Here is a 55,627-nt window from a genome sequence, read left to right as displayed (position 1 = left end):
TCGTCGCGCTGCTTGAAGGGTGAAGGCACGCTGAAGAGGCGAAGAAGGGACGGTGGCCGGCCGCCGATCGGTCACCGATAAACCGCATTCACCATGCTGCGCCGCAGTGCTACGATGAAGCGTCCTATTGCGGGAGAGGCACGATGGACACGAACACGTTCACCAAAGGCATCTACACGGCCAAGGCGCATACGCACCGCTCGGACAACGGCGAGTTTCAGGGCTACGTGATCCTGGCGCGGGACGACGGCGACGAGACGGAAAACATGCGCTACGACGTCCACACGACGAGTTCGAGCGAGGAAGAAGCGTTCGAGGAAGCCAAGGCGCTCGCGCACCGGATCCTCGGCGAGATCGAGCTGTGACGCGCAGCACCCTCACGCGCGCGCCGCGGCGCGACCGCGACGCGCCGTCCCGCTCGATTCAGAGCAGCCGCGCCACCATCGATACCAGCATCGTCAGCACCAGCGTCGACATGAACGGGAACGGGTAGCGCCGCCCGCCGAGCGTCAGCGTGACGTCGCCCGGCATCCGCCCGATGCCGAGCTTGCCGAGCCACGGCCAGCAGCGCGTGAGGATCATCACCGCGATGAACGTCGTCAATAGCCAGCGCAGCATGCCTGAGGCCCGTTTACATAGGGAACGTACATGTGTCGCGCCCGTCAGAGCGCGTGCGAACGGTCGCCGCGCGCGAACGCGTCGAGCGTGCCGTCGATCCCGCGCGAAAACGCGATCACCTTGAACAGCTCGCCCATCTCGGCCTCCGAGATCAGCTTCTGCACCGCGTTCGCGGCCGGCAGGAACGCGTGGATGTCGGACGGATCGATCGCGGCCAGCGCGTCGGTGATGCCCGCGTTCAACAGGAAGCGCGCCTGCGACGTGTAGCCGAGCAGATCGGCGCCGGTCGCGACGCCCGCGTCGTAGATGCCGGTGAATTCGACGTGCGCGGTGATGTCCTGCAGGCCCGGGTACACGAACGGGTCGTCGTGCGCGTGGTGGCGGTAGTGGCACATCAGCGTGCCGCGGTCGCGCTGCGGGTGGTAGTACTCGTGCGCGGGGAAACCGTAGTCGACCAGCAGCACCGCGCCGCGCGCGAGCATCGTGCAGACGGTGCGCGTGAACGCCAGCGCGGCCTCGTGCGTTTCGGTCACGTAGCCGTCGCCGACGTCCAGCCCCGTGAGCACCGCCGGCAACGCGGCCGCGCCGACCGGCCGGTCGTCGAACACGAACGCCTGCCGCGCGTCGAGCGCGACGCCGCGCTCGCGCCACGCGCCGTCCGCCTTCGCGAAGAGGCGCACCGGCATCGCGTCGAGCACCTCGTTGCCGACCACGACACCCTCGAACCGCTCAGGCAGCGCGTCGAGCCAGCGCACCTTCGCGGCCCGCGCCGGCACCGCGGCTTCGATCATGTCGCGCTGCCGCTCGCGCAGTTCGCCGGACAGGTCGACGATCAGGTATTCGTCGAGTTCGACGCCCGGCGCGTCGAGCGCCGCGAGCAGCCCGGCCGCGAGCTTGCCCGTGCCGGCGCCGAACTCCATCACGCGGCGCGTGCCGCTCGCCGCCAGTGCTTCGGCGACCGGATTCGCGAGCGTCTGCGCGAATAGCGGCGACAGCTCGGGCGCGGTGACGAAGTCGCTGCCGTCGTCGGCGCGACGCCCGAACTTGCGCGCGCCGCCGCTGTAATAACCGAGGCCCGGCGCATACAGCGCGCGCTCCATGAAGCGGTCGAACGGCAGCCAGCCGCCGGCCGTCGCGATCTCGTCGCGCAGTTGCGCGGCGAGGGTTTCGGACTGCGCGAGCGCGTCAGGGCCGGGAGCAGGTAAACTAGCGGGTTCGTGAGCTTTCGGGTTCATCCCGGCATTGTAAATGACCGTTTCAGCCGATACGTCGACCCCACGCGTGGTGCTCGTCACGGGCGCCCTGGGCAGCGCGGCCGACGCCGCGTCGATCGGCCGTGCGCTCGCGACGGGTTTCGCCCGCCGGGGCTGGGACGTCGCGCTGCAGCGCGGCCACGGCGCGCCGCGCGCGGCCGCCGACGCGCTCGTCGCCGAAGTGGCGGCGCTCGGCCGCCGTGCGGCCGTGCTCGACGCCGATCTGGCCCTGGAAGCCGATGCCGCGGGCCTCGTCGCCGCGTGCGGCGAAGCGCTCGGCCGGCCCGCGTGCGCGGTGTTCGTCAGCGCCAGCGCCGACGACGCGCATACCGTGGACGGCGCGTCGCTCGCCGCCGCACTCGCTGCTGCGCTCGCACGCAACGTGACGGCGCCGCTCGCTGTGGCGCGCGCGCTCGCCGACGCGACGCCCGACGCCGCGCGCGAGCACGAAGCGCTGCGTGCGTGCGCGATCCACGTACTGGATCAGGCCCTGTTTCACCCGGCACCGGCGCAACTGTCGCATGCGCTGATGCAGGCCGCATTGAACCGCGCGACGTCGGCGCTCGCGCTGGCGCTCGCGCCGAAGGTGCGGGTCGCGGCGCTCGTGCGCGGCCACGCGCCGCACGCGGACGACATCGCGGCGGCCGCCTGCTATCTCGCGAGCGCGCCCGGCGTCACCGGCGCGACGCTGACCGTCGACGGCGGCGAGCACCTGGTGCCGCCCGCCGCCGGCCCGAATGAATGAACCGCGCGGGCGCGGCCCAAGCGCCGCCGCCCGCGCCGCTTTGCGTGAGCGCACGCCAATTTGACTGGGACGACCATGTTTTCCGCTCTCCTGCACCCCCGCCTCGCGGATTGCCGCAGGCTCTACCTGCGCGACTACGAGGTGCACATCAACATCGGGGCCTTCGAACACGAGAAGCGCGGCGAGCAGCGCGTCGTCATCAACATCGACCTGTTCGTGCCGCTCGCGCTGTCCACCCCCGTCGACGACCGGCTGCACGAAGTCGTCGACTACGACCTGATGAAGCAAAGCGTCGCGCAGTGCCTGGCGCGCGGCCACATCCACCTGCAGGAAACGCTGTGCGATTCGATCGCCGCGCACCTGCTGGCGCACGACACCGTGCGCGCGGTACGCGTCCGTACCGAGAAACCGGACGCCTATCCGGACTGCGACGCCGTCGGCGTCGAAGTCTTTCGCATCAAGGACGAGGAGCGCGCATGAACGCCCCCCACATGAACGACACGGCGGCCGACGCCGCCACGCTGGACGACGCCGCCGCGTCGGCCGGCCGCCCCGCGCTCACGCGCCGCGAGCAGAAGGAAGCGTACGAGAACAACAAGCTGTTCAAGCGGATCGTGCGCCAGGTCGGCCAGGCGATCGGCGACTACAACATGATCGAGAACGGCGACAAGGTGATGGTGTGCCTGTCGGGCGGCAAGGACAGCTACGCGATGCTCGACGTGCTGCTGCGCCTGCGCGAGCGCGCGCCGATCGACTTCGACATCGTCGCGGTGAACCTCGACCAGAAGCAGCCGGGCTTCCCCGAGCACGTGCTGCCCGAATACCTGACGCAGGTCGGCGTGCCGTTCCACATCGAGAACCAGGACACCTACAGCATCGTCAAGCGGCTCGTGCCGGAAGGCAAGACGACCTGCTCGCTGTGCTCGCGGCTGCGCCGCGGGATCCTGTACCGCGTGGCCGGCGAGCTCGGCGCGACCAAGATCGCGCTCGGCCATCACCGCGACGACATCGTGCAGACGCTGCTGCTGAACATGTTCTACGGCGGCAAGCTGAAGGGGATGCCGCCGAAGCTGCAGTCGGACGACGGCAGGAACATCGTGATCCGCCCGCTCGCGTACGTGAAGGAAACCGATCTCGAGAAATACGCGGAATTGCGCGAATTCCCGATCATCCCGTGCAACCTGTGCGGCAGCCAGCCGAACCTGAAGCGCGCGGAAATGAAGGCGCTGATCCGCGACTGGGACAAGCGCTTCCCGGGCCGCGTCGACAACATGTTCAACGCGCTCGCGAAGGTCGTGCCGTCGCACCTGATGGACACGACGCTGTATCCGTTCCAGTCGCTGCGCGCGACGGGCGAGGCCGACCCGCAAGGCGACATCGCGTTCGACGAGGAACCGTGCGCGTCGGGTGACGAGTCGGCGGCGCCGGGCGCCGCCCGGCCGATCTCGATCGTCCAGTTCGACGACCTGTAAGCAGGGGCGGAACACCCGCCGGAACCGGGCGCCGGCAGCCCTTTCCGGCGCCGTCGCCCCGCCGCGACAGGCCCGGAGCGCCAGGGGCCGCATGCTAAAATAGAGGGCTTCAAACTCCTCTGACAAGCTGGCGCCATGAATATCGTGATTTTGGCGGCAGGCACCGGCAAGCGCATGCGCTCCGCGCTGCCGAAAGTGCTTCACCCCCTGGCTGGCAGGCCGCTCCTCTCCCACGTCATCGACACCGCACGCACGCTGCAGCCGTCCCGGCTGGTCGTCGTCGTCGGCCACGGCGCCGAGCAGGTCCAGGCCGCTGTCGCCGCGCCCGACGTCCAGTTCGCGGTGCAGGCCGAACAGCTCGGCACCGGCCACGCGGTGCGCCAGGCGCTGCCGCTGCTCGATCCCGCGCAACCGACGCTCGTGCTGTACGGCGACGTGCCGCTCACGCGCGCGTCGACGCTGCGCCGTCTCGTCGATGCCGCGCTCGACGGCCGCTACGGGATCCTGACCGTCACGCTCGACGACCCGACCGGCTACGGCCGGATCGTGCGCGACGCGGCCGGCTTCGTCACGCGCATCGTCGAGCAGAAGGATGCGTCGCCGGACGAGCTGAAGATCGCCGAGATCAACACCGGCATCATCGTCACGCCCACCGCCCAGCTGTCGATGTGGCTCGGCGCGCTGAAGAACGAAAACGCGCAGGGCGAGTACTACCTGACCGACGTCGTCGAACTCGCGATCGAGGCCGGCTTCGAGGTCGTCACGTCGCAGCCCGACGACGAATGGGAAACGCTCGGCGTGAACAGCAAGGCGCAGCTCGCGGAGCTCGAACGCATTCACCAGCGCAACGTCGCCGATGCGCTGCTCGTCGACGGCGTCACGCTCGCCGATCCGGCGCGCCTCGACGTGCGCGGCGCGCTGCGCTGCGGCCGCGACGTATCGATCGACGTGAACTGCGTGTTCGAAGGCAACGTGACGCTCGCCGACAACGTGACGATCGGCGCGAACTGCGTGATCCGCAACGCATCGATCGGCACGGGCACGCGCATCGACGCGTTCACGCACATCGACGGCGCCGAACTCGGCGCGCACACCGTGATCGGCCCGTACGCGCGGCTGCGCCCGGGCGCGCAGCTCGCGGACGAAACGCACGTCGGCAACTTCGTCGAGGTGAAGAACGCGGTGATCGGCCACGGCTCGAAGGCGAACCATCTCACGTACATCGGCGACGCCGACATCGGCGCGCGCGTGAACATCGGCGCGGGCACGATCACCTGCAACTACGACGGCGCGAACAAGTTCCGCACCGTGATCGAGGACGACGTGTTCGTCGGCTCCGACACGCAGCTCGTCGCGCCCGTGCGCGTCGGCCGCGGCGTGACGATCGCCGCCGGCACGACGATCTGGAAGGACGTCGCCGAAGGCGTCCTCGCGTTGAACGAGAAGACGCAGACCGCGAAGAGCGGCTACGTCCGCCCGGTCAAGAAGAAGAGCTGAACCTTTTGCGGGCGCCCGCGCGGCGCCCGCGTCGACTTACAGGACTGACCATTCATGTGCGGCATTGTCGGCGCAGTTGCGCAGCGTAATATCGTTCCGGTGCTAATCGAAGGATTGCGGCGCCTCGAATACCGTGGCTACGACTCGTGCGGCGTCGCCGTGCTCGAGCCCGACGCACCGAAGCGCGCGCGCAGCGTCGCGCGCGTCGCCGATCTCGATGCGCAGGTGCGCGAGACGCACCTCGAAGGCTCGACCGGCGTCGCGCACACGCGCTGGGCCACGCACGGCGCGCCCGTCACGCACAACGCGCACCCGATCTTCTCGTCGAACGCGCTCGCGCTCGTGCACAACGGCATCATCGAGAACTTCGAGACGCTGCGCGAAACGCTGCGCGCGAAGGGCTACGAATTCGTGTCGCAGACCGACACCGAAGTGATCGCGCACCTCGTGCACAGCCTGTACCGCGGCAACCTGTTCGACGCGGTGCGCGAAGCCGTTCACCAGTTGCACGGCGCGTATGCGATCGCCGTGATCCACAAGGACCAGCCGCACACCGTCGTCGGCGCGCGCCAGGGTTCGCCGCTCGTCGTCGGTCACGGCGACGGCGAGAACTTCCTCGCGTCCGACGCGCTCGCGCTCGCGGGCAGCACCGACCGCTTCACGTTCCTCGAGGAAGGCGACGTGTGCGAGCTGTCGCTCGACGGCGTGACGATCGTCGATCGCCACGGCGCCACCGTGCAGCGCGAGATCCGCGTGGTCAGCGCGTACGGCGGCGCGGTCGAGCTTGGGCCCTATCGCCACTTCATGCAGAAGGAAATCTTCGAGCAGCCGCGCGCGATCGGCGACACCGTGCCGCAGACGGAAGCCTTCGACGCGACGCTGTTCGGCGACGCCGCGCCCGCCGCGTTCGCGGAAATCGACAGCCTGCTGATCCTCGCGTGCGGCACGAGCTACTACTCGGGCCTCACCGCGAAGTACTGGCTCGAATCGATCGCGAAGATCCCGACCCAGGTCGAGATCGCCAGCGAATACCGCTACCGCGAGTCGGTGCCGAACCCGCGCCAGCTCGTGCTCGTGATCTCGCAATCGGGCGAGACGGCCGATACACTCGCGGCGCTCAAGCATGCGCAGTCGCTCGGCCATACGCATACGCTCGCGGTGTGCAACGTCGCGACGAGCGCGATGGTGCGCCTGACCGAGATGCAGTTCCTGACGCACGCGGGCACCGAGATCGGCGTCGCGTCGACGAAGGCGTTCACCACGCAGCTCGTCGCGCTGTTCGTGCTGGCCGCGACGCTCGGCAAGCTGCGCGGGCACGTGGACGCCGCGCAGGAAGCGCAATTCGTGAAGGAGCTGCGCCACCTGCCGGCCGCGCTGAACAGCGTGCTCGCGCTCGAGCCGCAGATCATCGCGTGGTCGGAGGAATTCGCGCGCAAGGAAAACGCGCTGTTCCTCGGCCGCGGGCTGCACTACCCGATCGCGCTCGAAGGCGCGCTGAAGCTGAAGGAAATCTCGTACATCCACGCCGAAGCCTATCCGGCCGGCGAGCTGAAGCACGGGCCGCTCGCGCTCGTCACCGAAGCGATGCCGGTGGTGACGGTCGCGCCGAACGACACGCTGCTCGAGAAGCTGAAGTCGAACATGCAGGAAGTGCGCGCGCGCGGCGGCGAGCTATACGTGTTCGCGGATGCCGACACGCAGATCGTCAACGACGACGGCCTGCACGTGATCCGGATGCCGGAACACTATGGCCAGTTGTCGCCGATCCTGCACGTCGTGCCGCTGCAACTGCTCGCGTATCACACCGCGTGCGCGCGCGGCACCGACGTCGACAAGCCGCGCAACCTCGCGAAATCGGTGACGGTGGAGTAAGGCCGCGCGACGGGATGGCCCCCTCGCCGGGCCGTCCCGACCGCGTGCGGGCGCAAGGCAGGCCATTCGGCCAGGTCGAAATATGTACCACGTAGTGGTATATAATCCGGTGCTGACTCGACCGGCTCGACATGCCTGCTTCCGTACGGCGCGTGTTCAAGACGAAGGGGTTTCACCAGGCAGCGGGAAAGCGGAATCGCCGATGGCGAGCTCTACCGCGCGGTGCGGGAACTGGCCTGCGGCCGGGGCGTCGATCCCGGCGGCAACGTCTGGAAGAGGCGCCTCGGAAAGCGCGCCGCGGACGTAGGTCGACACACCGACAGCGACATCGCGACGCCGGTCGCACTGAAAGCGCTTGTGGAGATTTGCAATGGCCAAGGGTCGATTCAAGAGCGACGCAACGGAGGCGATCCACAGCGCCGCGTCGGGGCTTTATCGCGCCAACCTGCTCGACAAGAAGACGATGCGGGAATACGACGATCTCTGCATCGAAGCCGCGCCGCAATTCGATCCGGAAGCGATCGCCCGCATCCGCAAGTCGGTCAACGTCAGCCAGAGCGTGTTCGCGCTCTACCTGAACACGACGACATCGACGATCCGCCAATGGGAACAGGGCGACAAGCGGCCGAGCGGCATCGCCGCGCGCATGCTCCAGATCGTCGAAAAACACGGGCTCGAGGTGTTCTCCTGAGCCGGCTTCCCCGACTGCCCATGCACGGCCCGGCCGCACGCGCGCCGCAACGAATATGACGGAGAGACAATGGTAAGACTGTTTGGATGCGGATTGCTGGCGCTGACGTTCGCGTCGACGAGTTGGGCCGCCGAGCACTATGTCGAGGTCTGGAACCCGCCCGAGGCGCGGCAACCCGCGGCTCGCACGCCGGCTGCGCGCCCGGGCGCCGACGCGCGTACCGGCAAGAGCGCGGAGAAGCACGCGAGCGCCACGCCGAAAGCCGCCGCGAAACCGCACAAGCGCCGCGTCGCGCAGGCCGTGAAAGCCGGCCCGCACCGCCCGGCCGCCACCGCGACCGACACGCCGGCCGCCCCGCGCCCCGTGGCGCAACCCGCGCCGGGGCATCTCACGGTGATGCAGCCGGGCGCACCGGACGCGACGCATGCGCTCACGTTCTCCGACATCCCGCGTCAATACACGCCGGACGGCAACGTGCTGCAGGTCGGCACGCACGGCCGCTCCGCGGAGGTGACTCGATAATGGAAGCGCAGACCTACCACGGCTACCAGATCTGGGGCCACGCGATCCTGCAGCAGGACGAGATCATGCAGCCCGAGCGCTTCGCCGCGAGCGGCACGATCACGCAGAACAACCGGCTGGTCGAGGCGTCGGGCGTGCTCGGCGTATTCGACACCGAAGACGACGCGCGCGATGCAGGGCTCGAATGGGCGCGCGCGTGGATCGACAACCACAGCTGACCGAACGCAAGCGCGCATCCACGGCCGTCACCGATGAGGCCGCGCAGGTGCGGCGCGCACCGCAAATGAAGAAGGGGCGTCCGCGACGCCCCTTCTTTCATTCGAACCCCTCGACTCACGCCGCGGCGTGCGGCGGCCTCACCGTCTCCCGCGGCCGGCCGACGAGCCGTGCCAGCACGACGATCGCCACCAGCGTCGCGACGTACACGGCGATCTGGATACCCGCCGGGCGCGCGGTATAGCCGACGAGCGTATGCAGCGCCTTGCCGACGATGCTCGATTCCTTGAGCAGCCACGACGTGTCCCACACCGCATCGCCCCACGACGGCACGAGGCCCGCGGCCAGCAGGAAGCCGACGCACTGGCTTGCCATGCCCGCCGCCAGCAACACGATCAACCCGTTGGTGACGGAGAACAGGCGCTTGAGCGGAATCTGCAGCAGGCCCGCATACATCGCATAGCCGAGGCCCGCGCCGCCGAGCACGCCGAGCAGCCCGCCCGCGATCATCTGCGGCGTCTGCCCCGGGTCTCCCGCCGCGATCCCGTACAGGAACAGCACGGCCTCGGAACCCTCGCGCAGCACCGCGACGCCGACCACGATCGCGAGCCCGGTCAGCGGCCGGCGGCCGGCCGCGACCGCCCGGCCGACCTCGCCCATGTGCAGCGCCATTTCGCGGCCGTGCCGGCTCATCCAGATGCAGTGCCACGCGAGCATCAGCGTCGCGACGAACATCACGCCCGCGTTGAAGACCTCCTGCCCCATGCCGGACGCCCATTGCGAGATCACGTCGGCGAACGCCGCGATCAGGCCGGCGCCGACCACGCCGCCGACCAGCCCGCCGCCCACCCACCAGCCGCGCCGCGGCACGCCCTTCGTGGCGGCCATCACGATCGAGACCACCAGCGCGGCCTCGAGCACTTCACGAAAGACGATCAGGGCAGTGGACAGCATGTCGGTATCGGCTTACTTGACGGTCAGATGCGTCTTCGACTGCGCTTCGTGATACTCGTCGTGGAACTCGTAGGTCCCGGCCTTCAGCGGCCCGACGAGGATCTCGACCGACTTGCCGGCCGGCACGACCTTCTCCGCCTTGAAGTCGTCGCTCTCGAATTCGGCGGGCGTCGCGTCGAGGTTCTTCACGACGAATTTCACCTTCTTGCCGGCAGGAATCGTCACGCCGTCCGGCGAAAACTTGTGGTCCGTCAGCGTGAGGTTGACGACGTCGTCGGCAGCGAAGGCGGACGTGGCCGACGCGCCCAGCAGGGCCAGTGCGAAACCGATAGCGAAACGGGTCATGTGCGTAATCGTTTGAAATATGGAAGGGAATCGATACTAAGATCGATTCGCATTTTCACCCCGAAGTACCCTTACTCGCGGCATGGAGATCGTGCACCGTCGATGCGACGCGCGCGTTGCCGCGCAAGGCTTTGCCGGGTTTTGCCGGCAATGCACGGCCGTCAATCGGGAAAGATTCGGACTGACGCCCGCATGCAAATGCCCATTCGTCAGACCTCAGCATTACAAATGGCTGATGCGATGCCCACCGCCGTATGCGGCGCACTTGACCTTCCCACCATGGCAAGCTTCATGCTGAACGTATTCGTCAACCACCAACCCGGAGAACACACGATGGAATTCGAAGTCCAGGACATGACCTGCGGCGGTTGCGCCAACGCGATCACGCGCGCGGTGACGGCCGCCGATCCCGCCGCGAAGCTCGACATCGACGTCGCGGCGAAGATCGTCAAGGTCGAGTCGGCGCAAGGCGCCGAACGCGTGCGGTCGATCATCGAAGCCGCCGGCTTCCATCCCGCGCTGCGCAGCGCGTAACGCGCTCGCGATCGCCGGCGCACCGCCGAACGGCGAGGCGCCGGCAGTCACCCATGCGTCAGCGCAGCCGGATCAGCGTCGACTTCAGTTCGGTGTACTTCTCGAGCGCATGCAGCGACTTGTCGCGGCCGTTGCCAGACTGCTTGTAGCCGCCGAACGGGAAGTTCATGTCGCCGCCCTCGTCATAGCAGTTCACCCACACCGTGCCCGCGCGCAGCCGGCGCGACACGTCGTGCGCGGTCGTCAGGTTCGACGTCCATACGGCCGCGGCCAGCCCGTACTCGGTGTCGTTCGCGATCCTGACGGCCTCGTCGACGTCGTCGAACACGATCACCGACAGCACGGGCCCGAAGATTTCCTCGCGCGCGATCTTCGCATCGGGCTTCACCTCGAACACCGTCGGCTCGACGTAGAAGCCGCCCGTTTCCGCATGCACGCGTGCGCCGCCGGTAACGAGCCGGCCTTCGCCGCGCCCCGCCTCGATGTAACCGAGCACGCGCTCGAGCTGGATGCCGTCGACGATCGCGCCCATCGACACCGACGGATCGAGCGGATTGCCCGGCACGTAGGCGCGCGCGGCCGCGACGAGCTTCTCGATGAACGCATCCTTGATGTCGCGATGCACGAGCAGCCGGGAGCCCGCCGTGCACATCTCACCCATGTTGTAGAAGATCGCGCCGGCCGCCGTCTGCGCCGCGCGGTCGAGATCGGGGCAGTCGGGCAGCACGATGTTCGGCGACTTGCCGCCGAGCTCCAGCCACGCGCGCTTCAGGTTCGACTGCGCCGCGTACTGCATGATCAGCTTGCCGACCGCCGTCGAGCCCGTGAACGCGATGCAGTCGACGTCGCGATGCAGCGCGAGCAGCTTGCCCGGCTCGCCCGCGCCCGGCACCACGTTGAACACGCCGGCCGGCATGCCGGCCTCGAACGCGAGCTGCGCGACGCGGATCGCGGTCAGCGGCGATTTCTCCGACGGCTTCAGCACGACGCTGTTGCCGGCCGCGAGCGCGGGGCCGAATTTCCATGCGGCCATCAGGATCGGGAAATTCCACGGCACGACGGCGGCCACCACGCCGACCGGCTCGCGCGTGACGAGGCCGACGAGATGGTGATCGGCCGGCGCGACCTCGCCGCCGACCTTGTCGATCGCCTCGGCGAACCATTCGACGCAGTACGCGGCGCCCGGCACGTCGACCGTCGTCGTGTCGCCGATCGGCTTGCCCGCGTCGAGCGTCTCGAGCAGCGACAGCTCGTCGAGATGCGCGCGCATCAGCGCGGCCCAGCGCAGCAGCACGGCCTTGCGCTCGCGCGGGTTCAGGCCGGCCCACACGCCCGCATCGAACGCGCGGCGCGCGGCCGCGACGGCGGCGTTCACGTCCGCTTCGCCGCAGTCGGCGACCTTCGCCAGCACGCGGCCGTCGATCGGGCTCACGCAGTCGAAGGTCCTGCCGCCGTGCGCGTCGCGCGGCGCGCCATCGATGAATGCGCGCCCTTCGATCTCGAGCGACGCCGCCTTGCGTTGCCAGTCAGCCAAAGTCAACTTGTTCATCGGGATACCTCAATGTTGTGGCATTCGCGATGCGGCACGCCGCGCGCGTGGCACGCGGCCGGCCTGCAGCGAATGCGGTGACGCGCGGTCAGAAGGTCGCCGGCGAATTGGCCGAGACGACCTCGCAGATCAGTTCCGCGCTGGGATTGCGAAAACGATGCGGCAAACGGCTTTCGAAGTAGTAGCCGTCTCCGGGGTCGAGCAGCCACGTCGCGCCGTCGACGGTCAGCTCGAGCCGGCCCGACACGACGACGCCGCCCTCGTGCCCCGCGTGCACCAGCATCTCGGGGCCCGTGTCGGCCAGCGGCTGATAGGTTTCGCGCAGGATGCACATGTTGCGGTCCTTCACGTTCGCGCCGACGAGCTGAAACGCGAGCGACTCGTTGCCGAGGTTCGGCATCTCGTCGCGACGCGACACGATCGCGCGCGATTCGACGAGTTCGAACGTGAAGAACTCGGCGAGACTCATCGGAATGCATTCGAGCAGTTTCTTCAGCGAGCCGACCGACGGGCTCACGCGCCCCTGTTCGATCAGCGAGATCGTGCCGTTGGTGACGCCGGCGCGTTTCGCGAGTTCGCGCTGCGACAGGCCATGCTTGTTGCGCACGAAACGCAGGCGCTCGGCGACTTCGGTGGACATCGGTTCGGTTTCGGACACGATAAGTGCGATGGCAAAGTGAAACGACGCATGGGACAGCCGTTGAATATTCTAATCACTTTATGACGCACATCAGCGGGGAAAACCCTGAAAGCCGTTCGAAATAATGGACGGCGCGCCGACTATTCCCTTTACGAATCTTTTATTCGTACTGCTCGGGAAAGCCCTGATGCAGGACCATTAAAAAACATTTGACGCCGTTATTGGCTCGTATATGCTGGCTCTCAGGTCAGCGTCAAAGCGGCATCGCAACGCAGCAATCGATGCCCGTCAATGTTGAATGACGCAGGGCCGGCGCCTCGATTATTTTAAACGCCCCGCGCGTCGAAACGATCAGGTGTTCAATACTTTCAACAAACCAGTCGAGTGTAATCGTGAGAGTCCGTGGCCCTCTGGTGAGGTGGGATCGAGGCGATGTGCGAAGTTTGCGCAGCGCCGGTCCCGCTTCCGACGGCAGTTGCGGCTGGCATAGTCCTCGCCTGCTTCACCTGTCGATCTACACCATCCTGTCCCGTCGTTCCGTTCGGCGCCACAACGCCGTTTCCGCACGCGCATTCGTCGCCGTCGATACCGACGAAGTGGCGTCGCTGCTGCCGTAGCGCCTCTCCTTTCTTTACGCCGTTCGTTTCGTCCGCCGATTCGCCAACCGCATCGTCCATGCGGTGACGGAACGCGTGCGCGCATGCGTTGCCGCGTCGCGCATCGCGTATCGCAATGAAACGAACGACGGCCTGACCGTCGCGCGCAGCGCGGATCGCCACGCCATCCCGTTGCGCCCATTCACCAGCGGCCGTGCGCCTCGCGCCCGGCTGCGGGGTCGTGTCGCGCCCGCGTTTTGCCGCATTCGGCTCGATGCACGTCACGTCCCTACGGATTACTGATTGACGTCATGGAAAGGAAACCTCTCGTCGGCATCACCGCCGACCTCACCCAGATCGGCGCCCACGCGTCGCATACGGTCGGCGACAAGTACGTCGCCGCGATCGTCGACGGCGCGCAGGCGCTCGCGATGGTGCTGCCGGCCCTCGGCGAGCGCCAGTCGACCGACGACGTGCTCGACGCGGTCGACGGGCTGCTGTTTACCGGCAGCTACTCGAACGTCGAGCCGCATCTGTATGGCGGCGAACCGAGTGCGCCGGGCACGAAGCACGACCCGGCGCGCGACGCGACGACGCTGCCGCTGCTGCGTGCGGCCATCGTCGCGGGCGTGCCCGTGCTCGCCGTATGCCGCGGCTTCCAGGAGCTGAACGTCGTCTTCGGCGGCACGCTGCACCAGCACGTGCACGACGTGCCCGGCCTCGCCGATCACCGCGAGGACGACGACGCGCCGCTGGACACGCAATACGGCCCCGCGCACGTCGTGCGCCTGACGCCCGGCGGCAAGCTGCATGCGCTCGCCGGCGGCCGCGACGAAGTGCACGTGAACTCGCTGCACAAGCAGGGTATCGCGCGGCTCGGCGCGGGCCTCGCGATCGAGGCCGTCGCACCGGACGGCCTGATCGAGGCCGTGAGCGTCGCCGACGCGCCGGCATTCGCGCTCGCCGTGCAGTGGCATCCGGAATGGCGGCACGCGCAGAACCCGCTGTCGAGCGCGATCTTCCGCGCGTTCGGCGATGCCTGCCGCGCCCGCCGCGCCGCCCGTGCGCGGGCCATGGCCGCCGCCGCGCTCGCCTGAGCGCGCCCACCAGACAACGAGAACAGACATGCAAGACATCGAAGGCTTTCTGAAGCAGCACCGGATCACCGAGATCGAAGCGATCATTCCCGACATGGCCGGCATCGCGCGCGGCAAGATCACGCCGCGCAACAAGTTCACGTCCGGCGAATCGATGCGCCTGCCGCAGGCCGTGATGGTGCAGACCGTCACCGGCGACTATCCGGAAGACGGATCGCTCACCGGCGTGACCGACCCCGACATGGTGTGCGTGCCCGACACGTCGACGATCCGCCTGATCCCGTGGGCCGTCGACCCGACCGCGCAGGTGATCCACGACTGCGTGCATTTCGACGGCTCGCCGGTCGAGATCTCGCCGCGCTACGTACTGCGCCGCGTGCTCGACCTGTACAAGGCGAAGGGCTGGAAGCCCGTCGTCGCACCCGAGCTGGAGTTCTACCTGGTCGACATGAACAAGGACCCCGACCTGCCGCTGCGCCCGCCGGTGGGGCGCACGGGCCGCCCGGAAACGGGCCGCCAGTCGTATTCGATCGAGGCCGTCAACGAGTTCGACCCGCTGTTCGAGGACATCTACGAGTACTGCGAAGCACAGAACCTCGACATCGACACGCTGATCCACGAAGTCGGCGCCGCGCAGATGGAGATCAACTTCATGCACGGCGACGCGCTGTCGCTGGCCGACCAGGTGTTCCTGTTCAAGCGCACGGTGCGCGAGGCCGCGCTGCGTCACAACATGTACGCGACGTTCATGGCCAAGCCGATGGAGGACGAACCGGGCTCGGCGATGCACGTGCACCAGAGCATCGTCGACGAGGAAACGGGCCAGAACCTGTTCACGTCGCAGGAAACGGGCGGCGCGACGTCGATGTTCTACAACTACCTCGCGGGGCTGCAGAAGTACACGCCGGCGCTGATGCCGATCTTCGCGCCGTACATCAACTCGTACCGCCGCCTGTCGCGCTTCATGGCCGCGCCGATCAACGTGCAGTGGGGCTACGACAACCGCACGGTGGGGTTCCGCATTCCGCATTCGGGCCCGGCCGCGCGCCGCATCGAAAACCGCATCCCGGGCGTGGACTGCAACCCGTACCTCGCGCTCGCCGCGACGCTCGCGGCCGGCTACCTCGGCATGACGCAGCGCCTGGAGCCGACCGAGCCGCTGGTGAGCGACGGCTACAGCCTGCCGTACCAGTTGCCGCGCAACCTCGAGGAAGGGCTGACGCTGATGGCCGCGTGCGAGCCGCTCGGCGAGATCCTCGGGCCCAAGTTCCTGAAGGCGTATTTCGCGCTGAAGGAAACCGAATACGAAGCGTTCTTCCGCGTGATCAGCTCGTGGGAACGCCGCCATCTGCTGCTGCACGTGTAAGCGTGCCAACCGCATACGGAATCACGGAGGAAACATGACTTACCGCAACGAATCTGCCTGGATCCAGCCGGCCGCGCCGCGCGCGACGCAGGCGCGCTCGACCGCCGAATATCGCGCGCTCGACGCCGCGCACCACATCCACCCGTTCTCGGACATGGGCGCGCTCAACCGCGCCGGCAGCCGCGTGATCGTGAAGGCCGACGGCGTCTACCTGTGGGACTCGGACGGCAACAAGATCATCGACGGGATGGCCGGCCTCTGGTGCGTGAACGTCGGCTACGGCCGCAAGGAGCTCGCCGACGCCGCGTATCGCCAGATCCAGGAACTGCCGTTCTACAACACGTTCTTCAAGACCACGCACCCGCCGGTGATCGAGCTTTCCGCGATGCTCGCGGAAGTGACACCGGCCGGCTTCAACCACTTCTTCTACTGCAACAGCGGCTCGGAAGGCAACGACACCGTGCTGCGCCTCGTGCACCAGTACTGGCGCGTGCAGGGCAAGCCGCAGAAGAAATACGTGATCTCGCGCAGGAACGGCTATCACGGCTCGACGATCGCGGGCGGCACGCTCGGCGGGATGGGCTACATGCACGAGCAGATGCCGTCGAAGGTCGAGCACATCGTGCATATCGACCAGCCGTATTTCTTCGGCGAAGCGCAAGCAGGCGAGACGCCCGAAGCGTTCGGCCTCGCGCGCGCGCGGCAGCTCGAGGCGAAGATCCTCGAACTCGGCGCGGAGAACGTCGCCGCGTTCATCGGCGAGCCGTTCCAGGGCGCGGGCGGCGTGATCTTCCCGCCGTCGACGTACTGGCCGGAAATCCAGCGGATCTGCCGCAAGTACGACATCCTGCTGGTGGCCGACGAGGTGATCGGCGGGTTCGGGCGCACCGGCGAATGGTTCGCGCATCAGCACTTCGGCTTCGAGCCGGACCTGATCACGATGGCGAAGGGCCTGACGTCGGGCTACGTACCGATGGGCGCGGTGGGCATCCACGAGCGCGTCGCGCGCCCGATCATCGACAACGGCGAATTCAACCACGGCCTCACGTATTCGGGCCACCCGGTGGCGGCGGCCGTCGCGGTCGCGAACCTGAAGCTGCTGCGCGACGAAGGGATCGTCGAGCGCGTGAAGACCGACACGGGCCCCTACTTCCAGGCGCTGATGCGCGAAACCTTCGCACGTCATCCGATCGTCGGCGAAGTGCACGGCCACGGGATGGTCGCGAGCCTGCAACTGGCCGAAGCGCCGGCCGAACGCCGCCGCTTCGCGAACGGCGGCGACGTCGGCACGATCTGCCGCGACTTCTGCTTCAACGGCAACCTGATCATGCGCGCGACCGGCGACCGGATGCTGCTGTCGCCGCCGCTCGTGATCTCGCGCCAGGAAATCGACGAGCTCGTGTCGAAGGCGAAGAAGGCCGTCGACGCCACCGCCCAGCAACTGGGTATTTCGTAACGGTTTTGCCTACAGGCGTGCGGCGGGCGCCGCACGCCGCCATCATCCAGGGGAATTCCACCATGCGTGCCTGCTTACTTCGCCAAGCCTGTTCCATCGCGGCCCTTGCCGCAGTGGCCGCGTTCACGTCGGTCGCCAGCCCGTCGGCCCATGCCGAGGACCTGAACGTCTACAACTGGTCCGACTACATCGCGCCGGACACGATCCCGAACTTCCAGAAGCAGACGGGTATCCACGTCAAGTACGACAACTACGACAGCGACGACACGCTTCAGGCGAAGCTGCTGGCCGGCAGCTCGGGCTACGACATCGTCGTGCCGACGTCGAACTACATGGCCAAGCAGATCCAGGCCGGCGTGTACCAGAAGCTCGACAAGTCGAAGATCCCGAACCTCGCGAATCTCGACCCGCTGCTGATGAAGATGATCGCCGACGCCGACCCCGGCAACCAGTACGGCGTGCCGTGGGCGTACGGCACGGACGGCATCGGCTACAACGCGCAGGCGGTGAAGAAGGCGCTCGGCGACAAGGCGCCGGTCGACAGCTGGGCGCTGGTGTTCGACCCGGCCAACATGGAAAAGCTGAAGAGCTGCGGCGTGTCGTTCCTCGACCAGGCCGTGGACGTGTTCGCCGCCACGCTGCAGTACATGGGCAAGGATCCGAACAGCAAGAACCCGGCCGATTACCAGGCTGCGTTCGAGGTCCTGAAGAAAGTCCGCCCGTACATCACCCAGTTCAATTCGTCCGGCTACATCAACGACCTCGCGAACAACGACGTGTGCGTCGTGCTCGGCTGGTCGGGCGACGTCGGCATCGCGCACCGCCGCTCGGCCGAGGCGAAGCGCTCGTACGACATCAAGTTCGCGAACCCGAAGGAAGGCGGCCTGCTGTGGTTCGACGTGATGGTGGTCCCGAAGGACGCGCCGCACCCGGAAGCCGCGATGAAGTGGATCAACTACATTTCCGACCCGAAGGTCAACGCGGCGATCACCAACACGGTGTTCTACCCGACCGCGAACAAGGCCGCGCACCCGTTCGTCACGCCGGCCGTCGCGCAGGACCCGACCGTCTACCCGCCCGAAGACGTGCTGAAGAAGATGGTGCTGATGAAGCCGATGCCGGCCGACATCCTGCGCCTCGAGAACCGTCTGTGGGCGCAGTTGAAGACGGGCCACTGACCGCCATGCATCGCGGCGGCGCAGGCATCGCGGTACGCCTGCCCGCCTGAGATCCGCGGACGTCCGTCCGCCCGCGCGCCACGCGCGCTGTTCCATCCGGCACGAGCCGTTGCTCGCGAGTCGCGTTGCGCGCCTCGCGCGGGGACGCTCACGCCTGCAATCCGTGAAGAACGAATGGTGACTCCCATGCAATCGATACCCTCTTCCGCTGCCGCACGCCAGACCCAACCGGCCGCCGCGCCCCGTACGCAGAACGATGCATTCGTGCGCATCGAAAACGTCGTGAAGAAATTCGGCGACAGCACGGCCGTCGACAACGTGAACCTGACGATCGCGAAGAACGAGCTGTTCGCGCTGCTCGGCAGCTCGGGCTGCGGCAAGTCCACGCTGCTGCGCATGCTCGCCGGGCTGGAAACGGCCACCTCCGGCAAGATCTTCGTCGACGGCGAGGACCTCGCGTCGCTGCCGCCGTACCGCCGCCCGGTCAACATGATGTTCCAGTCGTACGCGCTGTTCCCGCACATGACGGTCGAATCGAACGTCGCGTTCGGCCTGAAGCAGGAAGGGACGCCGAAAAACGAGATCAAGGAGCGCGTGGCCGACGCGCTCGCGCTCGTGCAGATGAGCAAGTATGCGAAGCGCAAGCCGCATCAGCTGTCGGGCGGCCAGCAGCAGCGCGTCGCGCTCGCGCGTTCGCTGGTCAAGCGCCCGAAGCTCCTGCTGCTCGACGAGCCGATGTCCGCGCTCGACAAGAAGATCCGCCAGAAGACCCAGCTCGAACTCGTGAACATCATCGAGAAGGTCGACGTGACCTGCGTGATGGTCACGCACGATCAGGAAGAAGCGATGACGATGGCGAGCCGCCTCGCGGTGATGAGCGAAGGCAAGATCGTGCAGATCGGTTCGCCCGGCGAAGTCTACGAATACCCGAACAGCCGCTTCTCGGCCGAATTCATCGGCTCGACGAACCTGTTCGAGGGGCGCGTGGTCGAGGACGAGCCCGATCACATCTTCGTCGAGAGCGACGACCTCGAAACCCGCATGTACGTGAGCCACGGCGTGACCGGCCCGCTCGGGATGCCGGTCGGCATCTCGGTGCGTCCGGAGCGCATCCACGTGTCGCGCGAGAAGCCGGGCTCGAAGCACAACTGGGCGCGCGGCGTCGTCACCGACATCGCGTACATGGGCAGCTATTCGCTGTATCACGTGCGTCTGCCGAGCGGCAAGACGGTGGTGTCGAACCTGTCGAGCTCGCACCTGATGAACGACGGCGCGCCGGCGTGGAACGACGACGTGTTCGTGTCGTGGTCGCCGGCCAGCGGCGTCGTGCTGACGCAGTGAGGACGCCACGATGAGAACCTCCGCTTCCACGCCTTCCGCGCCGGTGTCGACCGGCGCCGCGCGCACCGGCGCGGGCCGCGCCCGCCCGGGCCGCTTCGCCCCGCTGTCGCGCTTGCTGCCGTCGGGCCGCACCGTCGCGATCGGCGTGCCGTTCCTGTGGCTGGCCGTGTTCTTCGCGCTGCCGTTCGTGCTGGTGCTGAAGATCAGCTTCGCCGACCAGGTGATGGGCATCCCGCCGTACACGTCGCTCGTCGAGATCAAGGACGGCGTCGTGCACTTCGCGCTGCAACTGTCGCACTACGCGTTCCTGCTGCAGGACGACCTGTACATCGCGACCTACCTCAGCTCGCTGAAGATGGCCGCCGTGTCGACGGTGCTGTGCCTGCTGATCGGTTACCCGATGGCGTACTACATCGCGCGCTCGGAGCCGAACCGCCGCAACGTGCTGATGATGGCCGTGATGCTGCCGTTCTGGACGTCGTTCCTGATCCGCGTGTACGCATGGATCGGCATCCTGAAGGACGACGGCCTGCTCAACCACACGCTGATCGCGCTCGGCATCATCCACACGCCGCTGCGGCTCTATCACACCGATGCGGGCGTCTACATCGGGATGGTCTATTCGTACCTGCCGTTCATGGTGATGCCGCTCTACGCGCACCTCGTGAAGATGGACCTGACGCTGCTCGAGGCCGCGTACGACCTCGGTGCGAAGCCGTGGGTCGCGTTCACGCGCATCACGCTGCCGCTGTCGAAGAACGGGATCATCGCCGGCAGCCTGCTGGTGTTCATCCCGGCGGTGGGCGAGTACGTGATCCCGGAGCTGCTCGGCGGCGCCGACACGCTGATGATCGGCCGCGTGATGTGGGATGAATTCTTCAACAACATGGACTGGCCGATGGCGTCCGCGGTGACGGTCGCGATGGTGCTGCTGTTGCTGGTGCCGATGGCGCTGTTCCAGTACTACCAGGTCAAGGAACTGGGAGACGCGAAATGATCAAGCCGAACAAACCGCTGTCGACGGGCGTGCTCGCCTTCGGCTTCCTGTTCCTGTACATCCCGATCATCAGCCTCGTCGTGTACTCGTTCAACGAATCGAAGCTGGTGACGGTGTGGTCGGGCTTCTCGCTGAAATGGTACGCGGCGCTGCTGGACGACGACGAGCTGCTCAACTCCGCGTGGCTGTCGCTGAAGATCGGTCTCCTGACAGCCACCGCGTCGGTCGTGATCGGCACGTGGGCGGGCTTCGTGCTCGCGCGCTTCGGCCGTTTCAAGGGCTTCACGCTGTACACGGGGATGATCAACGCGCCACTGGTGATTCCGGAGGTGATCCAGGGGATCTCGCTGCTGTTGCTGTTCGTCGCGCTCGAGCAGATGTTCGGCTGGCCGAAGGGGCGCGGGATGGTGACGATCTGGATCGGCCACGTGATGTTGTGCGTGTCGTACGTGGCGATCATCGTGCAGTCGCGCGTGAAGGAGATGAACAAGTCGCTCGAGGAGGCCGCGCTCGACCTGGGTGCGACGCCGCTGAAGGTGTTCTTCGTGGTGACGCTGCCGCTGATCTCGCAGGCGCTGCTGTCGGGGTGGCTGCTGTCGTTCACGCTGTCGATCGACGATCTGGTGCTGTCGGCGTTCCTGTCCGGGCCCGGCTCGACGACGCTGCCGCTGGTGGTGTTCTCGCGCGTGCGGCTGGGCTTGAACCCCGAGATGAATGCGCTGGCGACGCTGTTCATCACGGCCGTGACGATCGGCGTGATCGTCGTGAACCGGATGATGATCGCGCGCGAGCGGCGCCGGATGGCCGACTTGAAGGCGGCGTTCGCGGCGGCCTGACGGCCCGCCGCCCGCTTCGACGACAACAAGCACTGCAGACAAGCAACACGCGCTGCCCCAGGGGGGGCGCGCGATTCGATCCCGATTTGACAGGCGCACGACTAGGAGAATCCGCAATGAAGAAGAAACTGATCTGCCTGCTGGTGGCCGGCGCGTTGCCGGGCGTCGCGCTGGCCGGTTCGACATCCGCCGAAATCAAGGCGCTGCAGGCGCAGGTCGCGGCGCTGCAGAAACAGATGAAGGCGATGCAGGCGCAGCTCGCCGCGAAGCCGGGCGGCGCGGCGGCCGTCGCGGCGTCCGGCGCGAGCGGCGGCATGGCCGGCGGCGGCAGCGCCGTCGCGGTCGCGGCCGATCCGGGCTCGCCGGATTACGGCCGCGCGCGCGCCATGCTGACCAACGACGAGGTCAGCGAAATGAAGCAGCAGATCGCGAACCAGCAGTTGAAGGTCGACTCGCTGACCGACGCGGCCAACACGGGCCCGCTCGCCGGCCTGTCGGTCACCGGCTACATCGATCCGACCTACGTCTACAACCGCGCGGCCGGCACGTCGTCGTTCCTGTTCGCGAACCACGAGAACGCGTACAACTATTTCAACAGCACGTTCGGCGATCTTTACCTCGACATCAAGAAGACGTTCGGCGTCGGCCCGATGGCGCCGTCGGCCGAGATCACGCTGATGCCGAACCGCGGCAACGGCATCACGCTGCTGCAGAACTCGCGCGGCTCGATCACCGACAACCTGCTGAACACGGCGGTCGTCAACGTGCCGATCACCGCGTCGACCACGCTGGTGGCCGGCCTGATCCCGAGCTTCGGCGGCTACGAGGTGCAGCAGTCGAACCAGATGCTCACGCTCACGCACAACCTGCTGTACGATTTCTCCGATCCGGGCAGCTACGTCGGTGTCGGCGCGAACTACACGAAGGGCGCCTGGGCGTGGAAGTTCTTCCTCGGCAACGAGCAGTACCGCACGTACGGTTCGGTCACGCAGACGGGCACCAACGCGCTCGGCGATCCGATCACCACCAGCAACAAGGTGCCGACCTTCACCGCGCGCGCCGACTACACGTGGTCGAGCGCGCTCGACATCGGCGGCTCGTTCAACATCGGGCGGCAGACGCTGGCGAGCGCGATCGACGATCAGGGCAACGTCCACTACGGCCCGGGCGGCGCGGCGCCGAGCGGCTACGGTTCGTTCTTCTTCGGCGAACTCGACGCGACCTACACGCTCGCCGACGTTCAGTACAACGCCGAAGTCGACTACGGCCGGCAGCAGCATGCGGCGTTCAACGGCGGGCTCGCGCAGTGGTACGGGCTGTCGCTGCTCGCGCACCGCAAGTTCAACGCGCCGGTGGTCGGCCGCATGGGCGTGACGCTGCGCTACGACCTGCTCGCGAACTCGAAGAACGGCGGCGGGGGCGGCGGTATCGCGCTGAACGGCAACGGGATGGACCCGAGCAACGGTTTCGGCGTCGACGCGGACTGCCTCGCGATGTCGAAGGCCGGCGGCGGCCTGGGCTTCGAGTGCAAGGGCGCGGTGCGCCAGGACGTCGCGCTCGACCTGCTGTTCTATCCGACCCAGCAGATCACCGTGAAGGTCGAATACCGGCACGACTGGGCGAACAACAAGGTGTTCCTGCGCAACGACGGGTCGTACGGCAAGTCCAACGACCTGCTCGCGACGCAGTTCATCTATTCGTTCTGATGCGGCACGCGCGGGGCGCCGTGCCGCACGCACGGCGTCCCGCGCCGTTTTTTGGGTGGCCGCGCGCAGCGCGCGGCCTTGTCGAGGGAGTCGGTTTCATGACGCAGTCTTTCACCCGCCGCGCCGATGCGCTCGCGCGCGACTCGTACTACGAAGCAACCGCCGCGCGGCCCGCGGCGGACGATCCGACGCTCGAAGCGGCGATCGACGTCGACGTGTGCGTGATCGGCGCCGGCTTCGCGGGCCTGTCGACGGCGCTCGACTGTCGTGCGCGCGGGCTGTCCGTCGCCGTGATCGATGCGCACCGGCCCGGCTGGGGCGCATCGGGCCGCAACGGCGGCCAGGCGATCACGGGCTTCGCGAAAGACGAAGCGATCGAGCGGCAGCTCGGCGCCGACGGCGCACGCGCCGCGTGGTCGCTGTCGCTCGACGGCGTCGCGCTGATCGCCGAGCGCATCGCGCGCTACGGAATCGACTGCGACTTCACGCGCGGCTACCTGACGGTCGCGACGAAGCCGCGCCGCATCGACGACCTGCGTGCGTGGATGAACGCCGCGACGTCGCGCTGGGGCCATCCGTCGCTCGCGTGGCTCGATACCGGTGAGATCCAGGCGCGCATTGCATCGACGCGCTATCTGGCCGGCGTGCACGATCCGCTATCGGGCCATCTGCATCCGCTCAAGTACTGCCTCGGGCTCGCCGATGCCGCGCGCCGCGAGGGCGTCGAGCTGTATGCGCACACGCCCGCGCTCGACGTCGTGCGCGGCGCGCGGCCCGTCGTGCGCACGCCGTCGGGCGAGGTGCGCTGCCGCTTCGTCGTGTCGTGCTGCAACGCGGGCCCCGGCGGCGTGCTGCCGGCGGCGACCGCCGCGCGCATCGCGCCGATCGCGTCGTACATCATCGCGACCGAGCCGCTCGGCCGCACGCGCGCCGACGCGCTGATCGCCCGACGCGAAGCCGTGTGCGACAACAATTTCTTCCTCGACTACTTCCGCCTGTCGGCCGACCACCGGATGCTGTTCGGCGGCCGCGCGAATTCGGCCGGCGCGTCGCCCGCCGCGCTCGCCGAAGCGATCCGGCAGCGCATGGTCGGCGTGTTCCCGCAGCTCGGCGACGTGCGCGTCGAGCACGCGTGGGGCGGCTTCGTCGACGTCACGCGCAACCGCGCGCCGGATTTCGGCGCGATCGATCCGAACTTCTTCTACGTCCAGGGCTTCAGCGGGCACGGCGTCGCGCTCACCGGCATCGCCGGGCGCGCGGTCGCGGGCGCGATCGCGGGCGACACGCGCGCGTTCGACCTGTTCGCGCGCCTGCGTCACCGGCGCTTTCCCGGCGGCGACGCATGGCGGCAGCCTGCGCTCGAGCTCGGCATGCTGTACCACCGCGTACGCGAGCTGTTCTGAGCCCTTTCACTCCGCGCTTCCTATCATGCAGACATTCGCCAACCAGCCGCACGTCGCGTCGTACTACGCGGCGACCGCCAACGATACGACCCGCCACGCGCCGCTCGCCGGCACGACCGACGCCGACGTGTGCGTGATCGGCGCGGGCCTCACGGGCCTGTCCGCCGCGCTCAACCTCGCCGAGCGCGGCCATTCGGTGACCGTGCTCGAAGCGTCGCGGGTCGGATGGGCAGCGAGCGGCCGCAACGGCGGCCAGCTGATCGGCGGCTTCGCGTGCGACATCGACACGTTCGCGCGATTCATGCCGGAAGGCGACGTGAAGCGCATCTGGGACATGGGGCTCGAAACGCTGTCGCTCGTGAAGTCGCGCATCGCGCGGCACGGCATCGACTGCGCGCTGATGCCCGGCTATCTGACCGCGGCCAACACCGAGCGCGACGCCGATGCGCTGAAGCGGTGGCGCGACGAAGCCGCGCAGCGCTTCGGCTACGACCGCTTCCACTTCGTCGAAGCCGACGCGCTCGGCGATTACGTGCAGTCCGAACGCTATCGCGGCGGCCTGTACGACCCGGACAGCGGCCACCTCCATCCGCTGAACTACACGCTCGGCCTCGCGCGGGCGGCAACCGAAGCAGGCGTGCGCATTCACGAGGACAGCTGCGTGACGCGGGTGCGCGACGTGTCCGGTGGCCACGTCGTCGAGACGAGCGGCGGCAACGTGCGCGCGCGCTTCGTCGTGCTCGCGTGCAATACGTACGTCGGCACGCTCGCGCCCGCGCTGTCGAGGAAGATCATGCCGGTCGGCACCTACGTGATCGCGACCGAGCCGCTCGGCCAGGCGCGCGCCGGCGCGCTGATGCCCGCGCGCGCGGCGATCTGCGACAGCCGCTTCGTGCTCGACTATTTCCGGCCGGCGCCGGACACGCGGCTCGTGTGGGGCGGCAAGGTCAGCTATTCGACGCGCGAGCCGCGCGATCTCGCCGCGGCGATGCGCGCGGACATGCTGAAGACGTTCCCGCAGCTCGCGGACGTGAAGGTCGATTATGCGTGGGGCGGCTTCGTCGACATCACGATGAACCGTGCGCCGCATTTCGGCCGCATCACGCCGACGACGTACTTCGCGCAGGGATTTTCAGGGCACGGCGTGAACACGACCGCGCTTGCGGGCAAGCTGATCGCCGAAGCGATCGACGGACAGGCGAGCCGCTTCGACCTGTTCGACAAGATCCGGCATCGCGACTTCCCCGGCGGCGAGGCGCTGCGCACGCCGGCACTGGTGCTCGCGATGAGCTGGTACCGGCTGCTGGATGCGTTCGGCGCGCATTGAGCGTGATTGCGCGGCACTGCATTGCGATACGGCCGTGAGCGCGAAAACGCGGCAAACACACACCGCGCGCGCACATGGTGCAGCCGTTCGGCCGGATTGCATGTGATTGCGCGGCACTGCATTGCGATACGGCCGTGAGCGCGAAAACGCGGCAAACACACACCGCGCGCGCACATGGTGCAGCCGTTCGGCCGGATTGCATGCAGGCGGCACGGCGGGCGCATGAAGCGCCCGCGCGCCCTGCGCCGCTCAGTCCGTGCCGTACTTCGGCGAATGCGGACCGTACAGCAGCCCGTTCGGCGGACCGGCCGACAGCAGTCGCGTGCTGGTGTACGCCGCAACGTCGTGGCTCTGGTCCATCAGCGTGTTCGCGATCTGCTTGACCGCGGCCACCACGAGCATGCCGATCAGGCTGCCGCCGCCGTTGTTGTTGCCTTCGTCGCTGCTCGCGCTCGCGCGGCCCTGCCACAGCACGTCGCCGGTACGCAGGTCGACGAGCTTCGCCGATGCCGACACGACCGTCGCGCTCGCGAGAACCCGGTAGACGGTGCCGTACTGCGACACCTTCGAATACAGCGCGGCGTCCGCGCCGAAGATCTCGCGCAGCTTCGCGGGCGACGTCTCCTGGATCTCGGCCGGGTTGGTCAGGCCGTTCTGCTTGAACGTCTCGTCCATCACGGCGACCGGCACGACGTAATAGCCCGACTCGGCGAGCGGCAGCGTCATCTGCGACAGCAGCCCGTAGGTCGCGCCCACGTCGGACGTCTCGTTGAGCGGCGGCAGCACGAGGATCGAGCGCGGCTGGCTCTTCTTGAACGCAGTGTAGTCGGGCCGTTTCACCGGTTGCGCGCACGCGCTCAGCAGCGCGACGAGCGACAGCACGGACAGCAGCTTGAATGAGAGTGTCTTGAACATGGCGGGTGCGTCGCTCACTGTTTGGCGGTGGTCGGATCGGCGTTCTTCTGGCCGGCGACCGTCTGGTCGACCGCCTTCTGGCCGGCGGCCTTCGGGTCAGCGGCCTTCGGCGCACCGGTTTTCTTCTTCAGCAGGAAGTCCATGTAGGTCGCGGACTCCGGAAACAGCTGTTTCTCGGCCTGCAGTTCCTGTTCGGCCTGCTGCTCGCTGCCGATGCTCGCGTACAGCATCCCCAGATGCGCGTGGAAGCCCGGCGGCGGCGTATGGCCCTTGCCGCGAATCTCCTGCAGCGCTTTTTCGAGCGCGTCGATCTGCTCCTGCGGCGACTTCTGCCCCTTGAAGTATTCGTACACCTGCGGCTGATAGCCGGTCCACTGATAGAGCGGCGGCGTGGAGCTCGCGCAGCCGGCGAGCAGCAAGGCGGCGGCCGTCGCCGGCAGCCAGTTACCCCGTTTCATGGTCTTTTCTCTTGTGATGTCGTGTTGAATCGGTCGAGCGCGGCGCCGGCCCCGGCGCCCGCTGCGGCGGGTTGCGACGCTTACTGCGCGACCTTCAATGCGCCGGCGTCGACCTGCTCCGCCAGATGGTTCACGGCTTCCTGGATCGCGAGATCCAGCACCTTGCCGTTGAGCGTCGAGTCGTAGCCGGCCGTGCCGCCGAAGCCGATCACCTCGCGGTTCGACAGGCTGAACTCGCCCGCGCCCTGGCTCGATGCGACGACTTCCGACGTGGTCGTGTCGACGATGTTCAGGTTGACCTTCGCGTACGCGACCTGCGTCTTGCCGCGGCCGAGAATGCCGAACAGCTGATGATCGCCGACGTCCTTGCGGCCGAACTCGGTCACGTCGCCGGTGACGACGTAGTTCGCGCCCTTCACGGCCTGCGCCTTCTTCATGAAGCCCGCTTCCTGCTTGATCTCGTCGAGGTTCTCGCGATCGAGCACGTTGAAGCGGCGGCTCTGCTGCAGGCGCGTGACGAGGATCGTCTTCGCCTGTCCGCCGAGGCGGTCGATGCCGTCGGAGAAGATGCCGCGCATGTAGCTCGAACGGTTGTCGAACTTGCCGACGGCGATCGCGACGGGCTTGCCCGCGTACGGCTTCTGCGCGCTGCTGACGGCCGGCACGTCGAGCGTGCGCGACGATTCGGTCGCGCAGCCGGACAGCGCCGCGACGACCGCGGCCGCCACGAGGACGGTGCGTCGTGTCTGAATGTTCACTGCTGGTCTCCTTGCGTGGAAAAATGGCCCGGAATGGGCATGCCGGCTCACAGGCTGACTGAAGAGCCGGCGGTTGATGCGGTGATCGAAACGGCCTGGGCGTGCTTCGGCGCGCGCGACTTCATCGCCCGGACGGCGACGGAGAGGGCGGCATGCGAAGAGAAAATGCGCGCAACGGATCGGTCGCGGCAAGATGCGAACGCGCGGCGCATGAATCGGCGCCCCCACGTGCGCCCGCTACGCGATGATTCTGGTTACTGCGCTGTTGTTCGCGCATGATCGGCCCCGTATATGATTTTTGTCGATCATACCAAGCCTGATTATCGAGACGGTATTTCTTGAGAAGAATGGACGTGCTTTCCGAATCGTCGGCCAGCGCGTGATATACGACGCGCCGACCGAGCATGGGTGCAACGCGCACGGCGGCCCCGCGAGCCGGCGCGCCCGGTGCGTCCCAGGATGTGTTCACGCCCTAGTCGGCCACCTTCTGCCGCATCGTCACGAATTCCTCGGCCGCGGTCGGATGAATGCCGATCGTGTCGTCGAACTGCGCCTTCGTCGCGCCCGCGCGAATCGCGATCGCGATGCCCTGGATGATCTCGCCCGCATCGCGGCCGACCATGTGCGCGCCGACCACGCGCTGGCTGTCGCGCGCGACGACGAGCTTCATCAGCGTGCGCTCGTCGCGGCCCGACAGCGTGTGACGCAGCGCCTTGAACGACGTGCGGTAGATATCGACGTCGCCGTGCGCGTGACGCGCATCGGCCTCGGTCAGGCCGACCGTCGCGACCTCCGGCTGGCTGAACACGGCCGACGGCACGTATGCGTGATCGACCGCCACGCGCGAGCCGCCGAACAGCGTGCGCGCGAGCAAGCCGGCGTCGCGCGTCGCGACCGGCGTGAGCTGCGGCCGCGACGTGACGTCGCCGATCGCGTGGACCGACGGCACCGACGTCGCCGAATACGCATCGACGGCGATCGCGCCGCGCGCATCGAGCAGGATGCCCGCCTGCTCGAGCCCGATCCCGTCGACGTTCGGCACGCGCCCCGTCGCATAGAGCACCTGATCGTACGGCCCGTGCCGCGCGTCGCCGACGCGCACGAACAGCGTGCCGTCGCTCGCGCGCTCGATCGATTCGATCACCGCGCGCGGGTGAATCGTGACGCCCTGCTTCGTCATCTCGTCGGTCAGGAACTGGCGCACGTCGTCGTCGAAGCCGCGGAGGATTTTTTCGCCGCGATAGAACACGTCGACGTGACTGCCGAAACCGTTGAAGATGCCCGCGAACTCGACCGCGATATAGCCGCCGCCGACCACCGCGATGCGCTTGGGGCACGTCGCGAGCGACAGCGCCTCGCGCGACGTGATCGCGTGTTCGATGCCGGGCCGCGGCGGCAACACCGGACGCGAGCCGGTCGCGATCGCGATGTGGCGCGCACGGATCGTGCGCGCGCCGACCGCGACCGTGTGCGCGTCGACGAGCGTCGCGCGGCCGGCGTGCATGTCGACGCCGGATTGCCGCAGCAGGCTGATGTAGATGTCGCTCAACCGGTTGATCTCGCGATCCTTCGCGGCGATCAGCGCGCGCCAGTCCAGCGTGCCGGCGCCGAAAGTCCAGCCGAAGCCCTTCGCATCGTCGACTTCATGCGGGTAGTGCGACGCGTACACGAGCAGCTTCTTCGGGATGCAGCCGCGCAGCACGCAGGTGCCGCCGATCTGCTCTTCTTCCGCTATGCCGACGCGTGCGCCGTATGACGCGGACATGCGCGCGAGCCTCACGCCGCCCGAGCCGGCGCCGATGACGAACAGGTCGTAGTCGAAATCCATCGCATTCCCTCATCGCAGTTCGGATGGGGGCACGATAGCAAGATTCGGGGATTCGTGCGGCGCATGACGTGCGCCCGATAAAAAACGGCGAGAGACGACGCCTCTCGCCGGTCAAACCGGCTGGCGGTTGTGCCATGCGTCACCGATCGACCGCATGCCCGACCTGCCGGTTGCGCGGCACCGGCCGGCCCGGGCGCGCGAAGGGCGCGCCCGCGGCCGGACCGGCCGCCATGCTCATGCCTGCGACGTGTCGCTGCCGTCCGTCGCCTGCGTATCGTCTGCCTGCTGCGGCTGCTCGTCCTTCTTCTCGAGCATGCCTTCGATCGCCTCGGCGCCCTTGAAGCCGGCGACGGCCGCGGCCGCCTTGGTCAGCAGGCCCGCATCCGGGTCCAGCTTTTCCACGCCTTCGACGGCGGCCACTGCGCCGGCGATTTCACCCACGACATTCAGGATACCCATCGTCATCCCCTTTCAAGAAAATCGTGAGCGCATCGTCCCACGAAAGAAACCGGCGAACCGCATTTGTCATCGCCGGATACAGAAGTTACGCACCAGGCCGGCCGCGCTCGCGGAGCGCGATCGGAACGACGCACGCGCACGCCGGACGGCATGCCACGCGCGATGCACGCAGCGTAGCGGAAAGCCTGCGCGCGTACTGTAAAAGTATGTTCTGGATTGCCGACGGATCGCTTACGGCGCGGGACTGCCGCAATGGAGCGTTCGCCGAATAGTCGGGCGCGCGCATGAAGGTCGCGCGACGAAAAAAAAGAGGCTCCGCGGAGCCTCTTCGATGCGCGCCGGACGAAGCCGGCGCATGCATTTTCCGACGTTCGTCAGAAGATATTGCGCAGGCCGATCGCGATGCCGGTCTGGTTGCTGCGGCCAGGCAGCTCGACGTTCGCCGCGCCGTTCGTCTTGTTGAAGTCGACGGTGCCGTAGATTTCGGTGCGCTTGCTCAGCGCGTACTCGGCGATGCCGACGATCGCGTAGCGGTTGCCGCTCGCGAGCGTGCCGTTCGTGGTCATCGCATTGCGCATGTGGTCGTAGTAGAACGCGCCCGTCAGCGTCAGCGGCGCGCTGACCTGCCAGCTCACGCCGGCGAACGGACCGTCGTCGATGCGGCCCGTGCCCTTCGCGACCGGAATCGACTGCTGCGCGAGCAGGCTGTCGACGAAACCCGTGTCGTCCTTCGAGCGCAGGTAGCCCGCGTAGATCTTCGCCTTGCTGAACGCGTACACGACGTTCGCGTGGTAGATCGTCTGCTTGCGCGCCGAGTTGTCGCTGTTCTGCTGCGCGCCGGCCGCGATGCTGAGCGGGCCCATCACGTACGACAGCGACACGCCCCATGCATTGCCCTTGCCGAGCGAGCCCGGAATCTGGCCCGAGAAGCCGCCGGCGCCGGTCGATTCGTAGTTGGTGCCGGTCGAGTACATCGCCTTCGCGGTCAGGCCCGCGAACGTGCCCGTGTACTTGATCTGGTTGTCCGCATACAGGCCGCCGCCGAGGGCGACCGGCAGCCACGCGTTTTCGAGGTAGTTGCCGACGGTGAGCGGATCGTAGGTGTCCGCCAGCAGGTCGAACAGCGGCGTCTTCTGGCGGCCGAGCGTCACCGTGCCGTACGGGCTCTGCAGGCCGACGTACGCCGCGCGGTTGAACAGGCGGCCGCTGTCGGCGAATGCGCCGTTCTGCAGGTTCACGCCGCTCTCGAGGTTGAACACGGCCTTCAGGCCGCCGCCGAGGTCTTCCGTGCCGTAGATGCCGAAGCGGCTGTTCGTGATCGCGCCGTTGCTCATCGACAGCAGGCCGTCGTTCTTCGCGTTGGCGTTGGTCAGGTAACGGATGCTGGCGTCGGCGACGCCCCACAGCGTGACCGAGCTTTGTGCTGCTGCGTACTGGCTGGCGAAGGCCAGCGCCGCGCCCCCTGCGATAGCGGCGAGTCGGGTGGTCTGCTTCATGAGCGTTCCTTTTTTAGGTGTCTCCATTCGTGACCGGCCGCGTGCGCAGCCGGGTGGCGATCGCACACGTTCATGGCGCGCGCGATGTGGGCTGAATCATAAGACGAGTGCGAACGCTGAAAGAAATTGAAATACGCGGCAAGCGCGCGATTGTCGTCCGGGAGCAACGTTTCCCGCGCGGGGCCTGGCTCGCGCGGTGGGTGGACGGGAGGTGACGGTGCGCGGCGGCGCCGGCGGGCGAGTACGGCACTGCGAGGCTCGACGATGGTGCGGTGCGGTCACGCGGATTGCGGCGAAAGAGCCGGCGAAATCGTTGCGCTGGCTGCCGCTTGCTGTCCGCTGCTTGCCGATTGCCGCCCGCCGCCGCCTGCCGCCTGCCGCCTGCCGCCTGCCGTCAGGCCGTTTGCGTCGCCCCGTCGCTGCCGGTGCCCGCGTCGCCGTTACCGTCCTCGCTCCCCGCACCGCCGTTCCCCGCGCGCCGCCACGCCCGCCGCACGATCTCCGCGAACGCGCCGACGAGCAGCAGCACCGCGCCCCACAGCGCGATGTCCGGCACGAGCCGCGTCACGAGGCCGCCGACCACCGCGCCGGCCAGGAAACAGAAACTGATCGTCGCGAGCAGCGCCGAGTCGTGCAGCGCGCCGGCGTCGTAGCGCGGGATCAGCCCGACGAACAGCTTCTGCGCGGCACGCCGCAGGTTGCCGGTCGTCATCACCGACGTGTACGACAGTTCCTCGAGATGCGTGAACGACAGCGTCTGCAACGTCGCGACGAACGAGATGCCCGGAATCAGCCATGCGCTCGACGCACCGACGAGGCCGCTCGCGGCGACGCCGAGAAACGCGATCTCGACGATAAGGCTCACGAACGCCGTATGACGCATCCAGCCGCGCCGCGCGGCGAGGCCGAACAGATGCGCGACGAAGACCGCGAGCACGAAGCCGCCGAGCGGGGGCACGTGGTGCAGCGCGGCGGCCCATTCGCCGGCCGACAGGTTGATGCCGAGCAGCGCGACGTTGCCGGTCATCGTGTTCGCGAACACGTGGCCGTGGCCGACGTAGGTGTACGCGTCGAGATAGCCGCCGGACAGCGTCAGCAATGCGGCGACAGTGAGATTGCGGCTGGCGCCGTCGAGATCCATCGATCCTCCGTGGTGTGCGCGGCGGGCGGCGCGAATGTCGGTCGTGCCGGCAGGCGCGGCGCGCCGCCGGCACTGCGCGACCGAGCTTCGCCGCCTGCCGTGCGCCAATATAACGTGCGCCACCGGGCGCCGCGCGTCGCACTAGCCGCTGAACCGTCGCGCGCAACGGCCGGCGACATGCGACACGCCAGTCACTGCCCGATGCCCGTGAGCCCGATCAACGCGCCGCCCGCGAGCAGCCACAGCGGATGAATGCGCGTGCGCCACGCCAGCACCGCGCATGCGGCCGTGATGCCCCACTGGATCGCGGTGCGGTTCGACGCATCGGAAATCAGCACCGCGCTTGCCGCGACGAGCCCGACCGTCACCGGCATCATCCCCTGCTGCACGTAGCGGCGCCACGGCCGGTCGCGAAAGCGCTCCCACGCATGCAGCGCGAGCACGGTGACGATCGACGACGGCCCGAACTTCGCGAGCGACGCGACCAGCAGCCCGGCCCAGCCGGCCACGTGCCAGCCGACCAGCGACACGATCATCATGTTCGGCCCCGGCGCCGCCTGGGCCAGCGCGAACAGTGCGGTGAACTCGTGCGCGCTCATCCAGTGATGCACGTCGACGACCTGCCGCTGCATCTCCGGCAGGATCGTGTTGCCGCCGCCGAACGCGAGCAGCGACAACTGGCTGAAGATCGTCGCGATGGCGATCAGCGTGTCGCTCATGGCCGGCGCTCCTGTTGCCCGTGGGGCGAATCGTGCGAATCGTGCGTGCCCCGCTCGGCAGCCGGCGCCGGCCGCGGCGTGCCGGCCGCGCGGCGGCGCGACGCGAGCCAGATGCTGACGGGCGTCAGCACCAGCATCGTGGTCAGGAGCGGCATGCGCAGCACCGCGATCGCCACGAACGCGAGCACCGCGATCGCGGCCGCCGCGCGCGGCGCCTGAAGCAGCGGCTTCGCGACCTTCACGGCCATCGCGACGAGCAGGCCGGCCGCCGCGGCCGCGAGTCCCGCGAATAGGTGCTGCACGCGCGGATCGTTCTGCGTCTTCGCGTACAGCACGCCGAGCGCGACGACGACGAGCGTCGGGCCGGCGATCAGCCCGAGAATGCCGGCGAACGCGCCGGCCACGCCGCGAAAGCGCATGCCGACGGCGACCGACAGGTTGATCACGTTGCCGCCCGGCAGGAACTGGCAGAGGCCGAGCAGATCGGTGAATTCGTCGGCGGAGAGCCACTTGCGCTCGTCGACGATCGTGCGCCGCGCGAACGGCAACGCGCCGCCGAACGACATCAGGCCGAGCGACAGGAAACCGGTGAACAACTCGGCGAGACCGACGCTGCGGGGGGACGCGGCAGGCGGCGGCGAGGCCGGCGGGAAGGCGGATTGCATGGGGCTCCTCATCAAGCGGTGAACCGAGGTTACCGCCGTTCGGGATGCCGTCAAAACGATTTTATCGGCGCGTCCTTGTGATCTAGAATCACAAGCATGGCACGCGATCTCCCACCCTTTTCCGCGCTTCGGGCCTTTGAAGCCGCGGCACGACATGAAAGCTTCAGCGCCGCGGGCGACGAACTGCATGTGACCCACGGTGCCATCAGCCGGCAGATCGCCGGGTTCGAGGCATGGCTCGGCAAGCCGGTGTTCCATCGCCACGGCAAGCGCGTGAAGCTCACCGACGAAGGCCGCCGCTACCTGGACACCGTGCGCGCGGCGTTCGACAGCATCGCGCACGCGACCGAACAGTTGCGCAGCACCGGCGCGGCGCGCGTGCTGCGCATCAATGCGCTGCCGACCTTCGCGATGAAATGGCTGCTGCCGCGCCTGTCGCGGTTCCAGCGCGACGTGCCGAACGTCGAGCTGAAGCTGTCGACGTCGAACGCGCCGCTCGACACGCTGAACGGCTTCGACGTCGCGATCCGCCGCGGCCCCGGCCACTGGCCGAATTGCACGAGCGGCCACTTCCTCGACGAAAGCGTGATCCCGGTGTGCAGCCCCGCGCTGCTCAAGCGCGTGCCGATTACCCGCGCGGACGATCTCGCGCGGCACGTGCTGCTGCATTCGGATACGCGGCCGGAAGGCTGGCGCGACTGGTTCGCGGCGGCCGGCGTGACGATGAAGGGGCGCAAGCGGCAGTCGTTCGACCACTTCTACCTGGCGCTGCAGGCGGCCGTCGACGGGCTCGGCGTCGCGCTCGGCCCGTTGCCGCTGATCGACGACGAGCTCGCGAGCGGGCGCCTCGTGATGCCGCTGCCCGGCCCGCGCATCGCGACGCGCAGCTACTGGTGGATCGCGCCGGGCGCGCCGGCCGACGATCCGCTCGTCGCGCAGTTCTGTGCGTGGCTCGCCGCGCAGTCGAATGTGAACGCATGATGCGCGGTGCCGCCGACACCTGACCGAAACGGCCGCGCGCACGTTGCACGAATGAAACCGATCGGCCTGCGGCGCGTGCGATTCCCCAGCGGAATCGCTGCCGCGTGCGCCGTGAGCCGCCCCCGTCATCCCGCCATCGCCCGCCCGCCGGGCCCGCCGCCGGCCAGCCCGCGCCGCTGCGTGTTGCACGACTGAAACATTTGCGCACGCGCACCGTCGCCGACGGCCCCACGCAGTCCTCCCTGCCCCTGTTTGCGCGGCTCTGCGCGCGTTGGCCCGTTGCTTGCTGATGCAGCGGTGCAGACAACGACACTGCACGGGCCGGCGGCTCGATGCAGGCGACGAACAATCATCAAGCGGGTCGGGGAAATCATGTCGAATCTCATATCGGCCGTCACACGGCTGCTGTCCTGCATCACTGCTCCTGTCACGCATCCGCTGATGCCGGCGGCGCGGCTTCGCACCGTCGCCGTCCGATGCGCGCACACGGCCCACACCGTTACCCGAAGTCACGACGCGCCGATCCGATAGGCGAATCCCTGAAATCCCTCGCCGCGCGCATGCGCGCCGCGCCGAGTCGTGCCGCTCGCCAGGGCGGCGCCGCCCGCGTGCCGACGCGCACGCGAGCGGCAACGGCCACGGCTCGCGCGGTACGCGCTGCAGCAGCGGCCGGCTGCCCGGCCGCGCGCCCGATTCCGCACGACGACACAAAGGAGGTGCCCTCCCAGCAAGCGACCCGATTCCGACACGACCAGAAGACGCATCGCGCGCTGACGATCGAGATCCCGTCCCGAACGGCTCGACGCACCGGCCGCACATTCCAGCTCTCAAGGGAGAACTGCATCATGAAGCACTCCGTACTGACCCACGCGGCGCTTGCCGCATCGCTCGCCTGCACGGCCCTCTCGGCATCGGCCGGACAGACCACCACGACGTTCGGCGTATCCGCCACCGTCAACGCAACGTGCCTGATCGACTCGGCCGGCGCGCTGACTTTCCCCGCCTACACACCGGGAACCGGCGATCAATCGGCGCAGTCCGCGATCACGGTCCGCTGCACGAACGGGACGAACTTCAACATCGGCCTGAATGCGGGCACGACGTCCGGCGCCACGGTCGCCAACCGCATCATGACGAGCGGCTCGAACCAGCTCAACTACTCGCTGTACCAGGATTCGAACCGCACGGTCGTGTGGGGCAACACGCCGCCGAGCGATACCGTCAACGGCACCGGCCAGGGGATGGCGATGGCGCAGGCGATCACCAAGACCGTGTACGGCAAGGTGCCGGACCAGCCCAATGCGGTGCCGGGCAGCTATGCGGACACGGTGACGGTCACCGTCACGTTTTAGTGCCGCGCGGAGGGCGTGCGGCAGCGCAGATGCGCGCCCTCCCGACCGGCAGACGTCGAACATCCAGCAGCGCCCCCCTGGAGGTGGATCCGTGATGAAACCGAACGTGTACAAACTCGCGACCTGGCTCGCGGCCGTGACGCTCGCCGCCGCCTCCGCCGACAGTCGGGCCACCGACTTCACCGTGTCGCCCGTGCGCGTCGAGCTGTCGGCCGCGCAACGCAGCGTCGCGCTGACGGTGCGCAACGAATCGCCCGACCAGCCCGTGATCGTCCAGCTACGCACCGTTGCGTGGTCGCAGAACGCGGGCGACGACGTCTATGCGTCGACCGGCGACCTGATCGCCGCGCCGCCGATCTTCACGATCGCGCCCGGCAGTGCGCAGGTCGTGCGCGTGGGCCTGCGGCATCCGCCCGCCGCTGACCGCGAAACCAGCTACCGGCTGTATCTGCAGGAGATTCCGCCCGCGCCGAAGCCCGGTTTCACCGGCGTGCAGATCGCGCTGGAAATGAGCCTGCCGATCTTCGTGAAGCCGGCCGTCGACACCGCCCCGCGGCTGCGCTGGAGCGCGGAGCCGCGCCCGGGCGGCTCGGGCACGCTCGCGTTGCGTGTGACCAACGACGGCACCGCGCATGCGCAGGTGGCGAACCTCGCGCTGCTCGCGCCGGGCAGCGATCGCCCCGTCGCCACGCATGCGGAATTCGCGTACGTGCTGCCCGGCCAGTCGCGCGAACTGACGTTCAAGCCCGGTGCCGGAACCGCGCCGGCCGTTGCCTCCGGCATGCACCTGATCGGCTACTCCGATGCGGGCGACATCGATACGACGCTCGCGCCGAACGCGCGCTGACGCGGCGCTGCTGATCGCGATTCTCATGAGCGCGCAGACCCCACACGCACAAGAGCGTCTCGTCGCGGCACCGGCCGCCGCGGCCGCGCAGGCGTCGCATGGCGCGGCGGGCGGCCCGGCCGAGCTGCTGTACCAGGTCGACATCAACCGCCAGGGCCTCGACGAAACCGCGTTGCTGATCAAGGCGGCCGACGGCGCGTTCTACGTGTCGGCCGACGACCTGAAGCGCTGGCGGCTCAGGCGGCCGGAGGTCGCGCCGCTGGCCGGCAACGACACGCCGTACTACCCGCTGAACGCGATCGCGGGCCTCACGTACACCGTCGACGAGCAGAATCTGACGATGGCGATCAGCGCTCCGGCCCAGGCATTCGTCGGCGCGACCTTCGACGAGACCGAGCGGCACCGCGCGTCGGCCGTCGAGCCGGGCATCGGCGGCTTCTTCAACTACGACCTGCTTGCCGAACAGGCCGCGGGCCAGACGCACGGCTCCGGGCTGTTCGAGCTTGGCTTCTTCAACCGCTTCGGCGTGGGCGTCGGCACGTTTCTCGCGGACGAAGCGGGCCCGACGCGGCGCCTCACGCGCCTCGAAACCACGTGGACGACCGATCGGCCCGGCCATCTCGCGAGCCTGCGCATCGGCGACGCGATCAGCCGCGCGGGCATGTGGGGCCGCGCGGTCCGCTTCGGCGGCATCCAGTACGCGACCAATTTCGCGACGCAGCCGGGGCTCGTCACGATCCCGCTGCAGGGCGTGAGCGGGCAGGCCGTGCTGCCTTCGACGGTCGACGTCTACGTCAACAACGCGCTGACGTCGACGCGCGAGGTCGCCCCCGGCCCGTTCGCGATCAACAACGTGCCGGTGGTGACCGGCCAGGGCGACGTGCGGGTCGTGGTGCGCGACGTGATGGGGCGCGAACAGGTGATCACGCAATCGTTCTACGCAAGCGCGAATCTGCTGAAGCGGGGGATGCAGGATTTCTCGTACGAGATCGGCAAGGAGCGGCGCGATTTCGGCCTCGCGAGCAACGACTACGGGCGCTGGTTCGCCAGCGCGACGCACCGGATCGGCATGACCGACCGGTTCACCGGCGAGATCCACGCGGAAGCCCAAGCGTCGCGGCAAAACGTCGGCGTCGGCGGCGTGGTGCTGGCCGGGCCGCTCGGCGTCCTCAACGCGGCGGCGGCGGCGAGCCGCAGCGCCGATGGCGCGGGCGCGCTGGCGACGATCGGCGCCGAGAGCCAGGCCGGCCTCGTGGAGATCGGCGCGCACGCGCAATGGGCGACCCCGCATTTCGCGCAGATCGGGCTCGAGCCGGGCAGGCTCGCGCCGAAGCTGCTGACGAGCGTCAACGTCGGCCTCGGGATGGGCCGCTTCGGCTCGCTCGGGCTCGCGCACGTGTTCCTCGACGATCGCGACGGCTACAAGACCCAGTTGCTGTCGCTCAGCTACAGCGCGCAGCTCGGTCGCTTCGGCTTCGCCAACGTCAGCGTCAGCAAGCCGCTGAGCGGCGCTGGCGCGACGATCGTCGGCGTCGCGTGGACGATTCCGGTCGACAACCGCACGAGCGCATCCGTCACGATGACGCACCAGCAGGGCCGCACCGAAATGCTCGCGCAACTGCAGCGCAGCCTGCCGGTCGGCGAAGGTTTCGGCTACGCGCTGCAGGCCGGCAACGACACGCAGGACGCGAGCGCGACGCTGCAGACGCGCACCGGCACCTACAGCGTCGAGGCGGCGGCGTATCGCGGCCGCGCCGGCGTGCGCGCCAACGTCGCGGGCGGCGTCGCGTTCGTCGACGGCACCGCGCGCCTGTCGCGGCAGATCACCGACAGCTTCGCGCTGGTCAAGGTGCCCGGCTTCGCCAACGTCGGCATCCTCGCGGACAACCAGCTCGTCGCGCACACGGACGCGAGCGGCGTCGCGCTGCTGCCGCGGCTGCGCGCGTATGAAAACAACCCGATTTCGATCGAGCAGGCCGACCTGCCGTTCGACGCGACGATCGGCACGCTGAAGCTCGACGCGGTGCCCTACTTCCGCAGCGGCATGGCGCTCGTGTTCCCGATCACGCGCTCGCGCGGCGCGATGCTCACGCTCGATCTCGCGGACGGCGCGCACCTGCCGGCCGGCGCGATCGTCACGATCGACGGGCAGAAGGACGCGTTTCCAGTCGGCCGCGACGGCGTCGTGTACGTCACCGGACTGTCGGAGCAGAACCGCCTGCATGCGGCGTGGCGCGACCGGCAGTGCGACGTGACCGTGCGCTTTCCCGCCGGTGACGATCCGCTGCCGGACCTCGGCACCCATCTTTGCAAGGGAGTCACACCATGAGACATCGCAAGCATGCCGGGCGGCCGGTCCGGCTCCCGCGCGTTCGCGCGACGGCCGCGACCTCCGCGGCGTCCGCCGCGTTCGCGTTGTTCGCCGCCGGCGCCGCGCTGATGGCCGCGCCGGCCGCGCGCGCGGCGACGACGTGCACGATGACGGCACCGTCGTCGATGGTGTTCGGCACGTACGACACCATCAACGCGGCGACGTCGGCCGTCACCGTCTCGGTGAACTGCACCGGCAGCGGCAACGCGACGCCGACGGTCACGGCGAGCGCGGGCGGCGGCACGTTCGCGAACCGGCTGATGACGCGCACCGGCGACACGCAGACGCTCGGCTACAACCTGTATCTCGACAGCGCGCACACGTCGGTCTGGGGAGACGGCACGAGCGGCACGTCGACGATTTCATGGGGCAAGATCACGGGCGCCGGCGCATTCAGCGCGACCGTGTACGGGCTGATCCGCGGCGGCCAGAACGCCGTGCCGGGCAGCTACGCGGACCACAACATCACGATCCTGTTCAACTACTAGGCGAGCCAACGGCGCGTGCGTCGCGCATGCCGCCATCGACCACCATCACGGACTCGGACAACGGGGGCAGACATGAATCGAACCCAGACAGCGAGCGCCGCCGCAGCGCGGCGCGCCCGCGGACGGACCGGTGCGGCGCCACTCGGGGCGCCACTCGCGCCACGCGGTGCGGGCCGCGCGCGCGGGCTGCTGGCCGCACTGGCCGCGCTCTCGATCGCGCTCGTCGGCGCGGCGCCCGGCCCGAGCGCCGCGAAGCAGGCCAGCCGCCCGGTGCAGGTCGGGGCAACGGTCCAGGCGTATGCGCGGCTGAACGCGACCCATCCGGCGAAGCTCGTGATCGCGAACAAGGACACGAGCATCGGCTACCTGGCCGTGCCGAACGCGAACAACCCGTCGGGGACGACCCTCGCGGTCCAGACCAACGACCGGGCCGGTTATACGGTGCGCGTACAGGTTGCCGCCGCGAGCCTGTCGCAGTTCAGTTCGATCGAGATCAGCGGCTTCGGCGGCAAGGTGGTGCTGCCGGGAACGGGCGGCACGATCAACGTGCCGTATACGGCGCTGAACACGACGTTCACGCTGACCTATCGGTTCGTGTTCGCGCCGAAGGCGAAGGACGGGACCTTTGCGTGGCCGCTCACGTTTTCGGTGCAGCCGAATCCGTGACGGCCGATGCGCCGGCCTCCCCCGCGCCTCACACCACCGGCCCCGGCTCCTTCTCCTTGCGCAGGATCGCGTACAGGATGATCGCGCCGAACGTCGCGGTGCCGATCCCGCCGAGCCCGAAGCCGCCGATCTTCAGCGAGAAGTCGCCGGCGCCGAGCACCAGCGTGACGGCCGCGACGATCAGGTTGCGGTTGTCGGAGAAGTCGACCTTGTTGACGACCCAGATCCGCGCGCCCGTCACCGCGATCAGCCCGAACACCACGATCGACACGCCGCCGAGCACGGGGCCCGGGATCGTCTGGATCACCGCGCCGAACTTCGGCGAGAAGCCGAGCCCGATCGCGATCAGCGCGGCGACCGCGAACACCAGCGTCGAATAGATCCGCGTGACGGCCATCACGCCGATGTTCTCCGCGTAGGTGGTCACGCCCGTGCCGCCGACGCTGCCCGACACGATCGTCGCGAGCCCGTCGCCGATGAACGCGCGGCCGACGTAGCGGTCGAGGTTGGTGCCCGTCATCGCGCTGACGGCCTTGATGTGGCCGAGGTTCTCCGCGACCAGGATCACCGCGATCGGCGCGAGCATCAGCATCGCGTGCGGATCGAACACCGGCGCGCGAAAGCCCGGCACGCCGAACCACGCGGCATGCGCGACGATCGCGAAATCGATCGGCTTGCCGAGGCCCATCCCGTTGGTCGCGATCGCGTAGATCACGTAGGCGATCACGAGCCCGACGAGGATCAGCAGGCGCTGCACCGTCCCGCGCGCGAACACCGCGACGCCGCCGACGCACAGCACCGTGACGAGCGCCATCACCGAGTCGAAGGTCGCGCCCGACACGCCCTTGACCGCGATCGGCGCGAGGTTCAGCCCGATCACCGCGACCACCGCGCCGGTCACGACGGGCGGCATCAGCGTCTCGATCCAGCGCGTGCCGATCGCCTGCACGAGCGCGCCGAGCGCGACGTACACGACGCCGCACGCGACGATCCCGCCGAGCGCGACCGGAATGTTCGGGTTCGGGCCGCTGCCGCCGTAGCCCGTCACCGCGATCACGAGGCCGATGAACGCGAAGCTCGAGCCGAGGTAGCTCGGCACGCGCCCGCCGACCAGCACGAAGAACAGCAGCGTGCCGATGCCCGACATGAAGATGCACAGGTTCGGGTCGAAGCCCATCAGCAGCGGCGCGAGTACGGTCGAACCGAACATCGCGACGACGTGCTGCACGCCCATCGCGACCATCTGCGGCCACGCGAGACGTTCGTCGGGGCCGACCACGCGCGAGGCCGCGCCGGTCGGTTGGACCCGCCAGCGCGGGAAGTAGGAATCGGACATGGGGAAAGCGCTCCTGTCGGTCGTCGGTCGCCGGCTGCCAGGGATGCGCCGGTCTGGAATCTGGCGCGAGTTTACGGAGCGGAAATGGGGCTGGCAAGCGAACCGGCAGGCGGGGCCGGCAAGCGGAACGGCCAGGTGCCGGAGCGGCAGGTCGCGCCAGAGAACCGGTGCGCGGGCGCGCGGCCCGGTGAAGCGCCCGTCCGCGCCCGACGCGCGGGGCGGCGGCGCGCGCCGGCCGCGAAGCAAGCATGCGCTCACATCGCAGCCGGCGCCGCGTACGTCACGGATTGATGTACTGGAACAGCGACATGTTCTGCAACTGCACGTAGGCCTTCTGCGCGCCGGTCAGCGCGTTCTGCACCTGCAGGTACTGGCTGATCGTCGTCACCATGTTGGTGCTCGTCAGATCCGACAGGTTGCTGCTCGTCTGCAGCGCCGCGGACTGGTTGACGGCCTGCATCGCCTTGACTTCCTGCTCGCGGCCGCCGACCGACGCCTGGATCGTCGTGACGTTGCGCATCGTGTTGCCGAGCTTGGTCGAGCCCGTCATCAGCGCATTCGTCAGCGCGGCGCTCGCCACCGGGTTGCCGGTCACGGGCTTGTTCAGCGCCGAAATCATCGCGTCGAGTGTCGAGAATATGTCGGCGCCGCCGCTCGCCTGCGGCGCCGGGTCGACCGCGAACGTGTCGCCGACGGCCGGCGTGCCCGACACCGCCACCGTCATGCCGTTGCCGAGCGAGATCGCCGAGCCGGCCGAATAGGCCTGCGCCGGCGTGGTGCTCGGCGGGCTGACCGAGTTGTCGGTCACCGTGTAGGTCGGCGCGGCGGGCGTGCCGCCGAACGTGATCGCGAACTGATGGCCGTTCGTCGCGGCCGCCGGGTTCGTCACGGCCACCGTGCCGATCGTGGCGGTGCCCGCATTGGCGGCGCCCGCCGACGGCACGGGCGTGCTGCCGATCGCCGGCACCGACATGAAGACGGCCGCCCCCGTGTCGCTCTGCGACACGGTGCTCGAATCGGCGATCTGCACGTCGCGCGTGCCGGTGTCGCCGACATACGCCACGCTGCCGTTCGGCGCGGCCTTGAACGGCGGCGCGGAATTGTTCGTGCCGGCGAACAGGTAGGTGCCGGCGCCGTCGTTGGTGTTCGCGAGCGTCAGCAACTGGTCGCGGTAGCCCTGCAGCTGCGTCGCCAGCGCCGCCCGGTTGCTGTCGGACAGCGAGCCGTCGCCCGCCCGCACGAGCAGCGTCTGCGCGCTCGTGAGCACGCCGCTCACGTTCTGCAGCGCCTGGTCCTCGGCCTGCAGCGACGCGAGCGCCGTGGTCTGGTTGGTCGCGTACTGCGACAGCGTCGCCGACGTCATCGACAACTGCACGGCCTGCGCCGCGCCGACCGGATTGTCCGCCGCCGTCTGCAGGCTCACGCCGCTCGCGATCTGCTGGTACAGCTGCGCAAGCTGGGCCTGCTGGTCGTTCATCTGCGTGACGTTCAGCTGGAAATACTGGGCGCTGGAGATCCGCATCGTTTCTATCCTCTCGAATCCGGTCAGTTGAACAGGCCAAGGACGGTCTGGAACAGCGTCGCCGCCGTCTGAATCACCTTCGCGTTCGCCTGGTAAAGCTGCTGGTACTGCATCAGGTTGGCCGCTTCCTCGTTCTGGTTCACGCCCGACACCGACTGCTGTGCCTGCGTGATCTGACCGACCAGCGCGGTCTGCGCGGTGCTCGACGATTTGAGCTGCGTCGCCGTGTTGCCGATGCCGTTGACGTAGGTCGCGTACGCGCCCGTGAGGGTCGTCGTGCCGCCGCCGAGCGCCTTCGCATTGACGAGTTGCGACAGCGCCCGTGCGTTGGAGCCGTCGCTGGTGCCGCCGGCGTACGGCCCGATCGTGAACGAATCGCCGGTCGCCGGCGCGCCGGACAGCGACACGCTCACGCCGTTGAGTGCGCCCGCGGCCGTCCCCGACATTGTCATCGTCGCGCCGGACGCCGGGTCGTACGGGACGGTGTCCGTCGGATTCACGATGGTCACCGTCGTCGGCGGCGTCGTTCCGACCGTCACCGTCGTGCCGACCGGGAAGCCCGTCAGCGTCTTTGCCGTCGCGTCGAAGGTCAGCTTGGTCGTCGGCACCTGATAGCCCGAGGTCACGCCGCCCAGCGTGATCTTGCCCGTGCCCGTGTTGGTGCTCGCCGCCGACGTGACGGCCGGCGACGCGGCCGCGATCGCCGAGAAGCTCGTCGTCGCAAGGCCGAAGCCGTTCAGCGCGCCGCGCGTCGGCAGCACGGTGAACTTGTCGCCCGGCTGCATCTGCGTGCCGGTCGCGGCCGAGAAGTTCAGCCCGCCGAGCGAAACCGGCATCGGGCCCGCCTTCTGGTCGACCACCGCGCCGCTCGCGCGGTCGGTCAGCGTGTAATTCGCGCCGTCGAACGAGAGCGTATAGTCGCTCGTCGTCGGCCGCGACGCGTTCGCGAACGACACCGACAGCGACGCGTTGCCCGTATTCCCCTGGGTCGCGTACACGGTCGGCGACGGCACGGTGAACAGGTTGCCGCCCGGATTGCCCGACAGGTCGATGCCGAGCGCGTTCTGCGCGTTGACCTGCGCGGCGAAGCTGGTCGCGATCGCGCCGAGCTGCGCCTGCGCGGGGTCGAGCGTCTGGCTGCGGAATGCGAGCAGGCCGCCGAGCGTGCCGCCCGACAGCGACGAATCGGGCAACGCCTGGTTCGGCCCCTGCGGGTTCGCGCCGGCGATGCCCTGCGACACGACGGTCAGCTCGCTCGGGTCCGACGGCGACGAGACGGTCGCGAGCTGGTAGCTCTTGTCGGCGACGACGAGCGGCTGGCCGCCCGCGAGGAACAAGCTGTAGCCGCCCTCGTTGCGCACGACCTGGATGCCGGCGAGGCTCGACAGGTTCGACACGGCGAGGTCGCGCTGGTCCATCAGCTGGTTCGGCGGCTGGCCCTGGCTGCTCGCCGCCGAGATCTGCTGGTTCAGCTCGGCGATCTGAGCGGTGTACGTGTTGATCTGCGACACCGTGCTGGTGAGCTGGGTGTTCACGCTCTGGCGCAGCGCGTCGTACTGCTGGCCGGCCGCGTTGATCTGGTTGGCCAGCGTCTGCGCGTTGCTGATCGCGGTCTGCCGCACGGACGGGTCGGACGCGTTGTTCGCGACGTTCTGCAGACCGGTGAAGTAGCTCGTGATCGCGGTCGAGATGCCGGCCGTCGGGCTGCCGATGTAGTTGTTCAGCTGCGCGACGAGCGTGTACCAGGTCGACAGCGCGCTGCCCTGCGTCTGCGCGGTGTTCAACTGGTCGCTCAGGTACTGGCTGTACTGCCGCTGCACGGTGACGGTGTTCACGCCTTGCGGCATGTAGCCGCTGCCCGTGTACTGGCCGCTCGCTTCGGCATACACGGGCCGCTCGACCGAATAGCCGGGCGTCGCGGCGTTGCTGATGTTGTTGCCGGTCGTCGTGAGGCCCCAGAGCGCGGCATTCAGGCCGCTGACGCCGAGGTTCATGAGTGTGTTGGACATGCGCGATCCTGATGAGCCGGCCGCGCGTTGCGGCCGCCGGGTTGCGTGACTCCCGGTATAACGGCCGCGGATCGAAAAAATTGAGGAAAAAATGCACGCGCGGCGCACGAGCGTGCGTCGCCGTCGGAAGCGGCCGGCACGAGGCGCCGGCGGCGCTGCGCGGGCCGCCCGTGGGGGCCGCCCGCTGGGGCGCGTCAGGCCCGCGCGAGCGAGCGGCGCTTCATTTCGAGCTGCGTGATCAGCCGCTGCAGCGTGTTCTCCGCGCTGCCCGGCAGCGACATGTAGCGGAAGCCGAGCTGGTAGCGCCGCGCCCCGTTCGGCATCTGCGTCGAACGCTGCGACACGAGCTGCAGGTCGAGCGACAGCTTGCCGTGGCCCGTCAGCTCGAGCTCGACGTCCGGCAGCAGCGTGCCGACCTCGAGCGCCTCGACGCGCTCGTCGGCCGTACGCAGCCCCACGCCGCCGAGCGACAGGTTGTGCACCTCGAACAGGAAGCTTTCGCCGTCCGGCAGCTTGCCGCGGCACAGGAACGGATCGACGATCGGCGCGTCGACGCGGAAATATTCGCGGCGCTGGATGCAGACCAGCACGTCGGGGAAATCGGCGACGAACGCGGGCAGCCCCTCGTAGCGCGTCTCGCGCGGCGTGCCCGTGGTGAATTCGACGCGCACGCCCTCCGGCGCGGCCGCGAACGTGCAGTGCGACGCGCCCAGGATGCCGGCGTTCTGCTCGGACAGCGCGCCCCAGTCGAACGTGAACGTCCGCGCGCCGACGTCGACCTCGAGCAAACGCGTGACGAGCTGGCCGCCCGGGTACTGGACGGTCAGGAAATCGCCGCGATTCACCAGGTTGCGCAGCTGCACGCCGATTTCCAGCGGATTGCGGCGGGCATAGTCGGGCCCGGAGTGGCCTGCATCCAGGCTGGGGTCCGTCGACGTTTCGATATTCATGGCTAGCCGGTCTTTCTTGTCATGGGCGCCCGGGGCAACCGGTGCGCAATAAAACCGGGCCAGAACGGGGGCCCGGTCGCAGGTCTCTCACACTTAGCGGCAGTGCTGACCGAAAGTTTAGATCGAAACGGCCATTTATTTGTCGCAAACGTTGAAACCGCGCGCGGCAAGGTGCCGGGCGCGGTCCGAAGGGGCCAATCGGTGGCGGGCGGGCCGTCAGCCGATCTGCTGCATGATCGAGATCAGCTTCTTCGCGTAATTCGGGTCGGTCGCGTAGCCGGCCTTCTGCATCCCGTGCGCGAAGCCTTCGACGCTGCGGCTCGCGCTGAGCACGCCCGCGTAGCGCGGGTTGTTCTTCAGCAGGTTCGCGTAATCGGTCATCGCGTGCTCGTACGAGTCGTACGCGCGGAACTTCGCGACCACGCGGCGCGGCGTGCCGTTCACGTATTCGGTGGTCAGCGCCGACACGGTGCGGCCGGTCCAGCCCTTGTTCGCCTTGATGCCGAACACGTTGTAGCTGGTCGAGCCGTCCGTCGCGCGGATCTCGCGCTTGCCCCAGCCCGATTCGAGCGCGGCCTGGCCGACGATGAACCGCGCAGGGATGCCGGTCGTCGCGCTGGCCGCCTGCGCGGGGCCCGCGAGCCGGTCGACGAACGCGTCCGCGTCGCGCACGCCGCTCGCGCCCTTGAGCGGCGGCGTCAGCGCGCTGCCGGCCGAATAGCCGCGCGCGCCGGCAAGGCCGCCGTTGTTCGCCGCGTTCGCATAGGCCTTCGCCATCGCGTTCATCGCGGCGAGGCCGCCTTCGTTGCCGGCCGTGCCGAGGCCGCCCACGCCCATGCCGCCCATGCCGCCCGCGCCAACGTCCGCCGCGGCGCCGCCGGCGCCGACGCCCGCGTTGCGCAGCAACTGCTTCATCAGCGCGTCGGCCACGCCGATCCCGCGCGTCGACATCTGCTGCGCGAGCTGCTGGTCGAGCATCGACGTGTACATCTTCGACGTGTGCGAATCGAGCAAGCCGCCGTCGGGCGATGCGTCGCGCATGCTCTTGAGCATCATCTGCGTGAACATCGCGTCGAACTGGCCGGCGACGGCCTTCGCGCCGGCCTGCGGCGACTGCTTCGCCTGCGCGCGCAGCGCATCGAAACCCTGCACGTCGAGCGCGAAGCGCTGCGTGAGGTCGTTTGCGTTGGGGAGCGTGGCTGCCATTTAGATCACCTCCAGGTCGGCGCGCAGCGCGCCGGCCGCCTTCATCGCCTGCAGGATCGACATCAGGTCCGCGGGCGTCGCGCCGAGCGTGTTCAGCGCCTTCACGACGTCGGCGAGATTCGCGCCGGCCGTCACCATCTTCAGCGCGCCGTTGTCCTGCTTCAACTGGATCTGCGACTGCTGCGCGACCACCGTCTGCCCGTTCGAGAACGGCCCCGGCTGCGACACCACCGGCTGCGTGTTGACGACCACCGACAGGTTGCCGTGCGCGACCGCGCAGCTTTGCAGCGTGACCATCTGGTTCATCACGATCGAGCCGGTGCGCGCGTTCAGGATCACCTTGGCCGCGGCCTTGTCCGGGCTCACGTCGAGGTTCTGCAGCCGCGCCATGAACGCGACCTGCTGCGCGGAATCGGCCGGCGCCGCGAGCTGGATCGTGCGGCCGTCGAGCGCCGTCGCGGTGCCCGGGCCGAAGCTCGCGTTGACTGCGGACACGATGCGCTGCGCGGTGCCGTAGTCCATGTCGTTCAGTTGCAGTTGCAGCACGCCGTTCATCTGCGCGACCGCGTTCGGCACCGCGCGCTCGACGATCGCGCCGCCGACGATCCGGCCGGCCGCGAGCTGGTTCACCTGCACGCGGCTGCCGTTCGCGCTGGCGCCCGCGCCGCCGACCGCCATGTTGCCCTGCGCGAGCGCGTACACCTGGCCGTCCGCGCCTTTCAGCGGCGTGAGCAGCAGCGTGCCGCCGCGCAGGCTCTTCGCGTTGCCGAGCGACGACACGGTGACGTCGAGCGCCTCGCCGGGCCGCGCGAACGGCGGCAGCGTGGCCGTCACCATCACGGCCGCGACGTTCTTCAGCTGCATGTTGTTCAGCGACGACGGGCCGCCGTTGGCCGAACCGTTGTTGATCGAGATGCCGAGGTTCGCGAGCATGTTCGCGAGCGTCTGCGTCGTGAACGGCGTCTGCATCGTCTGGTCGCCCGTGCCGTCGAGGCCGACGACGAGGCCATAGCCGATCAGCGGGTTGTCGCGCACGCCCTGGATCTGCGCGAGATCCTTCAGGCGTTCCGCGTGCGCGGGCGCGGCGCCGAGCATGCACGCGGCAGCCACCGCCGCGAACGCGACGGCGAGCCGCGCGGCCGTGTGCGCGCGGGCCGACAGGCGGCTGAACAGGGTCGTTCGCATCGTCATCACCACGGCGCGATGTTGAGGAAGAAGCGCTGCAGCCAGCCCATCGTCTCGGCTTCGTTGATGTAGCCCTTCGACGAATATTCGATCTTCGCGTCGGCGACCTGCGTCGAATAGACGGAGTTCGCGCCCGAGATCGTGTTCGGGTTGACGACCCCCGAGAAGCGCACGAATTCGTTGCCCTGGTTGATCAGCATCTGCTTTTCGCCGCTCACCACGAGGTTGCCGTTCGGCAGCACGCCCGTGACGGTCACCGTGATCGTGCCGTTGAACGTGTTCGCCGCGCTCGCGCCGCCGGTGGCCGCGAACTTGTTCGCGCCGGCCGCCGACAGGTTCGCCTTCGCGAACAGCCCGCCGAGAAAGCCGGCCGTCGGCACGTTGAAATCGGTATTGCCCTGCCGGTTCGTGTTCGCCCCCGACGACTTGGTCGCGTTGATGTTCTCCGCGATCATGATCGTCAGGATGTCGCCGACGTTGCGCGGGCGCTGATCCTCGAACAGCGGCCGCCCCGCGAAGCCGGGGTTGTAGATCGAGCCGGGCGCCTGCATCGACATCGGCATCGGCGGCTGCGCCGTCATCGGCTGCTGGATGATCGGGTCGCGCGGAATCTGCGCGCAACCGGCGAGCGCCGCCACCGCGACCGCGCAGGCGGCGCGGACGGTGGCTGACGAGGGGAGGCGAACCTGCTTCATGGCGACGACGGGACTTCCGGTTAGCTCTTCATCTGCGTGACGGTCTGCAGCATCTGGTCGGACGTCGTCACGGCCTTGCTGTTGATCTCGTAGGCACGCTGCGTCTGGATCATGTTGACGAGTTCCTGCACGACGTTCACGTTCGACGCCTCGACGTAGCCCTGGTTGAGCACGCCCGCGCCGTTCAGCCCCGGCTGCGACACGTTCGGCGCGCCCGACGACGTCGTTTCCGCGAACAGGTTCTCGCCCTTCGCCTCGAGGCCGGCCGGGTTGATGAAGGTCGCGATCTGCAGCGAGCCGATCTGCACCGCGTTGCTCGAACCCGGCTGCGTGACCGACACGACGCCGTCCTTGCCGATCGTCAGCGACTGCGCGTTCTGCGGCACGGTGATCGCCGGCAGCACCTGGTAGCCGCTCGACGTGACGAGCTGGCCCTGCGCATTGGTCTGGAACGAGCCGTCGCGCGTGTACGCGTTGGTGCCGTCCGGCATCAGCACCTGGAAGAAGCCCGCGCCGTTGATCGCGACGTCCTTCGAGTTGCCGGTCTGCGTGAGGCCGCCCTGCGTGTACAGGCGCTCGGTCGCGACCTGCTGCACGCCGGTGCCGAGCTGCAGGCCCGACGGCAGCTCGGTCTGCTGCGTCGAGTTCGCGCCGGGCTGGCGGATGGTCTGGTACAGCAGATCCTCGAACACCGCGCGCGACGCCTTGAAGCCGTTCGTGCTGGTGTTCGCGAGGTTGTTCGAGATCACGTCCATCTGCGCCTGCTGCGCATTCATGCCGGTGGCGGCGATGTAGAGCGAACGGTTCATTTGAATCTTCTCCTGATAGCGAGGGCCGTGCCGCTCAGCTGAAATTGAGCAGCTGGTTCGCCGTCTGCTCGTTCTGGTCGGCCGTCTGGATCAGCTTCGACTGAAGCTGGAACGCGCGCGCGTTGTCGATCATCGCGACCATCGCGGTCACCGGGTTCACGTTGCTGCCTTCGAGCGAATTCGGCGTGACGACCACGTTCGGGTCGGCGTCGGCCGGATTGCCGTCGGCGGTGCGGAACAGCCCGTCGTTGCCGCGCGTGAGCGTGGCCGGGTCGGGATTGACGAGCTTCATCTGGTCGACGATCGCGACGGCGGTGGGCGGGTCGCCCGGCATCAGCGCGGACACCGTGCCGTCCTTGCCGATCGTCACTTCCGCGTTCGGCGGCACCGAGATCGGGCCGCCGTTGCCGATCACCGGCAGGTTGCTCGCGTTCACGAGCTGGCCGTTCTCGTCGACGTGCAGGTTGCCGGCGCGCGTGTACGCCTCGCCGCCGTCGGCCGTCTGCACCGACAGCCAGCCGGCACCCTGCACGGCCACGTCGAGCGGGTTGCCGGTGCGCGTGATCGGACCCGGCGCGTAATCGGCGCCGGGCGTGGACGCGAGCACGTAGGTGCGCGTCGTCGTCGGGTCGATGTTGCTGCCGTCGCCGAAATTCATCGGCACCGCGCGATACGTCGCGAGCTGCGCGCGAAAGCCCGTCGTCGACGCGTTCGCGAGGTTGTTCGCGACCACCGCCTGCTGGTCGAGCGACTGCGACGCGCCCGTCATCGCCGTATAGATCAGTCGGTCCATGGCTGCCGGTTATCCGCGCTTACAGGTTGATGAGCGTCTGGTCGACGGTCTGCTGCGTCTTGATCGTCTGCGCGTTCGCCTGGTAGTTGCGCTGCGCGGTGATCAGGTTGACGAGCTGCGCCGTCAGATCGACGTTCGAGTTCTCGAGCGCGCTGCCCTGCAGCGTGCCGTGGTTCGTGCTGCCCGGCGCCGACACCTGCGGCACGCCCGACGCCGACGATTCGGCGTACTGGTTGCCGCCGAGGTTCACCAGCCCGTTCGGGTTGTTGAAGTTCGCGATCGCGATCTGGCCCAGCACGGCGGTCTGGCCGTTCGAGTAGTTGCCGGTCAGCTTGCCGTCGGCGCCGATCGTGTAGGTCGTCAGCGTGCCGCTCGCGTAGCCGTCCTGCGCGAGGTTGTTCACGCCGTTCTTGCCGCCGTACTGCGTCGTGCCGGTCAGGTTGAGCGTCAGTTGTTGCGGCGTCGTGGAGCCGTCGGTGGTCGGCACCGTGAAGTCGAACTGGCCGAGCGACGTGGTCGGCGTGGTCGAGCCCGGCAGCGTCGTGCTCTTGATCGCGCCCGACGAATCGAAGGTGATCGTGCCGAGGTCGGTCGGGGTCGCGGCGCCCTGCACGTTCGCATACGCTTCCCACGTGCCGGCCGCCGACTTCACGAAGTACATGTTCACCGCTTGCGAGCCGCCGAGCGAGTCGTACACCTGGATCGACGTCGAATAGTTGTACGTCGTGTTGTCGTTCGGGTCGAACGGCGTCTTGGCCGGCACCTTGTCCTGCGAGTTCAGGTTGAACTGGCCGGTGATCTTGGTCGTCGCGGTCGGCGCGATGTTGCTGGTCGGCGCCTGCAGCGGCACGGTCTGCGCGGTGTTGATCACGCCGCCGCCGTTGGCCGCGTAGCCCATCAGGTTACGGCCCTGCGAGTCGACGATGAAGCCGTTCTTGTCGCGCTGGAACGTGCCGTCGCGCGAGTACGTCGTCACGCCGTTGTTCGACATCTGGAAGAAGCCGTTGCCGTTGATCGCGACGTCGAGCGACGAGTTCGTCGTGTTGATCGTGCCCTGCCCGAAGTTCTGCTGCACCGCGTTCAGCGACGTGCCGATGCCGATCTGCGTGTTGACCGACGTCGCGACCGAGTTCGCGTACATGTCGGCGAATTGCGCGGTGCTCGACTTGAAGCCGACCGTGTTCGCGTTCGCGATGTTGTTGCCGATCACGTCGAGCGCGTTCGATGCGCCGGCGAGGCCGCTCAGACCCTGTTGATAACCCATTTCGGTCTCCGTTAGGAAAAAGCTCGATCAATCAGTTGGTGGTGGTGTCGCCGGACGAGGACGACTTCGTGTTCGGGAAGATCGACGCAACCTGGGTGAGCCCCACCGTCGTGCCGTTCGACAGCACGAGCCCGGCGGTGCCGTCCGCCTGCTTGATCACGCTCTGCACCGTCGCGGCCGCGAGCACGGTCGGCGCATACGTCTTGCCGTCGCTGCCCGTGTACTGCGCGCTCACGGTGTAGGTGCCGTCGGGCAGCGCGTTGCCGGCCGCGTCCGTCGGCGTCCAGTTGAACGGCACGGTGCCGGCCGACTGCTTGCCCGCGTCGATCGTGTTGACGACGGCGCCCGTCTTGTCCTTCACGGTGATCGTCAGGTTCGACACGTCGTTCGCGAGCGACACGCCGAACGGCGACGCCGCGCCGCTCTTCACGCCGACGCTGTTGCCCGGCGCGAGCACGTTGGTGCCGATCAGCAGCGCGGCCTGCGTCTGCTGGCCGGCCGCGAGCTGCGACGACAGCGACGTGAGCGACGTGTTCAACTGCGCGATGCCGCTCACCGTGTTGATCTGCGCGAGCTGCGACGTCATCTGCGAACTGTCGACGGGGCTCGTCGGATCCTGGTTCTGCAACTGCGTGACGAGCAGCTTCAGGAACGTCGCCTGCAGGTCGCTCGCCGACGTGCCGTTGGTCGACGACACTTTGTTGGTGTTCATCGTGTCGGTCGGCAGCGTCGACACGTTGGTGCCGTTGCTGCCGATCGTCGTGTTGGAGGAAGTCATCCTGGGTGGCCTTCTGTCGGAACTGTCGGTGTCGGGTCGGTCGGGTCGGCGGCGCGCGGCTTACGAGCCGATCGTCAGCGTCTTGAGCATCAGCGTCTTCGCGGTGTTCAGCGTCTCGACGTTGGCCTGGTACGAGCGCGACGCCGAGATCATGTTCACCATCTCCTGCACCGGATCGACGTTCGGCATCTGCACGTAGCCGTTCGCGTCGGCGGCCGGGTTCGCCGGGTCGTAGGTCGATTTCATCGGCGACGGGTCGTCCATCACCTTCGTCACGCGCACGCCGCCCACGCCCTGGCCGGACGCGGTGCGCGCGCCGCCCATCGGGTCGGTCGCGAACACGACCTGCTTGGCCTTGTACGGCTTGCCGTCGGGGCCGGTCGCGCTGTCGGCGTTCGCGAGGTTCGACGCGGTCACGTTCAGGCGCTGCGATTGCGCGGACAGCGCCGAACCGGCGACGCCGAAGATGTTCATCAACGAAGGCATGGAGGCTCCTTGTGCTTGGGTCCGGGTCCGGATTCGGAAGCGGCGCTTACGAGTTCGTCGAGATCGCGGCGATCATCGCCTTGATCTGCTGGGTCATCACGGTCATCCCGGTTTCGTAGTGCAGCGCGTTGTTCGCGAACTGCACGCGCTCGACGTCGAGATCGACCGTGTTGCCGTCGAGCGACGGCTGCAGCGGCATCCGGTATTGCGCGCGGCCGTAGTCGTCCGACGGGCCGCCGGTCGGGATCAGCTTCGCGGTGCCGGCCATGTGGCCCGGCGCCGTCGACACCATCGACATGCCGCTCGTCACGCCGGCCGGCTGCGCCATCGGCAGTGGCGCGGCGTTGCTCGGCGCGAGCCCGCCGCCCGTCTGCTTCAGCGAGCGCGCGAGCGTCGACGCGAAATCGACGTCGCGGGCCTGGTAGCCGGGCGTGTCGGCGTTCGCGATGTTCGACGACAGCAGTTCCTGCCGGTAGGCGCGCACGTCGAGCGCCTGTCGGCCGAACGCGAATTCCGCATCGAGTTTGTCCAGCATGTGTGCGTCTCTCCGTATGAAGCGCTGCACGCCCCTCGCGCCGGATGGCGGCCCGAGCGGCTTTTTTCCATGACAGCGATGGTAGGCGCGGCACGCAACCGGCAATCGGGCGAATAACGCGGCAAAGGCCCCCTCTATTCATCGTTTGCGCGACGCCCGCGCTCCCTAGAATGCGAAGCGGATCAACGGATCGAGGACACGGCGATGACGGGCGGCGCACTTCGCGACAGGAACGGGCGGCTCACGCACGTCCGGCGTGCATTCGCGCTCGCCGCGGCGCTGTGGATCGCCGCGCCCGCCGTGCACGCGGACGACGGGATGATCGTGATTCCCGGACGCGGCGAGACGGCCGAAACCGCGCTCGCGCACGCCAACGCGGTGAGCGGCGGGCAGTTCGGCGCGAATGCGGGCGCCGCTTCCGCTTCGGGCGCGCAGCGCGCGGCCGGCGGAGCGAGCGCTGCGACCGGCGCCGGCTACGCGGCGCAACCGGCCGGCCAGATGGTCGTGACGAGCGTGCCGCCGCCGGCCGCCGCGCCGGCTCCCGCGCCGGTCCCCGTCTACGCAGCCCGCGCGAACGCCGGGTACGGCGCGTCGCCGCGTGCGGCGGACCCGGCCGCCATCGCGACGGTCGTCGCCGGCACGGCCGAGCCGGCATCGAATGCCGCGCGGCCGGCGCCGCCACCGGCAGCATCGGCCCGCCTCTG

The 55,627-nt window shown here is 68.4% G+C and carries 57 protein-coding genes and 2 pseudogenes (1 of these 59 cut by a window edge); 30 read left to right on the top strand and 29 right to left on the bottom strand.

Translation table 11 applies throughout. The features are described 5' to 3' along the window. Together QZM15_RS25000 and QZM15_RS24995 are read left to right on the top strand one after the other, a co-directional pair. Nucleotides 1–23, top strand: the 3' end of a protein-coding gene (locus tag QZM15_RS25000) for a carbohydrate kinase (protein WP_302107456.1). The gene continues 886 nt to the left of window position 1, outside the view; 23 of the gene's 909 nt are visible here — the last part of the coding sequence; the start codon falls outside the window, past its left edge; the stop codon is at nt 21–23. A 120-nt stretch (nt 24–143) separates the two neighbouring features. Continuing rightward, entirely contained in the window at nt 144–365 is a 222-nt protein-coding gene (locus QZM15_RS24995) for a hypothetical protein (protein WP_059576415.1), read from the top strand. A 58-nt stretch (nt 366–423) separates the two neighbouring features. Here the strand turns inward: QZM15_RS24995 and QZM15_RS24990 are convergent, their stop codons facing one another. Further along, a complete protein-coding gene (locus tag QZM15_RS24990) occupies nt 424–618 on the bottom strand; it encodes a DUF2905 domain-containing protein (RefSeq protein WP_011546377.1) in 195 nt (64 codons plus the stop codon). 44 nt (nt 619–662) lie between these two features. Next, the gene (locus QZM15_RS24985; protein ID WP_302107455.1) at nt 663–1,853 is read right to left on the bottom strand and encodes a class I SAM-dependent methyltransferase; all 1,191 of its coding nucleotides are present in this window, start codon (nt 1,851–1,853) and stop codon (nt 663–665) included. A gap of 13 nt (nt 1,854–1,866) precedes the next feature. Between QZM15_RS24985 and QZM15_RS24980 the strand changes: the two genes are divergently transcribed. From QZM15_RS24980 to QZM15_RS24945, 9 genes and pseudogenes are all read left to right on the top strand, one after another. Next, nucleotides 1,867–2,616 carry an SDR family oxidoreductase gene (locus tag QZM15_RS24980; protein ID WP_302107454.1) on the top strand — a complete coding sequence of 250 codons (750 nt, stop codon included), beginning with the start codon at nt 1,867–1,869 and terminating at the stop codon, nt 2,614–2,616. Between the two features lie 75 nt (nt 2,617–2,691). Next, a complete protein-coding gene (locus QZM15_RS24975; protein WP_059576406.1) occupies nt 2,692–3,096 on the top strand; it encodes a dihydroneopterin aldolase in 405 nt (134 codons plus the stop codon). Beyond that, on the top strand, nt 3,093–4,088 hold the full coding sequence (gene ttcA / locus QZM15_RS24970; RefSeq protein WP_059576403.1) for a tRNA 2-thiocytidine(32) synthetase TtcA: 996 nt from the start codon (nt 3,093–3,095) through the stop codon (nt 4,086–4,088). Before QZM15_RS24975 ends, ttcA begins: the two co-directional genes overlap by 4 nt. Nucleotides 4,089–4,223: 135 nt before the next feature. Continuing rightward, nucleotides 4,224–5,585 carry a bifunctional UDP-N-acetylglucosamine diphosphorylase/glucosamine-1-phosphate N-acetyltransferase GlmU gene (gene glmU / locus QZM15_RS24965; RefSeq protein ID WP_302107453.1) on the top strand — a complete coding sequence of 454 codons (1,362 nt, stop codon included), beginning with the start codon at nt 4,224–4,226 and terminating at the stop codon, nt 5,583–5,585. Between the two features lie 54 nt (nt 5,586–5,639). Continuing rightward, complete coding sequence (gene glmS / locus QZM15_RS24960; protein WP_060317126.1) at nt 5,640–7,457, top strand: glutamine--fructose-6-phosphate transaminase (isomerizing); 1,818 nt, start codon at nt 5,640–5,642, stop codon at nt 7,455–7,457. Between the two features lie 131 nt (nt 7,458–7,588). Next, a pseudogene (locus tag QZM15_RS34020) lies at nt 7,589–7,832 on the top strand (type II toxin-antitoxin system RelE/ParE family toxin); the annotation flags it as partial. Further along, nucleotides 7,828–8,148, top strand: coding sequence for a DNA-binding transcriptional regulator (locus QZM15_RS24955; protein WP_059576393.1), 321 nt, complete (start codon nt 7,828–7,830; stop codon nt 8,146–8,148). The pseudogene QZM15_RS34020 and the gene QZM15_RS24955, both read left to right, overlap by 5 nt. Nucleotides 8,149–8,217: 69 nt before the next feature. Next, nucleotides 8,218–8,670: a hypothetical protein gene (locus QZM15_RS24950; RefSeq protein ID WP_059576388.1), complete on the top strand. Its 453-nt coding sequence runs from the start codon at nt 8,218–8,220 to the stop codon at nt 8,668–8,670. Then, on the top strand, nt 8,670–8,888 hold the full coding sequence (locus QZM15_RS24945) for a hypothetical protein (RefSeq protein ID WP_006477594.1): 219 nt from the start codon (nt 8,670–8,672) through the stop codon (nt 8,886–8,888). Before QZM15_RS24950 ends, QZM15_RS24945 begins: the two co-directional genes overlap by 1 nt. A 115-nt stretch (nt 8,889–9,003) precedes the next feature. Here QZM15_RS24945 and QZM15_RS24940 read toward each other — a convergent pair whose 3' ends face one another. Beyond that, nucleotides 9,004–9,840: an FTR1 family protein gene (locus tag QZM15_RS24940; protein ID WP_059576386.1), complete on the bottom strand. Its 837-nt coding sequence runs from the start codon at nt 9,838–9,840 to the stop codon at nt 9,004–9,006. Nucleotides 9,841–9,852: 12 nt separating this feature from the next. Beyond that, a complete protein-coding gene (locus tag QZM15_RS24935) occupies nt 9,853–10,185 on the bottom strand; it encodes a cupredoxin domain-containing protein (protein WP_302107452.1) in 333 nt (110 codons plus the stop codon). Between the two features lie 333 nt (nt 10,186–10,518). On the opposite strand from QZM15_RS24935, the gene QZM15_RS24930 reads away from it, so the two are divergent. Further along, the gene (locus QZM15_RS24930; protein WP_059576472.1) at nt 10,519–10,719 is read left to right on the top strand and encodes a heavy-metal-associated domain-containing protein; all 201 of its coding nucleotides are present in this window, start codon (nt 10,519–10,521) and stop codon (nt 10,717–10,719) included. Nucleotides 10,720–10,777: 58 nt separating this feature from the next. Here the strand turns inward: QZM15_RS24930 and QZM15_RS24925 are convergent, their stop codons facing one another. Together QZM15_RS24925 and QZM15_RS24920 are read right to left on the bottom strand one after the other, a co-directional pair. Continuing rightward, on the bottom strand, nt 10,778–12,268 hold the full coding sequence (locus QZM15_RS24925) for an aldehyde dehydrogenase (RefSeq protein WP_059641229.1): 1,491 nt from the start codon (nt 12,266–12,268) through the stop codon (nt 10,778–10,780). 88 nt (nt 12,269–12,356) lie between these two features. Then, complete coding sequence (locus QZM15_RS24920) at nt 12,357–12,908, bottom strand: cupin domain-containing protein (RefSeq protein WP_059641368.1); 552 nt, start codon at nt 12,906–12,908, stop codon at nt 12,357–12,359. A 434-nt stretch (nt 12,909–13,342) separates the two neighbouring features. Between QZM15_RS24920 and QZM15_RS24915 the strand changes: the two genes are divergently transcribed. The 11 genes from QZM15_RS24915 to QZM15_RS24865 all read left to right on the top strand — a co-directional run bounded on the left by QZM15_RS24915 (nt 13,343) and on the right by QZM15_RS24865 (nt 26,211). Beyond that, nucleotides 13,343–13,525: a hypothetical protein gene (locus QZM15_RS24915; RefSeq protein ID WP_059576381.1), complete on the top strand. Its 183-nt coding sequence runs from the start codon at nt 13,343–13,345 to the stop codon at nt 13,523–13,525. A 290-nt stretch (nt 13,526–13,815) separates the two neighbouring features. Continuing rightward, nucleotides 13,816–14,601 carry a gamma-glutamyl-gamma-aminobutyrate hydrolase family protein gene (locus tag QZM15_RS24910; RefSeq protein ID WP_060966558.1) on the top strand — a complete coding sequence of 262 codons (786 nt, stop codon included), beginning with the start codon at nt 13,816–13,818 and terminating at the stop codon, nt 14,599–14,601. 28 nt (nt 14,602–14,629) lie between these two features. Further along, a complete protein-coding gene (locus QZM15_RS24905) occupies nt 14,630–15,967 on the top strand; it encodes a glutamine synthetase family protein (RefSeq protein WP_059576368.1) in 1,338 nt (445 codons plus the stop codon). 34 nt (nt 15,968–16,001) lie between these two features. Then, the gene (locus tag QZM15_RS24900) at nt 16,002–17,423 is read left to right on the top strand and encodes an aspartate aminotransferase family protein (RefSeq protein WP_302107451.1); all 1,422 of its coding nucleotides are present in this window, start codon (nt 16,002–16,004) and stop codon (nt 17,421–17,423) included. 62 nt (nt 17,424–17,485) lie between these two features. Continuing rightward, nucleotides 17,486–18,601, top strand: coding sequence for a polyamine ABC transporter substrate-binding protein (locus tag QZM15_RS24895; RefSeq protein ID WP_059583859.1), 1,116 nt, complete (start codon nt 17,486–17,488; stop codon nt 18,599–18,601). A gap of 186 nt (nt 18,602–18,787) precedes the next feature. Continuing rightward, entirely contained in the window at nt 18,788–19,942 is a 1,155-nt protein-coding gene (potA, locus tag QZM15_RS24890; protein WP_011546395.1) for an ABC transporter ATP-binding protein, read from the top strand. Between the two features lie 10 nt (nt 19,943–19,952). Then, complete coding sequence (locus tag QZM15_RS24885) at nt 19,953–20,939, top strand: ABC transporter permease subunit (RefSeq protein WP_124864467.1); 987 nt, start codon at nt 19,953–19,955, stop codon at nt 20,937–20,939. Further along, nucleotides 20,936–21,775, top strand: coding sequence for an ABC transporter permease subunit (locus tag QZM15_RS24880; RefSeq protein WP_059583866.1), 840 nt, complete (start codon nt 20,936–20,938; stop codon nt 21,773–21,775). The genes QZM15_RS24885 and QZM15_RS24880 overlap by 4 nt, the downstream gene beginning before the upstream one ends. 116 nt (nt 21,776–21,891) lie before the next feature. Beyond that, a complete protein-coding gene (locus QZM15_RS24875) occupies nt 21,892–23,481 on the top strand; it encodes a DUF3138 family protein (RefSeq protein ID WP_089465218.1) in 1,590 nt (529 codons plus the stop codon). A 98-nt stretch (nt 23,482–23,579) separates the two neighbouring features. After that, nucleotides 23,580–24,884 (top strand): FAD-binding oxidoreductase, encoded by a 1,305-nt coding sequence (locus QZM15_RS24870; protein ID WP_302107450.1) that lies wholly within the window; start codon nt 23,580–23,582, stop codon nt 24,882–24,884. Nucleotides 24,885–24,909: 25 nt separating this feature from the next. Beyond that, on the top strand, nt 24,910–26,211 hold the full coding sequence (locus QZM15_RS24865) for an FAD-binding oxidoreductase (protein WP_302107449.1): 1,302 nt from the start codon (nt 24,910–24,912) through the stop codon (nt 26,209–26,211). 249 nt (nt 26,212–26,460) lie between these two features. Here the strand turns inward: QZM15_RS24865 and QZM15_RS24860 are convergent, their stop codons facing one another. The 10 genes from QZM15_RS24860 to QZM15_RS24815 form a co-directional block, all read right to left on the bottom strand. Beyond that, complete coding sequence (locus tag QZM15_RS24860) at nt 26,461–27,126, bottom strand: DUF799 domain-containing protein (RefSeq protein WP_059583871.1); 666 nt, start codon at nt 27,124–27,126, stop codon at nt 26,461–26,463. A gap of 14 nt (nt 27,127–27,140) precedes the next feature. Continuing rightward, nucleotides 27,141–27,584, bottom strand: a complete 444-nt coding sequence (locus QZM15_RS24855) for a DUF4810 domain-containing protein (protein WP_059583873.1) — start codon at nt 27,582–27,584, stop codon at nt 27,141–27,143. A gap of 80 nt (nt 27,585–27,664) precedes the next feature. Beyond that, on the bottom strand, nt 27,665–28,336 hold the full coding sequence (locus tag QZM15_RS24850; RefSeq protein ID WP_185716591.1) for a CsgG/HfaB family protein: 672 nt from the start codon (nt 28,334–28,336) through the stop codon (nt 27,665–27,667). Between the two features lie 127 nt (nt 28,337–28,463). Continuing rightward, nucleotides 28,464–28,811, bottom strand: a complete 348-nt coding sequence (locus QZM15_RS24845) for a hypothetical protein (RefSeq protein ID WP_302107448.1) — start codon at nt 28,809–28,811, stop codon at nt 28,464–28,466. A gap of 3 nt (nt 28,812–28,814) precedes the next feature. Then, on the bottom strand, nt 28,815–30,170 hold the full coding sequence (gor, locus tag QZM15_RS24840; RefSeq protein WP_059583875.1) for a glutathione-disulfide reductase: 1,356 nt from the start codon (nt 30,168–30,170) through the stop codon (nt 28,815–28,817). A 234-nt stretch (nt 30,171–30,404) separates the two neighbouring features. Then, nucleotides 30,405–30,629: a hypothetical protein gene (locus QZM15_RS24835; protein ID WP_059584024.1), complete on the bottom strand. Its 225-nt coding sequence runs from the start codon at nt 30,627–30,629 to the stop codon at nt 30,405–30,407. Between the two features lie 374 nt (nt 30,630–31,003). Next, nucleotides 31,004–32,125 carry a porin gene (locus QZM15_RS24830; protein WP_060312162.1) on the bottom strand — a complete coding sequence of 374 codons (1,122 nt, stop codon included), beginning with the start codon at nt 32,123–32,125 and terminating at the stop codon, nt 31,004–31,006. Nucleotides 32,126–32,519: 394 nt separating this feature from the next. Then, a complete protein-coding gene (locus QZM15_RS24825) occupies nt 32,520–33,266 on the bottom strand; it encodes a YoaK family protein (protein WP_060010296.1) in 747 nt (248 codons plus the stop codon). A 191-nt stretch (nt 33,267–33,457) separates the two neighbouring features. After that, nucleotides 33,458–33,985 (bottom strand): chromate transporter, encoded by a 528-nt coding sequence (locus QZM15_RS24820; protein WP_059583880.1) that lies wholly within the window; start codon nt 33,983–33,985, stop codon nt 33,458–33,460. Then, nucleotides 33,982–34,650, bottom strand: a complete 669-nt coding sequence (locus tag QZM15_RS24815) for a chromate transporter (RefSeq protein ID WP_302107447.1) — start codon at nt 34,648–34,650, stop codon at nt 33,982–33,984. The genes QZM15_RS24820 and QZM15_RS24815 overlap by 4 nt, the downstream gene beginning before the upstream one ends. 96 nt (nt 34,651–34,746) lie before the next feature. Here QZM15_RS24815 and QZM15_RS24810 point away from each other — a divergent pair, with 96 nt between their 5' ends. The 6 genes from QZM15_RS24810 (at nt 34,747) to QZM15_RS24785 (ending at nt 41,355) form a co-directional block, all read left to right on the top strand. Further along, nucleotides 34,747–35,631 (top strand): transcriptional regulator GcvA, encoded by an 885-nt coding sequence (locus QZM15_RS24810; protein ID WP_302107446.1) that lies wholly within the window; start codon nt 34,747–34,749, stop codon nt 35,629–35,631. A gap of 845 nt (nt 35,632–36,476) precedes the next feature. Then, entirely contained in the window at nt 36,477–36,983 is a 507-nt protein-coding gene (locus QZM15_RS24805; RefSeq protein ID WP_059583886.1) for a spore coat U domain-containing protein, read from the top strand. A 94-nt stretch (nt 36,984–37,077) separates the two neighbouring features. Then, entirely contained in the window at nt 37,078–37,830 is a 753-nt protein-coding gene (locus QZM15_RS24800; RefSeq protein WP_059583888.1) for a molecular chaperone, read from the top strand. Between the two features lie 25 nt (nt 37,831–37,855). Next, nucleotides 37,856–40,159 (top strand): fimbria/pilus outer membrane usher protein, encoded by a 2,304-nt coding sequence (locus QZM15_RS24795; protein ID WP_302107445.1) that lies wholly within the window; start codon nt 37,856–37,858, stop codon nt 40,157–40,159. Beyond that, on the top strand, nt 40,156–40,689 hold the full coding sequence (locus QZM15_RS24790) for a spore coat U domain-containing protein (RefSeq protein WP_226225879.1): 534 nt from the start codon (nt 40,156–40,158) through the stop codon (nt 40,687–40,689). The genes QZM15_RS24795 and QZM15_RS24790 overlap by 4 nt, the downstream gene beginning before the upstream one ends. 72 nt (nt 40,690–40,761) lie before the next feature. Beyond that, nucleotides 40,762–41,355 carry a hypothetical protein gene (locus QZM15_RS24785; RefSeq protein WP_081103822.1) on the top strand — a complete coding sequence of 198 codons (594 nt, stop codon included), beginning with the start codon at nt 40,762–40,764 and terminating at the stop codon, nt 41,353–41,355. Nucleotides 41,356–41,383: 28 nt separating this feature from the next. On the opposite strand, the gene QZM15_RS24780 is transcribed toward QZM15_RS24785, so the two are convergent. The 13 genes from QZM15_RS24780 to flgB all read right to left on the bottom strand — a co-directional run bounded on the left by QZM15_RS24780 (nt 41,384) and on the right by flgB (nt 54,923). Beyond that, nucleotides 41,384–42,691 carry a solute carrier family 23 protein gene (locus QZM15_RS24780; protein ID WP_302107444.1) on the bottom strand — a complete coding sequence of 436 codons (1,308 nt, stop codon included), beginning with the start codon at nt 42,689–42,691 and terminating at the stop codon, nt 41,384–41,386. Between the two features lie 280 nt (nt 42,692–42,971). Continuing rightward, on the bottom strand, nt 42,972–44,213 hold the full coding sequence (gene flgL, locus QZM15_RS24775) for a flagellar hook-associated protein FlgL (protein WP_059583893.1): 1,242 nt from the start codon (nt 44,211–44,213) through the stop codon (nt 42,972–42,974). A gap of 23 nt (nt 44,214–44,236) precedes the next feature. Further along, a complete protein-coding gene (flgK, locus tag QZM15_RS24770) occupies nt 44,237–46,222 on the bottom strand; it encodes a flagellar hook-associated protein FlgK (RefSeq protein ID WP_302107443.1) in 1,986 nt (661 codons plus the stop codon). 194 nt (nt 46,223–46,416) lie between these two features. After that, nucleotides 46,417–47,172 (bottom strand): flagellar brake protein, encoded by a 756-nt coding sequence (locus QZM15_RS24765; RefSeq protein ID WP_059583897.1) that lies wholly within the window; start codon nt 47,170–47,172, stop codon nt 46,417–46,419. A gap of 216 nt (nt 47,173–47,388) precedes the next feature. Then, the gene (flgJ, locus tag QZM15_RS24760) at nt 47,389–48,378 is read right to left on the bottom strand and encodes a flagellar assembly peptidoglycan hydrolase FlgJ (protein ID WP_059642431.1); all 990 of its coding nucleotides are present in this window, start codon (nt 48,376–48,378) and stop codon (nt 47,389–47,391) included. Beyond that, on the bottom strand, nt 48,379–49,563 hold the full coding sequence (locus QZM15_RS24755) for a flagellar basal body P-ring protein FlgI (RefSeq protein ID WP_099316978.1): 1,185 nt from the start codon (nt 49,561–49,563) through the stop codon (nt 48,379–48,381). A gap of 5 nt (nt 49,564–49,568) precedes the next feature. After that, nucleotides 49,569–50,258: a flagellar basal body L-ring protein FlgH gene (flgH, locus tag QZM15_RS24750; protein WP_059642434.1), complete on the bottom strand. Its 690-nt coding sequence runs from the start codon at nt 50,256–50,258 to the stop codon at nt 49,569–49,571. A 20-nt stretch (nt 50,259–50,278) separates the two neighbouring features. Continuing rightward, nucleotides 50,279–51,067 (bottom strand): flagellar basal-body rod protein FlgG, encoded by a 789-nt coding sequence (flgG, locus tag QZM15_RS24745; protein WP_006485706.1) that lies wholly within the window; start codon nt 51,065–51,067, stop codon nt 50,279–50,281. 34 nt (nt 51,068–51,101) lie between these two features. Next, entirely contained in the window at nt 51,102–51,860 is a 759-nt protein-coding gene (gene flgF, locus QZM15_RS24740) for a flagellar basal-body rod protein FlgF (RefSeq protein ID WP_059642437.1), read from the bottom strand. A 19-nt stretch (nt 51,861–51,879) separates the two neighbouring features. Beyond that, nucleotides 51,880–53,124 carry a flagellar hook protein FlgE gene (gene flgE / locus QZM15_RS24735; RefSeq protein WP_302107442.1) on the bottom strand — a complete coding sequence of 415 codons (1,245 nt, stop codon included), beginning with the start codon at nt 53,122–53,124 and terminating at the stop codon, nt 51,880–51,882. Between the two features lie 31 nt (nt 53,125–53,155). Next, on the bottom strand, nt 53,156–53,902 hold the full coding sequence (gene flgD / locus QZM15_RS24730) for a flagellar hook assembly protein FlgD (RefSeq protein ID WP_059583904.1): 747 nt from the start codon (nt 53,900–53,902) through the stop codon (nt 53,156–53,158). A 60-nt stretch (nt 53,903–53,962) separates the two neighbouring features. Continuing rightward, nucleotides 53,963–54,388: a flagellar basal body rod protein FlgC gene (gene flgC, locus QZM15_RS24725; protein WP_006485701.1), complete on the bottom strand. Its 426-nt coding sequence runs from the start codon at nt 54,386–54,388 to the stop codon at nt 53,963–53,965. Between the two features lie 46 nt (nt 54,389–54,434). Further along, nucleotides 54,435–54,923, bottom strand: coding sequence for a flagellar basal body rod protein FlgB (gene flgB / locus QZM15_RS24720; protein ID WP_059583906.1), 489 nt, complete (start codon nt 54,921–54,923; stop codon nt 54,435–54,437). Nucleotides 54,924–55,127: 204 nt separating this feature from the next. Here flgB and QZM15_RS24715 point away from each other — a divergent pair. After that, nucleotides 55,128–55,627, top strand: a pseudogene (locus QZM15_RS24715) (flagellar biosynthesis protein FlgA); the annotation flags it as partial.

Source organism: Burkholderia sp. AU44665 (genome assembly GCF_030504405.1).
GTDB classification, from domain to species: domain Bacteria; phylum Pseudomonadota; class Gammaproteobacteria; order Burkholderiales; family Burkholderiaceae; genus Burkholderia; species Burkholderia semiarida.
Note: the sequence above shows the minus strand (reverse complement) of the source record. Positions and strands in the feature narration are given on the sequence as shown.

Bases quoted from the DNA above. Each gene is read 5' to 3' on its own strand.
- QZM15_RS24940 (WP_059576386.1), bottom strand. From the start codon at position 9,840: ATGCTGTCCACTGCCCTGATCGTCTTTCGTGAAGTGCTCGAGGCCGCG.
- QZM15_RS24800 (WP_059583888.1), top strand. From the start codon at position 37,078: ATGAAACCGAACGTGTACAAACTCGCGACCTGGCTCGCGGCCGTGACG.
- QZM15_RS24880 (WP_059583866.1), top strand. From the start codon at position 20,936: ATGATCAAGCCGAACAAACCGCTGTCGACGGGCGTGCTCGCCTTCGGC.
- QZM15_RS24900 (WP_302107451.1), top strand. From the start codon at position 16,002: ATGACTTACCGCAACGAATCTGCCTGGATCCAGCCGGCCGCGCCGCGC.
- QZM15_RS24955 (WP_059576393.1), top strand. From the start codon at position 7,828: ATGGCCAAGGGTCGATTCAAGAGCGACGCAACGGAGGCGATCCACAGC.
- flgK (WP_302107443.1), bottom strand. From the start codon at position 46,222: ATGTCCAACACACTCATGAACCTCGGCGTCAGCGGCCTGAATGCCGCG.
- QZM15_RS24810 (WP_302107446.1), top strand. From the start codon at position 34,747: ATGGCACGCGATCTCCCACCCTTTTCCGCGCTTCGGGCCTTTGAAGCC.
- flgL (WP_059583893.1), bottom strand. From the start codon at position 44,213: ATGCGGATCTCCAGCGCCCAGTATTTCCAGCTGAACGTCACGCAGATG.
- QZM15_RS24925 (WP_059641229.1), bottom strand. From the start codon at position 12,268: ATGAACAAGTTGACTTTGGCTGACTGGCAACGCAAGGCGGCGTCGCTC.
- flgH (WP_059642434.1), bottom strand. From the start codon at position 50,258: ATGAAGCAGGTTCGCCTCCCCTCGTCAGCCACCGTCCGCGCCGCCTGC.
- QZM15_RS24950 (WP_059576388.1), top strand. From the start codon at position 8,218: ATGGTAAGACTGTTTGGATGCGGATTGCTGGCGCTGACGTTCGCGTCG.
- flgF (WP_059642437.1), bottom strand. From the start codon at position 51,860: ATGGACCGACTGATCTATACGGCGATGACGGGCGCGTCGCAGTCGCTC.
- QZM15_RS24805 (WP_059583886.1), top strand. From the start codon at position 36,477: ATGAAGCACTCCGTACTGACCCACGCGGCGCTTGCCGCATCGCTCGCC.
- QZM15_RS24930 (WP_059576472.1), top strand. From the start codon at position 10,519: ATGGAATTCGAAGTCCAGGACATGACCTGCGGCGGTTGCGCCAACGCG.
- QZM15_RS24855 (WP_059583873.1), bottom strand. From the start codon at position 27,584: ATGAAACGGGGTAACTGGCTGCCGGCGACGGCCGCCGCCTTGCTGCTC.
- QZM15_RS24910 (WP_060966558.1), top strand. From the start codon at position 13,816: ATGGAAAGGAAACCTCTCGTCGGCATCACCGCCGACCTCACCCAGATC.
- QZM15_RS24935 (WP_302107452.1), bottom strand. From the start codon at position 10,185: ATGACCCGTTTCGCTATCGGTTTCGCACTGGCCCTGCTGGGCGCGTCG.
- ttcA (WP_059576403.1), top strand. From the start codon at position 3,093: ATGAACGCCCCCCACATGAACGACACGGCGGCCGACGCCGCCACGCTG.
- flgJ (WP_059642431.1), bottom strand. From the start codon at position 48,378: ATGGCAGCCACGCTCCCCAACGCAAACGACCTCACGCAGCGCTTCGCG.
- QZM15_RS24875 (WP_089465218.1), top strand. From the start codon at position 21,892: ATGAAGAAGAAACTGATCTGCCTGCTGGTGGCCGGCGCGTTGCCGGGC.
- QZM15_RS24815 (WP_302107447.1), bottom strand. From the start codon at position 34,650: ATGCAATCCGCCTTCCCGCCGGCCTCGCCGCCGCCTGCCGCGTCCCCC.
- QZM15_RS24780 (WP_302107444.1), bottom strand. From the start codon at position 42,691: ATGTCCGATTCCTACTTCCCGCGCTGGCGGGTCCAACCGACCGGCGCG.
- QZM15_RS24785 (WP_081103822.1), top strand. From the start codon at position 40,762: ATGAATCGAACCCAGACAGCGAGCGCCGCCGCAGCGCGGCGCGCCCGC.
- flgE (WP_302107442.1), bottom strand. From the start codon at position 53,124: ATGGGTTATCAACAGGGTCTGAGCGGCCTCGCCGGCGCATCGAACGCG.
- QZM15_RS24795 (WP_302107445.1), top strand. From the start codon at position 37,856: ATGAGCGCGCAGACCCCACACGCACAAGAGCGTCTCGTCGCGGCACCG.
- QZM15_RS24895 (WP_059583859.1), top strand. From the start codon at position 17,486: ATGCGTGCCTGCTTACTTCGCCAAGCCTGTTCCATCGCGGCCCTTGCC.
- QZM15_RS24995 (WP_059576415.1), top strand. From the start codon at position 144: ATGGACACGAACACGTTCACCAAAGGCATCTACACGGCCAAGGCGCAT.
- QZM15_RS24870 (WP_302107450.1), top strand. From the start codon at position 23,580: ATGACGCAGTCTTTCACCCGCCGCGCCGATGCGCTCGCGCGCGACTCG.
- potA (WP_011546395.1), top strand. From the start codon at position 18,788: ATGCAATCGATACCCTCTTCCGCTGCCGCACGCCAGACCCAACCGGCC.
- flgG (WP_006485706.1), bottom strand. From the start codon at position 51,067: ATGAACCGTTCGCTCTACATCGCCGCCACCGGCATGAATGCGCAGCAG.
- QZM15_RS24820 (WP_059583880.1), bottom strand. From the start codon at position 33,985: ATGAGCGACACGCTGATCGCCATCGCGACGATCTTCAGCCAGTTGTCG.
- QZM15_RS24920 (WP_059641368.1), bottom strand. From the start codon at position 12,908: ATGTCCACCGAAGTCGCCGAGCGCCTGCGTTTCGTGCGCAACAAGCAT.
- QZM15_RS24835 (WP_059584024.1), bottom strand. From the start codon at position 30,629: ATGGGTATCCTGAATGTCGTGGGTGAAATCGCCGGCGCAGTGGCCGCC.
- QZM15_RS24755 (WP_099316978.1), bottom strand. From the start codon at position 49,563: ATGCGAACGACCCTGTTCAGCCGCCTGTCGGCCCGCGCGCACACGGCC.
- QZM15_RS24990 (WP_011546377.1), bottom strand. From the start codon at position 618: ATGCTGCGCTGGCTATTGACGACGTTCATCGCGGTGATGATCCTCACG.
- QZM15_RS24860 (WP_059583871.1), bottom strand. From the start codon at position 27,126: ATGTTCAAGACACTCTCATTCAAGCTGCTGTCCGTGCTGTCGCTCGTC.
- QZM15_RS24945 (WP_006477594.1), top strand. From the start codon at position 8,670: ATGGAAGCGCAGACCTACCACGGCTACCAGATCTGGGGCCACGCGATC.
- QZM15_RS24865 (WP_302107449.1), top strand. From the start codon at position 24,910: ATGCAGACATTCGCCAACCAGCCGCACGTCGCGTCGTACTACGCGGCG.
- glmU (WP_302107453.1), top strand. From the start codon at position 4,224: ATGAATATCGTGATTTTGGCGGCAGGCACCGGCAAGCGCATGCGCTCC.
- QZM15_RS24830 (WP_060312162.1), bottom strand. From the start codon at position 32,125: ATGAAGCAGACCACCCGACTCGCCGCTATCGCAGGGGGCGCGGCGCTG.
- flgC (WP_006485701.1), bottom strand. From the start codon at position 54,388: ATGCCTTCGTTGATGAACATCTTCGGCGTCGCCGGTTCGGCGCTGTCC.
- QZM15_RS24975 (WP_059576406.1), top strand. From the start codon at position 2,692: ATGTTTTCCGCTCTCCTGCACCCCCGCCTCGCGGATTGCCGCAGGCTC.
- QZM15_RS24905 (WP_059576368.1), top strand. From the start codon at position 14,630: ATGCAAGACATCGAAGGCTTTCTGAAGCAGCACCGGATCACCGAGATC.
- flgB (WP_059583906.1), bottom strand. From the start codon at position 54,923: ATGCTGGACAAACTCGATGCGGAATTCGCGTTCGGCCGACAGGCGCTC.
- QZM15_RS24885 (WP_124864467.1), top strand. From the start codon at position 19,953: ATGAGAACCTCCGCTTCCACGCCTTCCGCGCCGGTGTCGACCGGCGCC.
- QZM15_RS24825 (WP_060010296.1), bottom strand. From the start codon at position 33,266: ATGGATCTCGACGGCGCCAGCCGCAATCTCACTGTCGCCGCATTGCTG.
- glmS (WP_060317126.1), top strand. From the start codon at position 5,640: ATGTGCGGCATTGTCGGCGCAGTTGCGCAGCGTAATATCGTTCCGGTG.
- QZM15_RS24790 (WP_226225879.1), top strand. From the start codon at position 40,156: ATGAGACATCGCAAGCATGCCGGGCGGCCGGTCCGGCTCCCGCGCGTT.
- QZM15_RS24985 (WP_302107455.1), bottom strand. From the start codon at position 1,853: ATGAACCCGAAAGCTCACGAACCCGCTAGTTTACCTGCTCCCGGCCCT.
- flgD (WP_059583904.1), bottom strand. From the start codon at position 53,902: ATGACTTCCTCCAACACGACGATCGGCAGCAACGGCACCAACGTGTCG.
- gor (WP_059583875.1), bottom strand. From the start codon at position 30,170: ATGGATTTCGACTACGACCTGTTCGTCATCGGCGCCGGCTCGGGCGGC.
- QZM15_RS24980 (WP_302107454.1), top strand. From the start codon at position 1,867: ATGACCGTTTCAGCCGATACGTCGACCCCACGCGTGGTGCTCGTCACG.
- QZM15_RS24765 (WP_059583897.1), bottom strand. From the start codon at position 47,172: ATGAATATCGAAACGTCGACGGACCCCAGCCTGGATGCAGGCCACTCC.